This is a genomic window from Arthrobacter sp. sptzw42 (assembly GCF_059089685.1).
In genome coordinates this window covers 225,215-282,190 of sequence record NZ_JBNHEX010000004.1, presented here as the reverse complement: position 1 = coordinate 282,190, position 56,976 = coordinate 225,215, and the positions used below count along the sequence as shown (strand labels likewise).

At 65.9% G+C, this 56,976-nt stretch carries 53 protein-coding genes (2 of these 53 only partly in view); 28 read left to right on the top strand and 25 right to left on the bottom strand.

Translation table 11 applies throughout. The annotated features are described in order from the left end of the window. The 9 genes from AC5RT4_RS07305 to AC5RT4_RS07265 all read left to right on the top strand — a co-directional run. A protein-coding gene (locus AC5RT4_RS07305; protein ID WP_494105329.1) for a TlpA family protein disulfide reductase crosses the window boundary here: on the top strand, positions 1-325 show its 3' portion. Its footprint begins 314 nt before the window's first position; 325 of the gene's 639 nt are visible here — the last part of the coding sequence; the start codon falls outside the window, past its left edge; the stop codon is at positions 323-325. Positions 326-335: 10 nt separating this feature from the next. Further along, the gene (locus AC5RT4_RS07300) at positions 336-1,091 is read left to right on the top strand and encodes a cytochrome c biogenesis CcdA family protein (protein WP_494105328.1); all 756 of its coding nucleotides are present in this window, start codon (positions 336-338) and stop codon (positions 1,089-1,091) included. Next, a complete protein-coding gene (gene resB / locus AC5RT4_RS07295; protein WP_494105327.1) occupies positions 1,091-2,860 on the top strand; it encodes a cytochrome c biogenesis protein ResB in 1,770 nt (589 codons plus the stop codon). Before AC5RT4_RS07300 ends, resB begins: the two co-directional genes overlap by 1 nt. After that, positions 2,860-3,945, top strand: coding sequence for a c-type cytochrome biogenesis protein CcsB (gene ccsB, locus AC5RT4_RS07290; RefSeq protein WP_494105326.1), 1,086 nt, complete (start codon positions 2,860-2,862; stop codon positions 3,943-3,945). The genes resB and ccsB overlap by 1 nt, the downstream gene beginning before the upstream one ends. Positions 3,946-4,097: 152 nt before the next feature. Continuing rightward, a complete protein-coding gene (locus tag AC5RT4_RS07285) occupies positions 4,098-6,164 on the top strand; it encodes an Hsp70 family protein (RefSeq protein WP_494105325.1) in 2,067 nt (688 codons plus the stop codon). Between the two features lies 1 nt (position 6,165). Then, positions 6,166-8,229 (top strand): LuxR C-terminal-related transcriptional regulator, encoded by a 2,064-nt coding sequence (locus tag AC5RT4_RS07280; RefSeq protein ID WP_494105324.1) that lies wholly within the window; start codon positions 6,166-6,168, stop codon positions 8,227-8,229. 164 nt (positions 8,230-8,393) lie between these two features. Next, positions 8,394-9,527, top strand: a complete 1,134-nt coding sequence (locus tag AC5RT4_RS07275) for an IniB N-terminal domain-containing protein (RefSeq protein WP_494105323.1) — start codon at positions 8,394-8,396, stop codon at positions 9,525-9,527. A gap of 142 nt (positions 9,528-9,669) precedes the next feature. Further along, positions 9,670-11,664: a dynamin family protein gene (locus AC5RT4_RS07270; protein ID WP_494041743.1), complete on the top strand. Its 1,995-nt coding sequence runs from the start codon at positions 9,670-9,672 to the stop codon at positions 11,662-11,664. Beyond that, complete coding sequence (locus AC5RT4_RS07265) at positions 11,661-13,154, top strand: dynamin family protein (RefSeq protein WP_494105322.1); 1,494 nt, start codon at positions 11,661-11,663, stop codon at positions 13,152-13,154. The genes AC5RT4_RS07270 and AC5RT4_RS07265 overlap by 4 nt, the downstream gene beginning before the upstream one ends. Before the next feature lie 23 nt (positions 13,155-13,177). Here AC5RT4_RS07265 and AC5RT4_RS07260 read toward each other — a convergent pair whose 3' ends face one another. Further along, positions 13,178-13,786 (bottom strand): hypothetical protein, encoded by a 609-nt coding sequence (locus tag AC5RT4_RS07260; RefSeq protein ID WP_494105321.1) that lies wholly within the window; start codon positions 13,784-13,786, stop codon positions 13,178-13,180. 6 nt (positions 13,787-13,792) lie between these two features. Beyond that, complete coding sequence (locus AC5RT4_RS07255) at positions 13,793-14,194, bottom strand: PLD nuclease N-terminal domain-containing protein (protein ID WP_494105320.1); 402 nt, start codon at positions 14,192-14,194, stop codon at positions 13,793-13,795. 62 nt (positions 14,195-14,256) lie between these two features. Between AC5RT4_RS07255 and AC5RT4_RS07250 the strand changes: the two genes are divergently transcribed. Next, positions 14,257-14,568 carry a DUF4229 domain-containing protein gene (locus AC5RT4_RS07250; protein WP_494041516.1) on the top strand — a complete coding sequence of 104 codons (312 nt, stop codon included), beginning with the start codon at positions 14,257-14,259 and terminating at the stop codon, positions 14,566-14,568. Positions 14,569-14,608: 40 nt separating this feature from the next. Here the strand turns inward: AC5RT4_RS07250 and AC5RT4_RS07245 are convergent, their stop codons facing one another. From AC5RT4_RS07245 to AC5RT4_RS07225, 5 genes are all read right to left on the bottom strand, one after another. Further along, a complete protein-coding gene (locus tag AC5RT4_RS07245; RefSeq protein ID WP_494041517.1) occupies positions 14,609-15,490 on the bottom strand; it encodes a 1,4-dihydroxy-2-naphthoate polyprenyltransferase in 882 nt (293 codons plus the stop codon). A 68-nt stretch (positions 15,491-15,558) separates the two neighbouring features. Beyond that, positions 15,559-16,803: an AMP-binding protein gene (locus AC5RT4_RS07240; protein ID WP_494105319.1), complete on the bottom strand. Its 1,245-nt coding sequence runs from the start codon at positions 16,801-16,803 to the stop codon at positions 15,559-15,561. Positions 16,804-16,816: 13 nt separating this feature from the next. Continuing rightward, positions 16,817-17,785, bottom strand: a complete 969-nt coding sequence (locus AC5RT4_RS07235; RefSeq protein ID WP_494105318.1) for a 1,4-dihydroxy-2-naphthoyl-CoA synthase — start codon at positions 17,783-17,785, stop codon at positions 16,817-16,819. 22 nt (positions 17,786-17,807) lie between these two features. Beyond that, complete coding sequence (locus tag AC5RT4_RS07230) at positions 17,808-18,248, bottom strand: VOC family protein (RefSeq protein WP_494105317.1); 441 nt, start codon at positions 18,246-18,248, stop codon at positions 17,808-17,810. Positions 18,249-18,291: 43 nt separating this feature from the next. Continuing rightward, complete coding sequence (locus AC5RT4_RS07225) at positions 18,292-19,053, bottom strand: CPBP family intramembrane glutamic endopeptidase (RefSeq protein WP_494105316.1); 762 nt, start codon at positions 19,051-19,053, stop codon at positions 18,292-18,294. Between the two features lie 56 nt (positions 19,054-19,109). On the opposite strand from AC5RT4_RS07225, the gene AC5RT4_RS07220 reads away from it, so the two are divergent. From AC5RT4_RS07220 to AC5RT4_RS07200, 5 genes are all read left to right on the top strand, one after another. Next, entirely contained in the window at positions 19,110-20,096 is a 987-nt protein-coding gene (locus AC5RT4_RS07220; RefSeq protein ID WP_494105315.1) for a metal ABC transporter substrate-binding protein, read from the top strand. Continuing rightward, positions 20,093-20,881 (top strand): metal ABC transporter ATP-binding protein, encoded by a 789-nt coding sequence (locus AC5RT4_RS07215; RefSeq protein ID WP_494105314.1) that lies wholly within the window; start codon positions 20,093-20,095, stop codon positions 20,879-20,881. The genes AC5RT4_RS07220 and AC5RT4_RS07215 overlap by 4 nt, the downstream gene beginning before the upstream one ends. Continuing rightward, the gene (locus AC5RT4_RS07210; protein ID WP_494041524.1) at positions 20,881-21,747 is read left to right on the top strand and encodes a metal ABC transporter permease; all 867 of its coding nucleotides are present in this window, start codon (positions 20,881-20,883) and stop codon (positions 21,745-21,747) included. Before AC5RT4_RS07215 ends, AC5RT4_RS07210 begins: the two co-directional genes overlap by 1 nt. Positions 21,748-21,952: 205 nt before the next feature. Continuing rightward, positions 21,953-23,413 (top strand): amino acid permease, encoded by a 1,461-nt coding sequence (locus AC5RT4_RS07205; protein WP_494105313.1) that lies wholly within the window; start codon positions 21,953-21,955, stop codon positions 23,411-23,413. Positions 23,414-23,520: 107 nt separating this feature from the next. Next, the gene (locus AC5RT4_RS07200; RefSeq protein WP_494105312.1) at positions 23,521-24,591 is read left to right on the top strand and encodes a DNA polymerase IV; all 1,071 of its coding nucleotides are present in this window, start codon (positions 23,521-23,523) and stop codon (positions 24,589-24,591) included. Positions 24,592-24,724: 133 nt separating this feature from the next. On the opposite strand, the gene AC5RT4_RS07195 is transcribed toward AC5RT4_RS07200, so the two are convergent. Continuing rightward, positions 24,725-24,901, bottom strand: a complete 177-nt coding sequence (locus tag AC5RT4_RS07195) for a CsbD family protein (RefSeq protein ID WP_494041527.1) — start codon at positions 24,899-24,901, stop codon at positions 24,725-24,727. 139 nt (positions 24,902-25,040) lie between these two features. On the opposite strand from AC5RT4_RS07195, the gene AC5RT4_RS07190 reads away from it, so the two are divergent. The 5 genes from AC5RT4_RS07190 (at position 25,041) to AC5RT4_RS07170 (ending at position 29,218) form a co-directional block, all read left to right on the top strand. After that, on the top strand, positions 25,041-25,502 hold the full coding sequence (locus tag AC5RT4_RS07190; protein WP_494041528.1) for an SRPBCC family protein: 462 nt from the start codon (positions 25,041-25,043) through the stop codon (positions 25,500-25,502). After that, positions 25,502-26,179, top strand: a complete 678-nt coding sequence (locus tag AC5RT4_RS07185) for a pentapeptide repeat-containing protein (protein WP_494105311.1) — start codon at positions 25,502-25,504, stop codon at positions 26,177-26,179. Before AC5RT4_RS07190 ends, AC5RT4_RS07185 begins: the two co-directional genes overlap by 1 nt. Before the next feature lie 116 nt (positions 26,180-26,295). Continuing rightward, the gene (locus AC5RT4_RS07180) at positions 26,296-27,522 is read left to right on the top strand and encodes a thiolase family protein (protein WP_494105310.1); all 1,227 of its coding nucleotides are present in this window, start codon (positions 26,296-26,298) and stop codon (positions 27,520-27,522) included. Beyond that, the gene (locus AC5RT4_RS07175; protein ID WP_494105309.1) at positions 27,522-28,346 is read left to right on the top strand and encodes an enoyl-CoA hydratase/isomerase family protein; all 825 of its coding nucleotides are present in this window, start codon (positions 27,522-27,524) and stop codon (positions 28,344-28,346) included. The genes AC5RT4_RS07180 and AC5RT4_RS07175 overlap by 1 nt, the downstream gene beginning before the upstream one ends. 62 nt (positions 28,347-28,408) lie before the next feature. Then, on the top strand, positions 28,409-29,218 hold the full coding sequence (locus tag AC5RT4_RS07170) for a 3-hydroxyacyl-CoA dehydrogenase family protein (protein WP_494041744.1): 810 nt from the start codon (positions 28,409-28,411) through the stop codon (positions 29,216-29,218). A gap of 9 nt (positions 29,219-29,227) precedes the next feature. Here the strand turns inward: AC5RT4_RS07170 and AC5RT4_RS07165 are convergent, their stop codons facing one another. Beyond that, positions 29,228-29,461 (bottom strand): DUF6480 family protein, encoded by a 234-nt coding sequence (locus AC5RT4_RS07165; RefSeq protein WP_494041532.1) that lies wholly within the window; start codon positions 29,459-29,461, stop codon positions 29,228-29,230. Positions 29,462-29,536: 75 nt separating this feature from the next. Between AC5RT4_RS07165 and AC5RT4_RS07160 the strand changes: the two genes are divergently transcribed. Continuing rightward, on the top strand, positions 29,537-30,145 hold the full coding sequence (locus AC5RT4_RS07160; RefSeq protein WP_494041533.1) for a GNAT family N-acetyltransferase: 609 nt from the start codon (positions 29,537-29,539) through the stop codon (positions 30,143-30,145). Positions 30,146-30,150: 5 nt separating this feature from the next. Here AC5RT4_RS07160 and AC5RT4_RS07155 read toward each other — a convergent pair whose 3' ends face one another. Then, complete coding sequence (locus AC5RT4_RS07155; protein ID WP_494105308.1) at positions 30,151-30,990, bottom strand: SGNH/GDSL hydrolase family protein; 840 nt, start codon at positions 30,988-30,990, stop codon at positions 30,151-30,153. A 156-nt stretch (positions 30,991-31,146) separates the two neighbouring features. On the opposite strand from AC5RT4_RS07155, the gene AC5RT4_RS07150 reads away from it, so the two are divergent. Next, complete coding sequence (locus AC5RT4_RS07150) at positions 31,147-31,866, top strand: tyrosine-protein phosphatase (protein ID WP_494105307.1); 720 nt, start codon at positions 31,147-31,149, stop codon at positions 31,864-31,866. 101 nt (positions 31,867-31,967) lie between these two features. Continuing rightward, complete coding sequence (locus AC5RT4_RS07145; protein WP_494105306.1) at positions 31,968-33,932, top strand: S1 family peptidase; 1,965 nt, start codon at positions 31,968-31,970, stop codon at positions 33,930-33,932. Between the two features lie 52 nt (positions 33,933-33,984). Here AC5RT4_RS07145 and AC5RT4_RS07140 read toward each other — a convergent pair whose 3' ends face one another. Next, a complete protein-coding gene (locus AC5RT4_RS07140) occupies positions 33,985-34,431 on the bottom strand; it encodes a PaaI family thioesterase (RefSeq protein ID WP_494105305.1) in 447 nt (148 codons plus the stop codon). Between the two features lie 144 nt (positions 34,432-34,575). On the opposite strand from AC5RT4_RS07140, the gene paaZ reads away from it, so the two are divergent. Continuing rightward, a complete protein-coding gene (gene paaZ / locus AC5RT4_RS07135) occupies positions 34,576-36,684 on the top strand; it encodes a phenylacetic acid degradation bifunctional protein PaaZ (protein WP_494105304.1) in 2,109 nt (702 codons plus the stop codon). A gap of 67 nt (positions 36,685-36,751) precedes the next feature. Here the strand turns inward: paaZ and AC5RT4_RS07130 are convergent, their stop codons facing one another. The 5 genes from AC5RT4_RS07130 to AC5RT4_RS07110 all read right to left on the bottom strand — a co-directional run bounded on the left by AC5RT4_RS07130 (position 36,752) and on the right by AC5RT4_RS07110 (position 40,772). After that, a complete protein-coding gene (locus AC5RT4_RS07130) occupies positions 36,752-37,045 on the bottom strand; it encodes a hypothetical protein (RefSeq protein WP_494041539.1) in 294 nt (97 codons plus the stop codon). Between the two features lie 25 nt (positions 37,046-37,070). Then, entirely contained in the window at positions 37,071-38,192 is a 1,122-nt protein-coding gene (locus AC5RT4_RS07125; RefSeq protein ID WP_494105303.1) for a S1C family serine protease, read from the bottom strand. Between the two features lie 97 nt (positions 38,193-38,289). Beyond that, entirely contained in the window at positions 38,290-38,913 is a 624-nt protein-coding gene (locus tag AC5RT4_RS07120; RefSeq protein WP_494041541.1) for a TetR/AcrR family transcriptional regulator, read from the bottom strand. Between the two features lie 50 nt (positions 38,914-38,963). Then, positions 38,964-40,316, bottom strand: a complete 1,353-nt coding sequence (gene paaK, locus AC5RT4_RS07115) for a phenylacetate--CoA ligase PaaK (RefSeq protein WP_494105302.1) — start codon at positions 40,314-40,316, stop codon at positions 38,964-38,966. 6 nt (positions 40,317-40,322) lie between these two features. Beyond that, positions 40,323-40,772 carry a hotdog fold thioesterase gene (locus AC5RT4_RS07110; protein WP_494105301.1) on the bottom strand — a complete coding sequence of 150 codons (450 nt, stop codon included), beginning with the start codon at positions 40,770-40,772 and terminating at the stop codon, positions 40,323-40,325. 234 nt (positions 40,773-41,006) lie between these two features. Here AC5RT4_RS07110 and pta point away from each other — a divergent pair, with 234 nt between their 5' ends. Further along, a complete protein-coding gene (gene pta, locus AC5RT4_RS07105) occupies positions 41,007-43,085 on the top strand; it encodes a phosphate acetyltransferase (RefSeq protein WP_494105300.1) in 2,079 nt (692 codons plus the stop codon). A gap of 58 nt (positions 43,086-43,143) precedes the next feature. On the opposite strand, the gene AC5RT4_RS07100 is transcribed toward pta, so the two are convergent. Continuing rightward, positions 43,144-43,428 (bottom strand): hypothetical protein, encoded by a 285-nt coding sequence (locus AC5RT4_RS07100; RefSeq protein WP_494105299.1) that lies wholly within the window; start codon positions 43,426-43,428, stop codon positions 43,144-43,146. 139 nt (positions 43,429-43,567) lie between these two features. Here AC5RT4_RS07100 and AC5RT4_RS07095 point away from each other — a divergent pair, with 139 nt between their 5' ends. Together AC5RT4_RS07095 and AC5RT4_RS07090 are read left to right on the top strand one after the other, a co-directional pair. Next, a complete protein-coding gene (locus AC5RT4_RS07095) occupies positions 43,568-44,734 on the top strand; it encodes an acetate kinase (protein WP_494105298.1) in 1,167 nt (388 codons plus the stop codon). Positions 44,735-44,767: 33 nt separating this feature from the next. Continuing rightward, complete coding sequence (locus AC5RT4_RS07090; protein WP_494105297.1) at positions 44,768-45,352, top strand: GNAT family N-acetyltransferase; 585 nt, start codon at positions 44,768-44,770, stop codon at positions 45,350-45,352. A gap of 5 nt (positions 45,353-45,357) precedes the next feature. On the opposite strand, the gene AC5RT4_RS07085 is transcribed toward AC5RT4_RS07090, so the two are convergent. From AC5RT4_RS07085 to AC5RT4_RS07065, 5 genes are all read right to left on the bottom strand, one after another. Then, positions 45,358-46,554: an NAD(P)/FAD-dependent oxidoreductase gene (locus AC5RT4_RS07085; protein ID WP_494105296.1), complete on the bottom strand. Its 1,197-nt coding sequence runs from the start codon at positions 46,552-46,554 to the stop codon at positions 45,358-45,360. 4 nt (positions 46,555-46,558) lie between these two features. Then, a complete protein-coding gene (locus AC5RT4_RS07080; RefSeq protein WP_494041549.1) occupies positions 46,559-46,765 on the bottom strand; it encodes a hypervirulence associated TUDOR domain-containing protein in 207 nt (68 codons plus the stop codon). 9 nt (positions 46,766-46,774) lie between these two features. Continuing rightward, entirely contained in the window at positions 46,775-49,207 is a 2,433-nt protein-coding gene (locus tag AC5RT4_RS07075) for a hypothetical protein (protein WP_494105295.1), read from the bottom strand. 6 nt (positions 49,208-49,213) lie between these two features. Next, positions 49,214-49,966: a peptidoglycan-binding protein gene (locus tag AC5RT4_RS07070; RefSeq protein WP_494105381.1), complete on the bottom strand. Its 753-nt coding sequence runs from the start codon at positions 49,964-49,966 to the stop codon at positions 49,214-49,216. 120 nt (positions 49,967-50,086) lie between these two features. Further along, positions 50,087-52,324, bottom strand: coding sequence for a S9 family peptidase (locus AC5RT4_RS07065; protein ID WP_494105294.1), 2,238 nt, complete (start codon positions 52,322-52,324; stop codon positions 50,087-50,089). A gap of 606 nt (positions 52,325-52,930) precedes the next feature. Here AC5RT4_RS07065 and AC5RT4_RS07060 point away from each other — a divergent pair. Then, complete coding sequence (locus tag AC5RT4_RS07060; RefSeq protein WP_494041552.1) at positions 52,931-53,353, top strand: Hsp20/alpha crystallin family protein; 423 nt, start codon at positions 52,931-52,933, stop codon at positions 53,351-53,353. 182 nt (positions 53,354-53,535) lie between these two features. Here the strand turns inward: AC5RT4_RS07060 and AC5RT4_RS07055 are convergent, their stop codons facing one another. From AC5RT4_RS07055 to AC5RT4_RS07045, 3 genes are all read right to left on the bottom strand, one after another. Beyond that, positions 53,536-54,504: an NAD(P)H-hydrate dehydratase gene (locus AC5RT4_RS07055; protein ID WP_494105293.1), complete on the bottom strand. Its 969-nt coding sequence runs from the start codon at positions 54,502-54,504 to the stop codon at positions 53,536-53,538. Continuing rightward, positions 54,488-55,264: a histidine phosphatase family protein gene (locus tag AC5RT4_RS07050; protein WP_494105292.1), complete on the bottom strand. Its 777-nt coding sequence runs from the start codon at positions 55,262-55,264 to the stop codon at positions 54,488-54,490. Before AC5RT4_RS07050 ends, AC5RT4_RS07055 begins: the two co-directional genes overlap by 17 nt. Before the next feature lie 175 nt (positions 55,265-55,439). After that, a protein-coding gene (locus tag AC5RT4_RS07045; protein ID WP_494105291.1) for an alkaline phosphatase D family protein crosses the window boundary here: on the bottom strand, positions 55,440-56,976 show its 3' portion. The gene runs 140 nt beyond the window's last position; only the last 1,537 of its 1,677 coding nucleotides appear in the window; its start codon lies off the right edge, out of view; the stop codon is at positions 55,440-55,442.

The following is a 56,976-nucleotide window of genomic DNA, read 5'->3' as shown; positions in this document are numbered from 1 at the left end:
CGCCTGCGCACCGTGCAGGGTGGAGGCGCCCATCCTTGAGGAACTTCACCAGGAATTCAAACCCCAGGGCGTGCAGTTCTTTGGGGTCAATCTCCGGGACGAAAAGGCCACCGCGGAAGCTTTCGACAAGTCCTTCAACCTGACCTACCCCAGCTTTGACGACAAGGACGGCGGCGTCCTGCTGGCCGTCAGCGGACTGGTTCCCCCCGGAGCCGTCCCCACCACCCTGGTGCTGGATAAGCAGGGGCGTGTGGCTTCCCGCGTCCTGGGCGAAATCCAAAAGGGCACCCTGAAAGCCCTCATCGCTGCCGCCGTGGCAGAGTAGCGGCGGACCCGTGAACAGCCCCTTCGCCGAAGCCATTCTCAACGGCTCGCTCCTCCTTGCCATTCCGGTGGCGCTGCTGGCCGGGTTGGTCTCCTTCCTGTCCCCCTGCGTCCTGCCCTTGGTTCCGGGCTACCTCGGCTATGTCACCGGCCTGAGCGGTGTGGACCTGGAGAAGCAAAAGCGCGGCCGGATGCTGGTTGGTATCGGGCTGTTCGTGCTGGGCTTCTCCGTGATCTTCGTCCTGCTCGGCGGGGCGTTCGGGCAGTTGGGCACCCTGATTACCGGCTCGCAGAATGCCTGGATCACACAGGTGCTGGGCATCCTGGTGATCGTTATGGGTGTGGTGTTCATGGGCGGCTTCAGCTGGCTGCAGCGCGACGCCAAAATCCACGCCAAGCCGCCGGCCGGACTGTGGGGAGCGCCCCTTCTGGGCTTGACGTTCGGACTCGGTTGGGCACCGTGCATCGGACCCACCTATTCAGCGGTCCAGCTCCTGAGCCTCTCCGGCGGGTCCTCCGCAGCCAAGGGCGCGTTCCTTGCGTTCGTCTACAGCCTCGGGCTGGGAATTCCCTTCCTGCTCATTGCCCTGGCGCTCCGCCGGGGGATGGGTGTTATGGCGTTCTTCCGCAGGCACCGCCTCGCCATCCAGCGCATAGGCGGCGGCATCCTGGTGGTCCTTGGGCTCCTGATGGCCAGCGGCGTCTGGGGGACCTGGGTGACCGGCCTGCAGTACTGGTTCCAAACCGATGTGAAGTTGCCAATCTGATGAGCGAGCGCGTGAACGTAGAGAAGAAGACTTCGGATCCGGTGGGTGGCGCCAAGCTGTCAGAGGCCAAGGCTGGGGCAGCACTGCCGGTATTGGGGCCGATGGGCATGCTCCGGTGGGCCTGGACCCAGCTGACCAGCATGCGCACAGCACTGTTCCTCCTGCTGCTCCTCGCCGTCGCCGCAGTCCCGGGCTCGCTTTTCCCGCAGCGGCCGGCCAATCCGTCCGTCGTCACCCAGTACATCAAGGACAACCCGGACTACGGCAAGCTGCTGGACACCCTCCAGCTGTACGACGTCTACTCCTCGGCCTGGTTCTCAGCCATCTACCTGCTGCTGTTCATCTCCCTCATCGGTTGCGTGGTGCCCCGGGCCATCGCCCACTACAAGGCAATGCGCTCCCAGCCGCCGCGGACCCCCAAACGGCTGTCCCGCCTCCCGGAGTACGGCACCCTGGTCATTCCGTCCGACGCCGGGATCCCGGCGTCGGACGCCATCAACAGCGCCGCCGGGGTGCTGAAGAACCGCGGCTACCGCGTGGAGGTCCGGGACAGCGGCGGCGAGCGTCCTTCGCTGGGCGCCGAGCGCGGTTTCGCGAAGGAAGTGGGGAACCTGGTGTTCCACACGTCCCTGATCGGGGTCCTGGTTTCCGTGGCCGTCGGCGGCCTGTTCGGCTACAGCGGCCAGCGGATCCTGGTGGAGGGCGACACGTTTGTGAACACCCTGGTGGGCTATGACCAGTTCACGCCGGGCACCAATTTCCAGTCGGGCCAGCTCGAGCCCTACTCAGTGCAGCTGGATAACTTCGACATCACGTTCGACCGCGAGTCCGAGGGCAAGGTGGGCCAGCCCATCGACTTCTCCGCCGCGGTAACCACGAAGGAGAACCCCGACGCGCCTGCCCGGAAAGAGATCCTGAAGGTTAACGATCCCGTCACCCTGGGCGGCACCAGCATCTACCTGACCGGCAATGGGTACGCTCCCGTAGTGACCATCCGGGACGGTGAAGGCAACGTGGCCATGCAGGGTCCGGTGGTGGCTAAGTTGCAGGGGGACAACTACTACTCCTCAGTGGTGATCAAGGTGCCGGACGCCAAGCCGGAGCAGCTGGGCTTTGCCGGGTTCTTCCTGCCTACGGCCTTCATTTCGGATCAGGGGGTGTCCTTCAGCGGCGACCCCGAACTCTTCAACCCGCAGCTGACGCTGAACTCCTACTACGGCGACCTTGGCCTGGACGACGGCTCCCCGCAGAACGTCTTCGAGCTGGATGTGCAGGACCTGACCCCCCTTAACGCAAGGAACCTCGACGCCGGCGGCATCACCCTTGCCCCGGGGAGCAGCTACACGCTGCCCGACGGCAAAGGCAGCATCAGCTTTGACGGCGTGAAACGCTACATCGGCGTGGACATCCACCACAACCCCGGCCAGCTCTACGCCCTGATTTTCGCGCTCCTCGCCGTCGCAGGCCTGATTCTTTCGCTCTACGTCAACCGCCGCCGCGTCTGGGTCCGCACAGGCACCAACGCAGACGGCTCCACCATGGTGGAGTACGGGCTCCTGGCCCGCGGTGAGGACCACCGGCTTGCCGCCGAGGCCGAAGCAGTGCGGAAACTGCTGTCAGGTGAATGGCATATCGACCCCGCCGCGGCCCGACCGGGACCCGCACAACAAACTCCCAGCAGCGCGCGCGATAATAGCGACGGCCCTGCCACGACTGCAGGCCGAGCCACCACCACAGCAGGCCCCGCCGGGCCCGAAAAGGACCAGTAATGCCGTACGGAATCAACGAGACCATGGGCCAGTACAGCGAGCTCTTTATGCTGCTGGCTGCCGGCACCTACACGGTGGCCTTCATCGCTTTCGCCTGGGACCTGGCCAAGAGCAGCAAGGCACTGCGCGCTGTTGACCTGAAGGCGGCACAGGCAGAAGAGCCAGCAAGGGTGCCGGCCGGCGCCCTTGCCGGGGACCGCACTGAGTCCCAGCTCGCCGGGCCTGCGGGCAGGGCTGAACGCCCGACGTCGTCCGCAGCCCGCTCAGGCGGCAGCGGGGCCGGGGGAATGGTTACCGCCGACGCGGACATGCGGTACGCCGGCGAGCGTCGTGCTCCGGCGCGGGTGGCCGTGGCCCTCACCCTCCTGGGTGCGCTGATCCACGGCGCCGGCGTGGTGACCCGCGCGCTGGGAGCAGGCCGGGTGCCCTGGGGCAACATGTATGAATTCCTCACCACCGGCGCCTTCGTGGCCGTGGCCGTGTTCCTGCTGGTGCTGATCCGCCGCGACCTGCGCTTCCTCGGCACGTTCGTGGTGGGGCTGGTCATCATCATGCTGGTGGCCGCCTCCGTTGCGTACTGGACGCCTGTAGGCCATCTGGTTCCCGCCCTGCAGAGCTACTGGCTCATCATCCACGTGTCCATCGCGGTCCTCTCCTCCGCCTTGTTCACCCTGACGTTTGCGATGTCCGCGCTGCAGCTCGTGCAGGCACGCCGGCTGAGGACCGTTGCCGCCGGCGGTGCGGACAAACTGGGCTTCATGCGCCTGGTGCCGTCCGCCCTGAGCCTGGAAAACCTCTCGTACCGGATCAACGCCATCGCGTTCATCGGCTGGACCTTCACCCTGATGTTCGGGGCCATCTGGGCCGAAAAAGCATGGGGCCGGTTCTGGGGCTGGGACACCAAGGAAGTATGGACGTTTGTCATCTGGGTTGTCTATGCAGGTTACCTGCACGCCCGGGCAACACGGGGCTGGACAGGCACCAGGGCGGCCTGGCTGTCAATCGTCGGCTACCTCTGCGTCATCTTCAATTTCACCATTGTCAACCAGTTCTTCAACGGGCTGCATTCGTACTCCGGGCTCTGAACAGAGCTTTAACACCAGCGGCAAGGACACTTTCCGTAAATAACAATTCGGTGTAGCAATAGGACTGTTCGCGGTCCTGCCGTGATGCTACCTTGGTGAAGTCCGCCCGTGATGAAGCTTGCAGGCGAAACACCAGTTTCACCGAGGTACCCATGAGCTACGTGCTCGCCATTGATGTCGGCACCAGTTTCACTGCTGCCGCGATTGCCCGGTTTGACCAGGGATCTTCCCCTGCCCCTGAGGGCCTGCCGTTGGGCCTCCGCGGGGCAGCGGTGCCCTCAGTTATCTACTACCCCGAGGACGGGCCCATCCTGGTGGGGGAGGCGGCAGAACGCCGCGGCCTCGATTCACCCGCGCGGGTGGTCCGCGAATTCAAGCGCAGGGTGGGCGACTCCGTACCAATCTCCGTAGGGGAGCTGTCACTTCCCCCTGAGGATGTTTTCGCCACCATGGCCCGCTGGGTGGCAGACCTGGCCGAGGAGCGCGAGGGCGCGCCGCCGTCGGCGGTGGTGCTCACACATCCTGCCGCCTGGGGCAGCCACCGCACCTCGGTCATCCTCGCTGCCATGGCCGCCAGGGGCCTGAAGAACGTCACCCTCGTTACCGAACCGGAAGCCGCGGCACTTTATTACGCCTCCCAGGTCCGGGTGGAGGACGGCAGTACCATCGCGGTGTACGACCTCGGCGGAGGTACCTTTGACACCGCCGTACTGAGGAAGGCCGGCAGCAGCCGATTTGAGCTGGTGGGGCGCCCCGAGGGCATTGAGAACCTGGGCGGCGCCGACTTCGACGCCGAAGTGTTCCGCTACGTCGCCGCGCACACCGGAGATGCCCTATCAAAGCTCAGCCCTGAGGACGCGGGCGTCCGCGGGGCGCTGGCCAGGCTGCGGCGGGAGTGCGTTGAAGCCAAGGAGGCGCTTTCGGCGGACAGCGAGGCAAACATCTCCGTCCTTCTTCCCGGCGTCCAGCAGCAGGTCCGCCTGGTACGGTCCGAGTTCGAAGCCCTGATCGAGGAACCCATCCGCGACACCGTGGACGCGCTGGAACAATCACTGGCCCAGATGGAACTGAAGCCTGCGGACCTGACCGCCGTGCTGCTCATCGGTGGATCATCGCGGATTCCCCTCGTGGCGCAGCTGATATCGGAACAGCTGGACCGGCCCATCGCCGTCGACGCCGATCCGAAGTCGTCCATCTGCCTTGGCGCCGCAGTTTCAGCAGTTCTGGCTCGTGCGGAAGTTCCCGAAGCCAAGGAACCGACGCCGGAAGCGGCGCCCGGCAAGGACCCTGCGGAAGCCGGCCTTACCGCCGTCGGGATTCTTGCCGTGGCCGATCACAAGCCGGGACGCCGGGCCAGTTGGTCGCGCAAAGGCGCGACGGCCGCCGGTGCGGTTGCCGGACCGGCCCATGGGCATGCCCACGGCGGTGCGCATGCTCCAAAGCCAACCGTCCGGCTGACAGCCATAGCAGCCGCGGCTGCCCTGGTGTCTGTCCTCACGGCCACCGCCGCCCAGAGCCCGGGAGGCTTGAGCAGCCTCACATCAATCCTCGGCCAGCAAGCGGAAGCCGCGCCGGGGACCGATTCCGCCCCTGGTGGTATGGGTGGGGGAAGCGGGCCGGGTCAGGGAGCCGCAGCAGCCGGCGGGGCACCGGTGGCAGGCATTGAAGCAGGCGTGGACAGGAAAGCCGCGTCCGCAGGCGGGGCAGGCCTCGACGTGGAGGCCTCGCCCACCAGCCGCCCGTCGTCCAGCGCCGGCGCAGGCTCCGGCCAAGCCGGTGGGGGGTCCACAGGCGGTGCAACTGCCGGTTCGGGCACGGGTACCCCTGCTGCAGGTGGCGGTACAACCGGATCAGCCGGCGGCGGAGCAGCTGCCGGGACTCAGGATCCCGCCGGGACGCCCGTAACGAACCCTGGAACCGGGGAGCCGGCACCTGCAGGTCCTGGCACTCCTGACCCCGGCACGCCGGTGACTACTCCGGATCCGGTGACGACCCCGAATCCGCCGGTGGTGACCGAGCCTCCGGTGGTGACAGAACCGCCGGTGGTCACTGAACCGCCGGTGGTGACAGAACCGCCGGTGGTAACAGAACCTCCGGCAACGACTCCGGTTCCTCCTGCGGACCCGACACCGGTGGACCCGCCTCCTGCGGACCCTGTAACTCCGGCGGAAACGGTTCCCGCTTCTGCGCCGATCACCACCTCCGAGCCGGCGGTTTAGGATGGCTGGTCATCAAACGCGCGAGGAAGTGCATGGTCTGTTCCACCCGGAGCTGAACCATCAAAGCCCCCAGGCTGCCGAGCAGATGGCCCGGCAGCTCAAGGGCGAGAACGCAGCAGTGCGCGAGCTTCTGCTGGCGCTGTCGGTTGGGTTTGTGCTGCCCGGACCCTTGCCTGCAGATTTGCAGCGGAAGATTGACGGCGGCGAGGTGGAAAGCGTCGATGCCCTGGCCGCACGGGCAGAGGCTGCCGGGCTGCTTTCCCCGGACGGAAGCGTCGTGGGACCGGCACAGCACGCCCTGCTGAACGTAGCGCCAACTACCAGGGTGCACGCACTGCAGCGTGAACTTGTATCCCTGTATGTGGCAGATCGCCAGCCACTGGGGGACCTGGCCCGCGAGCTGGCCCGCGGTGGCTTGGCGGACCCCCACGTTGCCGCTGAGCTGGAGCACGGGGGTGACAAGGCTCTGGAGCATGATCCTGCTCTGGCCGCACAGCTTTACGGAGAGGCACTCCTGGCCGGAGCTGACGAGATAGCAACCGCTGCCCGCCGTGCCCAGGCGGCCGCGGCCGACGGCGACCTCGACACTGCCACCCGCATCATCGACAGCCTCCTGGTCTGTCCGGAACCGCCTGACGTTCGCCGCGGAGTGGACGTCGCGTCAGCAGTCTGGGCACAGCGGGGAATGCTGGCACGCAGTGCCGACGCCTACAGCTGGTTGGGAGCCTCCAGGTTGGGACCCTCGGCGCCGCTGGCCGCCGTCGCCATGATTGGCTGCGGCAACCGGCCCGGAGCGGAGTCGCTGTTCCAAAGCGATGCGCCGGCATCCCCGACACTGCTGGCCGCCGCGCTGACCCAGACGGGAAAGGGCATCCTCGAGTCGCTGGGGCAGGATCCGCAGCAGGCGCTCCCGCTGCTGATCCATGCCTCTGACATGCTCAATGCCACCGGCACAGCCCTTCCTCTTCCGGATACTCCTGCCGCCCTCGCAGCGCTGATGGCCCTGCACAGCGGCGAGCCGCACCTGGCAGAAACCGTATGCCGCTCGGCAGCCGCTGCAGGGCAGGGCGGTAACGCCGCAAAGCCGCGGCTCTTCCTGCTTCAGGCGTGGTCGGCCATGCAGCAGGACAAACTCGAGGACGCCAGGCTTGCCATCAACGAGGCGTCAAAAGCCAACCACTGGCCTTTGGTGCCGAGGGATGAGTTCCTGCGGGCGGCGCTGGAAGTGGGCCTTGCCCGGCGCAACGGCGAGATAGCTGAACTGGTTGTGGCCTGGGAACGGGCACGTGAGGCCATGCTGCACACGTCCGTAGACCTGTACAGCCTGCTGCCGTGGGGTGAGCTGATGATCACTGCTGCGCGGCTGCGCGAGACCCGCCGTGTGGCGCACTACCTCGACGAGGCCAAGCGGCTGCTGGGGCGCCTTGGTGATCCACCGCTGTGGGCGGTGCCCTTCCACTGGGCCGGCGTGCAGGCTGCACTGCTGGGTGAAAGCCCGGCGGAGCTGGCCCCGCATGCGTCGGCACTCGCGCGGGCCGCCCAGCACAGCCACCTGGCTGTTGTGCTTGCTGCCGCCGGCAAGGCGTGGGTTTCGGTGCTGGCGCGCAGGTTCCAGCCCGCCGACGTCGAAATGGCTGCGCGGGGCCTCGGCAGGGTGGGAATGCCTTGGGAAGGTGCAAGGCTGGCCGGACACGCTGCTGCCCGTGCGGAGGAGCGCAAGGACATGGTGCGCCTGTTGTCCTGCGCCAGGGACCTTCACCCGCAGGGAAGTTCGGCGGGAAACGGAACCTCCGGCGTGCAGGACTCCCAGACTGCTTCCGGCAACGAACCGGCCACCGGCATGCAGCCGGACGGTTCCGGGCTGAGCGAGCGTGAAAAGGAAGTGGCTCGGCTGGTGCTTGAGGGCAAAACGTATCGGGAGATCGGGGAGACGATTTACATCTCTCCCCGGACTGCCGAACACCACATTGCCCGGATGCGCCGGCGGCTCGGTGCAGAGAACCGGTCGGATCTCCTGGCCAGGCTGCGCCTGGCCCTGGGTGCCGAGAATCCCCAACAGGACTAAACCCCTAATACCCCTAATCGGACGGCCGGCGGTTCCCCGGCAGGGGATCCGCCGGCAGGGGGAAACGGCCCGATGCCCGGTCCCGGAGGGGAACCGTACGTTTGATTCATGCCCGGCAACGAAGTCGGGCCAAGGGCAACTCAAAGAAATTAGGGGACATTCCAATGACACTCGCAAACGATCTCGTCCAGTTCCTGATGCACCTCTTTGGCGACCGTCAGGCCGCACAGGACTTCCTGGATGATCCGGAAAAGGTTCTGGAAGACCACGGCCTGGGCAAGGTTTGCTCAGCCGACGTGGACGCCGCAATGCCGGTTGTTCTGGATTACGCTCCGGTCACCGTGAACGCTTCCTCGTTCGACCGTGAGTACAACACCGGTGGCAACACGGCCTGGACCGGACCCAACGCCGGCGGCGGAAGCACAGGTGGCGGCAACCACGGCGGCGGACACCACGGCGGGGGAAACACCGGCGGCGGAAACACCGGTGGCGACGATCACGCTCACGCCGTCCAGCAGCTCCATCACGTAGTGAACAACTACTCCTACACCACGACGGTTGATGACCGCGACACCATCACCGACCAGTCCGTCAACCAGAACATCTGGGCCGACGGTGACGTCAACCAGTGGTTCGACAACGATTCCGTCGTTGCCTCCGGTGACCGCGCAATCGCTGCCGGCGACGACGCCGACGTAGAAGACTCCAACAACATCGAGGACTCCTACAACACGGACAACTCGACCAAGACTGATAACTCGACGGACAACTCCGTCAACGCCGGCGGCGACGTCAACATCGGCAACACGGAGATTGACGACTCCTTCAACACCGATGTGGATGTTGATGCCGACATCGATGACTCGTTCAACGACAACTCGGACAACTCCACCGAGACCGATGTCGAGATTGAGGACTCCTTCAACGACAACTCGGTTGAGCTGACGGACAACTCGGACAACTCCATCAACACCGACGTCGAGATCGAGGACTCGTTCAACGAGACCGAGACCAACGTGGAGCTGAACGACTCGTTCAACGACAACTCCGTCGACACCGACGTGGACGTTGACATCCAGGATTCGTTCCAGGACAACTCCACTGAGACCAACACCAACATCGAGGACAACGTGGTGGTTGCCGACAACACCGTCGACTACACCAACGTCGAGGACAACGTTGTTGTGGCTGACAACGAACTCACCTTCACAGAGGACAACTCCACCAACACCGAGGTGGACGTGAACGTTGAGGACAACGAGATCGCAGTCGCCGGCGACGACGCCTTCGCAGGCTAGCAATTCCGAGGTACAGTAAGCGCCCGGCAGGAGGCATCCACCTCCTGCCGGGCTCTCCTCGGTTTACCTCTCGTTTCCGATCATGACCTGACGTAAAGGACACGCTGTGGCAGAAGCAGGACAGGCAAGACCGTCGGCACCGATGACGGCGGCTCAACTCGTACGGCTGGTGCAGCAAGGCCTTGAGCTCGTGGGTACGGGGGACCGAACCGATCTCCGCAAACGCCTTGACCAGGCAATGGGAAGGCTGAAGGACCCCAGTGTCCGGGTCATCGTCGTCGGTGAATTCAAACAAGGCAAGAGCAAGCTCATTAACGCGCTGGTGAATGCCCCGGTCTGTCCTGTCGATGACGACATTGCCACCTCCGTCCCCACGGTTGTCCGCTACGGAGACCCTGCCTCGGCCGCCATCCTGGTCCCCAAAGGTGACGCGGACGCCGGCGACGAGGCCGGCGTCGAACGCCAACCTGTTCCCATTGCGGATCTCGCCAACTATGTTTCCGAGCGGGGCAACCCCGGAAACAGCAAGAAACTCGTTGCAGGTGAGGTCTACCTGCCCCGGAAGCTGCTAACGGGCGGCCTCACAATCATTGACTCCCCGGGCGTGGGGGGACTTAATTCGTCCCACACGCTGACTACCCTTACTGCCCTTCCTACTGCAGACGCCATGCTGCTGGTTTCCGATGCCTCGCAGGAGTACACGGAACCGGAACTGCGCTTCCTTCGCCAGGCCATGCGGATCACCCCCAGCGTTGTGGGTGTCCTGTCCAAGACGGACCTCTACCCGGACTGGCGGCGCGTCGAAGAGATTGACCGGGGGCACTTGGCACAGGTTGCCCAGGACATCCCCCTGTATTCGGTTTCCTCCGACCTCCGGCTCGAGGCGGCACGCCTCCAGGACGGTGAACTGAACGCGGAGTCCGGCTTCCCTGGGCTGATAACCCACATCCGCAACGAGATTGTGGGCAAGGCGGAGCGCCTTCAGCGGCGCTCAGTCAGCCAGGACCTGCTCTCTGTGTGCGAGAACCTCCGCCTGTCGCTGCAGTCCGAGCTGGAAGCATTGGAAAACCCGGAGCGGACACCGCAAATGATCGCCGGCCTCGAGGCGGCCCGGGCCGAAGCCGACGACCTCCGCAAGCGCTCCGCACGGTGGCAGATCACGCTCAACGACGGCATCAGCGACCTCATTGCCGACATGGAGTACGACCTTCGGGACCGCCTGCGCCGCATCCAGCGCGAAGCTGAAACCGCCATCGACCAGGGCGACCCCGGCCCCGCGTGGCCCCAGTTCTCGAAGTGGCTGGAGGAGTGCGCCGCGGCCGCCATCTCGGACACGTTTGTGTGGACCAACGAGCGCGCCCAATGGCTGGCCACCCAGGTTGCCGAACACTTCGCCGCAGAGGAAGTGACCCTGCCCGTCCTTCATGTCTCCGACACCGGAGACGCCCTGGACCCCGTGGACGACATGCCCGTCCTCGATGACGGCCGCATCAACTCCGCGCAGAAGGTGCTGATCGGCATGCGCGGCTCCTACGGCGGCGTGCTCATGTTTGGCCTTCTGACGGGCATCTTCGGAATGGCCCTGATCAACCCGCTCTCCGTGGGCGCCGGCCTGTTGCTGGGCCGCAAGGCCTACCGGGAGGACAAGGAAGCACGGCTTAAGCGCCGGCAGGGCGAGGCAAAGGCGCTGGTCCGGCGGCAACTGGATGACGTCACGTTCCAGGTGGGCAAGCAGTTGAAGGACCGGCTGCGGCTGGTCCAGCGCTCCACGCGGGACCACTTCACCGAGATCGCGGACGAGCACCACCGCTCATTGCAGGATTCCGTGGCTGCGGCCCAAAAGGCTGCCACGACGTACGCTTTGAAGAAGGACGTACGCATCCGCGAGATCAAGGCAGAACTTAAGAATGTGGATGCCCTGTCGCGGGCGGCCGAAGCAGTGGCTGCCGAGGTCGCCTCGAGCGCAGCGAAAGCCCTCCGGCCTGCCGGCCCGGCCACTGGAAGCCCGGACACTGCCAGCCCGGACACTGCCGGCCCGGACACTGCCGGCGCTGACAGTGCCGGTCCCGGCGGTGCAGGATCAACAACCGGTGCAGCCCGCATCCCGGCGCCCTCGGCCGTGGCGGCGGTGGGATGACCGAGTCAACCATCACGGGGGCGGCGGACCTGGTCCAGGAGGCGCTGGAGGTTTACCGTGAGGATCCTGCAGCTGCGGCCGCCCTGGAGGGTTATGCCCGGCGGCTGGCCGAACCCCTTCGGATCGCCGTTGCCGGGATGGTAAAAGCCGGAAAGTCCACCCTGTTGAACGCCATCCTCGGTGAAGAGATAGCTCCCACGGACACGGGGGAGTGCACGCGCATCGTTACGTGGTACCGCTACGGCCACACCCCCAGGATCACGCTGTACCCAGTGGAAGGCGAACCGCGCAGCCTCCCGGTGAAGCGCGTGGACGGCCGCCTGGTGTTTGTGCTGGGCAACGTCCTGGCCGAGGAGGTGGACAGGCTGGATGTCGAGTGGCCCTCCCCGGGCCTGCGGGACATGACCTTGATAGATACCCCTGGCATAGCTTCGCTCTCCGGGGACGTGTCTGCCCGGTCCACTAATTTCCTGACTCCGGAAGACACCCCGTCAGAGGCGGACGCCATCATCTACCTGATGCGCCACATGCACGCCTCCGACCTCCGCTTCCTCGAATCCTTCAAGGACACCGAGGCAGGGCGGTCCGGGACAGTCAACGCCCTGGCGGTTCTCTCCCGGGCCGATGAAGTGGGAGCAGGGCGTATTGACTCCCTTCTCTCCGCCGGGGAGATCGCCGACAGGTACCGCCAGGACCACAGCCTGCGGAAGCTGGCGCTGGGGGTGGTCCCCGTGGCCGGGCTCCTGGCGCAAAGCGCACGGAGCCTGCGGCAGTCCGACTTCGAGGCTCTGCAGCTGCTGGCCGGGATGGAACGGGTGGACCGGGAAAAGCTGCTGCTCTCGGCGGACCGGTTTGTGCGGTCCGCCGCCTGCCCGGAAGGGCTGACGACGGCGGCCCGCGCCTCGCTGCTGGAAAGGTTTGGCCTGTTCGGCATCCGCTTGGCCGTGGTCCTCATCCGCAATGGATTTGCCGAGCCCACGCCCCTGGCGCACGAGCTGGCCCGGCGCAGCGGACTGAATCCACTGCTTGAGATGCTGAACCGGCAGTTCCAGGCCCGCGCCGAGGCACTGAAGGCCAGGACCGCTTTGGTGGGGGTGGAAACCCTGCTGCGCACATCCCCGCGTGAGGGGACAGGGCATCTGGCCGCTGCCCTCGAACGGCTGCAGGTGAACGCCCATGAGTTCCGGGAACTGCGGCTGCTGGCAACCCTTCGGACCACTGGTGTAGCACTCGACTCGGAGCTGGCGAACGAAGCCGAGGGCCTCATTGGAGGCTGGGGCGCAGCACCCCACATCCGCCTTGGCCTCGACCCGGATGCGGGTCCGGAACAACTGGCGGCGGAGGCGCGGCACTACTTGGGGCGGTGGCGGGCTCTGGCCGAAAACCCGTTGACTGACCGTTCAGCCCTTGACACGTGCCGGGTGGTTATCCGCAGCTGCGAGGGCATTGTTGCCCAGTCTGCTTTGCCGTTGGCCCGCCAGCCCGCATAACGGGACGGCGGGCCGCGCCGGGCTTAGTCCCGGCCCGATTTCAACCAGGCGTTGGCGGAAGGCATGAAGAACAGCACCAGCCCAACGAGCGCCAGCAGGAGCTGGAGTCCCCACAGCAGAACCACATAACTGCCGGCGTCGCCTTCAGGAACAAGGAAGGCGGAGGCCAGTACCAGGACGATGACGTGCCCGGCGAGGAGCGGCAGCAGAGCCCAGCGGGCCCAGCCTTGCCGTCCCATGACGACGCCGAGCATAGCGGCTTCCAGCAGGATCACCAGGAGGACAGCTGCCAGGCTGCCCCAAAAGACGATGCCGGTGGCCGTAGTGACCGCTTCGGCGTCGCCGCCGGGGGCCATCTGCTCCACCACCGTCCGCAGGCGTTCAAGATGCGAATCGCGGGTGAGGAAGGATCCCACCAGGACGGCCAGCCCGGCTGCGAAGCTGAGGAGCCAGAGGGTGCGTGCATTCTTGATGCTGCGGGGAGCTGCCGGGACCACGGCGATGGGCGCCGGTGCGGAGTAGGACAGCCCTGGCCTTGGCGGCGGCGCCGGCGGGCCTGCGGGTGAAGGCGGGGCTGCGGCCCCTTGGGTTGCGGTCCGCAGCCGGTCTTCTCCGTCAGGTTCCTGGGCCATACGCTCCTACTTCAGTCCGTCGGTATCGTGTTCGTCGGTCTCGTGCTTGTCCTTGCCGCTGCCTTTGCCGTCGTGGTCCTTCGCCTTGGCGTCCAGTTCGTCCTTGAGCTTCTTGAGCCGCTCCGCCTCTGCCTGCTGGCGGCGCCGGGCCTCAAGGTTGCGGAGGAAGTCCGGGTCGTCGTCCGGGGCGGTGGGATGGCGCCGGCTCTGCTGCTGGCCGGAAGTTCCCCGCGGGCGGCCAATCAGAAGCCAAAGAATGGCGCCAAGTACCGGCAGGACAATCATGACCACAATCCAGGCCGGCTTGGAGATCCCCCGGGTGAGGCGTCCATCAGTGCGGATCACATCCACAAGGCCATACACAAAGATGACGAGGACTGCGACGGCCAAAGCCACACGGAGGAGCATGCAAATAAGTCTATCGTCAGCAGGCGCGGGGGCCCCGGGCGGGAGGCGGCTAAACTGGAATAGTGGCCTTTTTGAAATATTCCCTGATCCGCCTTGCTCTGTTCGTGCCCCTGTTCGTGGTTTTTATGCTGTTGCAGCTGGGCGCGCTGATGTCCGTCATTTGCGCAGCACTGATCGCATTCGCCGTCAGCTACCTGTTTTTCCAGAAGCAGCGTGACGAGGCAGCCGCAGCCATCCACCATCGTTTCTCCGGCAAGGCCAAGCCGATCCGTTCAGCCAGCGAGGTCCAGGACGCCCACGCGGAGGACGCGCTCCTGGACGCCAATCCGGACATCGCCATCAGCAACGATGCCAAGGACCCGAAACGCTCCTAGCGCGACGGACCCCAAACGCCTGCAGCGGCAGGCCGGCAACCTAAAAGCCGTGGCTCAGTACCAGGCCCAGTGAGAACAGCAGGCTGTATCCGAGGTTGATCAGGCCGGTCTGTTTCAGGACCGGGATGAGGCTCTTGCGCTTGCGGCCGTTGATCATCAGCCACGCGGGCATCAGGCACGCCGGAATCAGCAGCAGGACGATCAGCATCCACGGCCGCCCCGGGGCCAGGATCACCACAAGCATGATGGCCACGGCAAGCATCAGCACATAGCTCTCCCGGGCGTGCTTGTCACCCAGCCGAACGGCGAGGGTCTTCTTGCCGGCCTGGGTGTCCGTGGGGATGTCCCTGACGTTGTTGGCCATCAGCAGCGCGGTGGCGATAAGCCCTGTGCCGATAGCACCGATGATGGCCGGCAGGTTGATCTGCCCGGCCTGCGTGTACGTGGTGCCCAGCGTCGCCACCAGGCCGAAGAACACAAACACAAAAACGTCGCCCAGGCCCATGTAGCCGTACGGGTTCTTTCCGCCGGTGTAGCCCCAGGCGGCCATCACGCAGCCAAGCCCGACCAGGATCAGCCACCAGCTCTGGGTGATTACCACCAGGATCAGCCCGAAGACCATGGCGGCAGCAAACGCGCCGAACGCCGCCCGCTTCACGTGTTCCGGGCTTGCGGCTCCTGAACCCACCAGCCGGAGCGGGCCAACGCGGTCGTCGTCCGTGCCTCGGATGCCGTCAGAGTAATCGTTGGCGAAGTTGACACCCACCTGGAGCAGCAGGGCCACCAAAGCCGCGAGGATGGCGTTGAAAAGCAGGAACGAATCCATTTCATACGCAGCGGCGGAACCGATCAGTACCGGCGCGATCGCGGCCGGCAGTGTTCGGAGTCGGGCGCCTTGGATCCAGTGTGCGGCTGTAGCCACGGTCAGTACCTCGCGTTACTTTGGGAAGGTGGCAGGAGAGGGGTCCTGCCACGTGGTGCAGGTCTACTTTACTTTCCCTGGTGCAGGGCGTTGAGTTCAGCGGCCATGGCCAGCCGGTCCGGTTTGCCGTTGGGCAGCATCAGCAGCGAGGGCGCGGCCAGGACGGTTTTGGGCGCCAGAATGCCGAGTGTCCGGTGCCATTCCTGTTCAAGGACGACGGCGTGTTCCCGGCCCGCCGCGGGTTCAGCGCGCTCCCCAGTGCCTGCCCGCGGGTTGGCCAGTGCAACGTAGGCCGCCACGGCCTGGCCCCATTCCGCGGACGGGACGCCGGCCACAAAGACCGCGGCGACGGCGTCGGACTTTTCCAGCTCCTCCTGCACATGCGCCGCGGAAACCTTGACCCCGCCGGTGATAATGACGTCGTCGGCGCGGCCCAGGACGGTTAGCCGGCCGTCGTCGTCAATGCTGCCAAGATCGCTGGTGCGGTACCAGCGCACGCCGTCCTCCTCGAAAAAGGTGCTGCCCGCCTCGTCCGGCGCTTCCAGGTAGCCGGCGGCGATGGTGTCGCCGCCGAGCAGGATGCGGCCGTCCTGCTCAACGCGGACGGACACCCCTTCAAGCGGGAAGCCGTCGTAAATGCAGCCGCCGCAGGACTCGGCCGAACCATAGGTGGTGATAACCCTGACGCCGGCGTCCCTGGCCGCGGACAGCAGCGCGGCCGGGGCAGGCGCGCCGCCCAACAGGACGGCGTTGAAGCGGCGGAGCACTGCGAGGGTCTCCGGGGACGGCGCGTCGAGGAGGCGCTGAAGCTGCGTGGGAACCAGGGAGGTGAAGCGGATCTTGTCCGTCAGTTCCTGCGCGGCGGCGGTGAACGCCTCGGGCGTGAAGCCGCCTGACATGTCCATTACCCAGGGGCGGGTGCCTGCGAACAGCGAACGCACCAGCACCTGGATGCCCGCAACGTACTGGACGGGCAGCGCCAGGAGCCACTGGCCCTCACCCTTGAGCGCCAGGGCAGTTGCCATCGAGGACGCGGCCAGAGATTCCACCGTCAACACAGTGGCTTTGGGCGTTCCCGTGGAACCGGAGGTGCGCACCACGGCAACGGCGTCATCACAGCCTGGAGTTTCGACATGGCCCACAACCAGGGCGCCGTTCTCACCAACGGACAGTTCGACGGCGGGGCCCTCGCCGTGGAGGGCGGCGGCCAGTGCCTTCAGGGCAGGGTCGATATCAAGGATGCCGCTGTTGGGTGCGCCTGTTCGAAGCGGTTCGTTGTTTTGGGCTTCCGTGTTTTGTTGCCTGGTGGTCATCGCCGGTCCTGCCTTAGAAGTAGTGCGGGAAGCTGGACCAGTCGGGATCGCGTTTCTCCAGGAACGCTTCCTTGCCCTCCACCGCTTCGTCCGTCATATAAGCCAACCGGGTGGCTTCGCCTGCGAATACCTGCTGGCCCGCCAGGCCGTCGTCGGCAAGATTAAAGGCGAATTTGAGCATCCGGATTGCCTGCGGAGACTGCCGGGCGATATCGGCGGCATATTCCAGGGCCACCTCTTCAAGGCGTTCGTGGTCCACGGCCTCATTGACGGCGCCCATCCGGACCATGTCCTCCGCCGAGTATTCGCGGGCCAGGAAGAAGATCTCCCTGGCGGCCTTTTGCCCGATCTGGCGGGCCAGCAGGGCGGAGCCGTAGCCTGCATCGAAGCTGCCGACGGTGGCGTCCGTCTGTTTGAACTTGCCGTGCTGGCGGGAGGCGATGGTGAGATCGGAGACGACGTGCAGGGAGTGCCCGCCCCCCGCCGCCCAGCCGTTGACGACGGCGATGACCACCTTGGGCATGGTGCGCATCAGCCGCTGGACCTCCAGGATGTGAAGCCTCCCGGCCCGCGCGGGGTCGATGCTTTCCCGGGCCTCGCCGTTGGCTTCATCCTGCACTACGTACCGGTAGCCGTCCCGGCCCCGGATCCGCTGGTCCCCGCCCGAACAAAAGGAGTGGCCGCCGTCTTTGGGGGAGGGGCCGTTCCCGGTGAGCAGCACCGTGGCGACGTCAGGGGACATCCGTGCGTGGTCCATGGCCCGATAGAGCTCATCCACTGTTCCCGGCCGGAAAGCATTGCGGACCTCGGGGCGGTTGAAAGCAATCCGCACCGTGGGCAGGTCACGCACCCATCCGCCGTCGGCGTCCCGCTCCACCTGCCGGTGGTAGGTCATGTCCTGGAAGTCGCCGAAGCCGGACACAACGCGCCAGCGGGTTGGATCGAAGACGTCGGACACCGAGGCGGGAATTTGGTTGCTCACCGTCCAAGTCTAGTAATCGAGGTCAGCTGATGCAGAACTCGTTGCCCTCAGGGTCCGCCATCGTGTGCCAGACATGTGGGCCCTCGTTGGCTGTCCAGAGGAACGTGGCGCCCCGGGCTTCTAGTTCCCGGCGCACCTCGTCCTTGTCCCGGCCCGCCAGGTTGATGTCCCAGTGCACCCTGTTCTTGACCGTCTTATCCTCGGGCGCCGTCTGGAAGAGGAGCCGCCGTTCCGGGGCTTTTGCTTCAAGTTCCTCGGGCGGCCGGATCGCGCAGCCGGTGCGCCACACCAGCTTGCCGTTGTGGACGGTTGTCTGGTCCTCCGTGGCGAAACCCTGGTCGATCATGGAGCGGATGAAGCCCTCATCCTGCGGTTCCACCGCCCACCCGAGCGACTCCGCCCACCACTCGGCGAGGTAGTGCGGATCCCTGCAGTCAACGACAATCTGGATGTTCATTCCCATCCCACCACGGTACGGTGGCAGGTGCTCCTGCGGTAGGTGGCAATCAGGCCTGAACCTGCTGGAGCTGTTCGTAGAACTCCGGTGGGATGGCGTAGATAAACAGCACAGCCAGCAGGTTCTTCGCGGCATGGACAAAGTAGGCAAACATCAGGTTCCTGCCCGTCCAGACATACACAAACACCAGGGTTGCGCCCATGGCCAGATAGGGCATCAGGACGGTGAGCGTCAGCTCTTCCTGTCCCACGATGTGCAGGGCAGCGAACAGGACCACGGACAAAACACAGCACACCCAGATATTCACACGCCGGCTCAGCTTGCCGATCAGCAGGTGCCGGAAGATGAACTCCTCCACGAACGGGCCTACCACCACCAGCAGCGGGACCATCAGCCACGCGGGCACCTGTTGCATCAACGCCTGGAGCCCGGCCTGGTTTTCCGAGGTCTGGACGTTGCCGGACACCGCAACCGCTACAGCGGAAAGGATCATCATGGCGATAACCGCGGCCGGAATCATCAGCAGCGTGAACCACGGACGGGTCGCCAGCACACGCAGGTCCCGCCACACCACCCGGCGGGCCGCCACGAATGCCAACAGGCCCACCGAGGCATAGAAGAGCAGGTTGGTTGCGTAAGAGGCCGCTGCGGGTGTCGGGGCTACCTGCCGCAGGAAGGGGGCGAGCAGTTCACCGGCAAGGGTAAAGAACCCGGCAAGAGCCACGTAAAGGACGATAGCCACCACATCCAGGGCTGAAAACCGGTAGAGCTGCGGCTGTGGCGGGGGTGGTATCCGGTGTGCGATGGCCATGGTTTCAGCCTATCCGGCGTTGCCCGGGGAATCGCGCCTCGCCTAGAATGTTCGGTATGCCTAAACTTCCGTTTCGGTGCGCCAAAGTAGCCGCCCGAAGAAGCCGCTCTCCCCAGGTGCGCTTACGTGCCGCTGCGGCAGCCGCCGTCGTTCTTTCCCTTCTGCTCACTGCCTGCGGGGAGGGCGCCGCAGGTAGCGGAAACGACAGCAAGCCGGTGGTCCTGACCACTTTCACTGTGCTGGCCGACGTCGCGCGGAACGTGGCCGGGGACAAGCTCACGGTTGAGTCCATCACCAAGGCCGGAGCGGAAATCCACGGCTACGAACCCACCCCGGGGGACATCCGGAAGGCCTCCAAAGCGGACCTCATTTTGGACAACGGGCTCAACCTGGAAGCGTGGTTCGGGCAGTTTGTCGAAGGCCTCGACGTGCCGCACGCCGTGGTGAGCGAGGGCGTGCAGGTGATGCCCATCAGTGAGGACTCCTACCAGGGCAAGCCCAACCCCCATGCGTGGATGTCGCCGGTGAACGTGCAGATTTACGTGGACAACATGGTGAAGGCCTTCACGGAACTGGACCCGGAAAACGCCGACGCCTTCAAAGCCAACGGGGACGCCTACAAAGCGGAACTGCAGGCCGTGCAGGACCAAATGACGTCCAGTCTTGCCGCAGTACCCGAAACCCAGCGCGCCCTCGTCACCTGCGAAGGCGCGTTCTCCTACCTTGCCCGCGACGCCGGGTTGAGGGAGGTGTACATCTGGGCGGTCAACGCGGAGCAGCAGGCAACACCGCAGCAGATCACCCGCGCCATCGAATACGTCAGGGCCAACAACGTCCCGGCCGTCTTCTGCGAATCGACGGTTTCGGACGCGCCCATGCAGCAGGTAGTGGGCGCCACCGGGGCCAAATTCGGCGGCACCCTCTACGTGGATTCACTCTCCGAGGCGGACGGGCCAGTACCCACCTACCTGGACCTCATCCGGCACGACGCCGAAGTCATCACCGGAGCGCTCGCCGGGGCAACCGCCGGAGCAGGATCATGACCACCCCGGCAATCCTGGTGGAGAACGTGACAGTCCACTACGGGGAGGTCCGGGCGCTGGATGCCGCCACCCTGGCCGTGGACCCCGCCCGGATCTGCGGGCTGGTGGGCATGAACGGCTCCGGTAAGTCCACGCTGTTCAAGGTGATCATGGGAATGATCAGGCCCGACGCCGGCACGGTCCGGATCAACGGACACTCACCGTCCAGGGCGCGCAAGCAGGGCGGCATCGGCTACGTGCCGCAGAGCGAGGACGTTGACTGGCAGTTTCCGCTGTCCGTGCGGGACGTAGTCATGATGGGCCGGTACGGCCACCAGGGGTTCACCCGCCGTGCGTCCAGGGCGGACCGCGCCGCCGTCGACGAAGCGCTGGACCGGGTGGAACTGGGACCGTACGCCGGCCGCCAGATCGGGCAGCTCTCCGGCGGCCAGAAAAAGCGCGCCTTCGTGGCCCGCGGCATTGCCCAAGGTGCCACCACCATGCTCCTTGATGAACCCTTCGCCGGCGTGGACAAGCGGTCCGAGGCCACCATCACCCGGCTCCTGCGGGAACTCGCCTCGGACGGCTGCACCATCCTGGTGTCCACGCACGATCTGCACGCCCTGCCGCAGCTGTGCGACGAGGCCGTCCTGCTGATGCACAAAGTACTGATGCACGGCCCGCCCGAGGTGGTGCTGCAGCCTGAAAACCTTGCGATGGCCTTCGGCCTGGACGTGCTGGAACGCGACCTGCCGGAGGGCAAAGTTCCTGCGCAGCTTCCGGACGGCAAGCGGGTGAACCAATAATGGAGATACTTCTCGAACCGCTCAGCTATGACTTCATGGTCCGTGCCCTGGTGACCACCGCCCTGGCCGCGGTGGTCTGTGCTGTGCTGAGCTGCTGGCTGGTGCTGATCGGGTGGTCCCTGATGGGCGACGCCGTGTCCCACGCCGTGCTGCCGGGAGTAGTGCTCGCCTACATCGTGGGCGCACCGTTTGCGCTGGGCGCGCTGGTATTCGCCCTCGTCGCCGTGACATTGATCGGGGTGGTCCGCAACACGAGCCGGGTGAAGGAAGACGCCGCGATCGGCATCGTATTTTCCTCACTGTTCGCCCTGGGCCTGGTGCTGATCTCGGTCACGCCCAGCCAGACAGACCTCAACCACATCATCTTCGGCAACCTGCTCGGCGTCAGCGTGCCGGACCTGGTCCAGGTCCTGGTGCTGGGGGTGGTGGCGTTTGTCATCCTTATCCTCAAGCGGCGGGACCTCACCCTTTACGCCTTCGACCCCACCCACGCGCACGCCATCGGGCTTTCGCCGCAACGGCTCGGTGCGCTGCTCCTGGGCCTGCTCGCGCTGACCTCCGTGGTGGCGCTGCAGACGGTGGGCGTGGTCCTGGTGGTTGCCATGCTGATCATTCCCGGGTCCACCGCGTACCTGTTGACCGACCGCTTCTCGCGCATGCTGGTCATCGCCCCCGTGGTCTCGGCGGCCTGTTCCCTTGCGGGCATCTACCTCAGCTACTACCTGGACACGGCCTCCGGCGCCATGGTGGTCCTCACCCAGGGAGTGGTGTTCGCCGCCGTCTATCTCTTCAGCCCACGGCAGGGGCTGATCGGCACCCGGCTTGCGAAGGCCCGCCGTAGGAAGGCTGTTGCGGCCGCTGCTTAGCGTTCACCCTGTGCTGCAGACCCAGGTGTAGCTTGCGTCACGTAGCACCCCTCTGAGTCTTGTAAGATAGACGAGCCGCTCGAAGCTTCGGCGCCACCAGAGATTCCGGTCACAATCGGTTGCCCAAGAGGGCAAAACCCCGAATTTGTGAGCGGAATCATCAGTGTTCCGGATGCGGCCAACCCCCAACCCACAAGGAATCGTTGTGCCTCAAAGTACCCCCACAGATCTGCAGAACAACACGGCACCATCCACCGCCGTCGACCCCACCCTCAGCGCCGAGGGTTACAGCAAGACCCTGGGCAGGCGCCACGTCACCATGATCGCCATGGGCGGCGCCATCGGCGTCGGCCTGTTCATGGGAGCCGGCGGACGCCTTGCCTCCACCGGACCGGCCCTGATTTTCTCCTACGCCATCGCCGGCGTCATCGCGTACCTGCTGATGCGGGCCCTGGGCGAGCTCATCATGTACCGCCAGACCTCCGGGTCGTTTGTCAGCTATGCCGGTGAAATGTTCGGCAAGAAGGGCGCGTTCCTGTCCGGATGGATGTATTTCATCAACTGGGGCATGACCGGCATCGCCGAGCTGATCGCCATCGGACTTTACTTCCAGTTCTTCTTCCCCAACGTCCCGGTGGAAGCCTCTGCCATCGCCGCGCTGGCGCTCCTGGTGGCCGTGAACCTGCTGAGCGTCAAAGCGTTCGGTGAATTCGAGTTCTGGGCCTCCTGTCTCAAGGTGGGCGCCATCCTGATCTTCCTCGTGGTGGGCACCTTCATGGTGGTCACCAACGCCCAGGTGGGTGACGGCAACGCATCGGTCGCCAACCTCTTCGCGGCCGACGGCGGAATGTTCCCCAAGGGCGCACTGGTCATGGTCCTGGTCCTCAACGCCGTGATCTTCGCTTACAACGGCATCGAACTCGTGGGCATCACCGCCGGCGAAATGCAGAACCCGGAACGCGAAGTGCCCAAGGCCATCCGCGCCGTCGTGCTCCGCATTGTGGTGTTCTACGTCGGTTCCGTCACCCTGCTGGCCATGCTCCTGCCGTCCGACCAGTACGTTGCAGGCACATCCCCGTTTGTCACCGTGTTCGGCCAGATGGGCCTCGCCTGGGTGGGCGACGTGATGAACATGATTGTGATCACCGCAGCCCTGTCCTCCTGCAACTCGGGTCTGTACTCGATCGGCCGCGTGTTCCGCACCATGGCCAACAACGGCCACGCCCCGCAGTGGCTTACCAAGATGTCCCGCCGCCACGTCCCTTACGCGGCCATCCTTGCCATCGCGGCGTTCTACCTGGTGGGCATCATGCTGAACATCTGGCTGGGCGGCTCACACGCATTCGACCTGGCCCTGAACACCGCCTCCATCGGCGTGATCTTCACCTGGGGCGCCATCTTCGCCAGCCAGATCGCGCTGCGCCACAAGAAGGGCGTCACCTCGAGCCTGCCGATGCCCGGTTCGCCGTGGACCAGCTGGGCCGGCCTGATCGCCCTGCTCGCCATCACGGTCTTGATCGGGTTCGACACCATGACCAGCAAGAGCGGCGAGGTGTTCTACCTGGGCCTCTGGACCCTGGCCACCATCCCGTTCTTCGCGGTACTCCTGTGGCTGGGCTGGCAGAAGGTCAAGAACAACGAGCCCAAGAACGCGCTTTACAGCTAACTACCAGCAGTACGACGACGGCGGGATCCCTTAGGAGGGGACCCGCCGCCGTCGTTTCCCGGCCCGGGAGGTGGTGCGGAACGCGCGGCGGGGGCAGACTGGGGCGTGTGAGCGAACCGTGGGTGCTGCATGTGGACTTGGACCAGTTCATTGCCGCCGTCGAAGTGCTGCGCCGGCCGGAGCTCGCGGGCAAGGCGGTCATTATTGGCGGCCGCGGTGATCCCACCGAGCGGGCAGTGGTATCGACGGCGTCCTACGAAGCCAGGGCGTACGGGGTTGGTTCGGGAATGCCGCTGCGCATCGCCGCACGGAAGGTGCCTGACGCTGTTATCCTCCCCGTAGACCAGGATGCCTACCTCGCTGCGTCCGAGGAAGTCATGGCGGTGCTGCACTCGCAGCCGGGTGCCACGGTGCAGGTGCTCGGGTGGGATGAAGCGTTCGTCGGTGTGCAGACGGAGGACCCGGAGGCCTACGCCCGGCAGCTGCAGCGCGCCGTCCTGGAGCAGACCCGCCTGCACTGCAGCGTCGGTGTGGGCGACACCCTGGTCCGGGCCAAGGTGGCGACGTCGTTCGGCAAGCCCGCCGGCGTCTTCCGGCTCACGGAAGGCAACTGGCTCGACGTCATGGGCAGCCGCCCCACCATCGAGCTGTGGGGCGTGGGAACGAAGATCTCCCGCCGCCTGGCCAAGCTCGGCATCGAGACAGTCGCCGGCCTCGCAGCAACCAACCCTGATGATCTGGTTTCCGAGTTTGGACCGAAAATGGGCCCCTGGTACGCGCAGCTCGGGCGCGGCGACGGTGCGCGGACTGTTGACGACACCCCGTGGGTGGCCCGCGGCCACAGCCGGGAAACCACCTTCCAGCAGGACCTCACCGAACCCGGGCAGATTAACGACGCCGTCAGGGAGCTGGCGGCACGCGTCCTGGACGATGTCACGGCCGAGGGGCGCCCGGTGATCGGACTGACGCTCAAGGTCCGCTACGCCCCGTTCCTTACCAAGACCTATGCCCGGAAGATTCCCGAGACGTCTGACGCATTTGAAGTGCTCGCCCGCGCGCTGGACCTGGTGGCGAAGATCGAGGCGGGCCGCCCCATCCGGCTCCTGGGGCTGCGGGCCGAGATGCCCATGCCCGAGGACTCACGGAAGGGCCACACTCCCACCCGCAGCGGCTGGTGACCCTGGCTTTGGCTCTGATGATGTGACCGGACAGCTTTCGGTGCCCAACAGAACGGCGGCGGTTCCCTGAGGAACCCCCGCCGTTGTGCTCTGTTACAGCCGGCCTGGTGGGCCGGGCTGCCGCAGGAAGAGGCTAGTCGCGCTTGAACTCGTCCTTGACGCTTTCGCCGACCTTCTTGGCGTCAGCCTTGACCTGGTCGGTCTGGCCTTCAGCCTTGAGCCGGTCGTTACCGGTGGCATTGCCCGTGGCTTCCTTGGCCTTGCCGCCGAATTCTTCTGCTGCGTTACTGATCTTGTCTCCGAGGCCCATGGTGGTGGCCTCCTTTCGTTTCCGCTGATCAACAGTGCATTTTCACACTAACACGAAGCTTGCTTACTATTTCAAGTCGGCTCATCCCGCCCGGGAGGGGTGCCTGTTGATTGTCCGGATGCGCGGCTAGGCTCACAACATGGACCACAGCATCAGCCTCACCCAGCACATCAACGCGTCCCCGGAAAAGGTCTGGTCCGTCATCACGGATATCCCCGGCTCGGCGGCGACGTTGTCCGGAGTGGATTCCGTGCAGCTTCTCACCGACGGCCCCTACGGGGAAGGGACGCGCTGGAAGGAGACCCGGAAGATGCTGGGCAAAGCAGAGACGGTGGAGATGTGGGTGGCCGAGGCCGAACCTCAGCGCAATACCACCGTGAAGGCTGTCCAGGGCGGGGCGGACTACACCACCCGCTTCGGCCTTGCCGCCCGAGACGGCGGCACGGACCTGACCCTCACCTTCGGCGCCGAGGTCATCAAGCCGACGTTCGCAAGCCGCCTCATGATGCTGCTGTTCGGCAGGATGGGCATGGCCGCCACCCGCAAGGCCCTGGCGAAGGACCTGGCGGAGATCGCGGCCAAAGCAGAGTCGCTTCCGTAGTGGCCGGGCGTTCCGCAAAAGCGGCTGCCTTCCAGGTGGCCGCGCCCAGGCTTACCCCGGTCCGGCTGGAAAACCTCACGGAGCAACCGGCGTCGGACTTCCGCCGCGGCGGTCGGTACGACGGCGGCCGGTACAGCCGTGCGGAGGCTGACGGTTTGGAATTGAGCGGCACGGACTTCGCGGAGTGCGGGTTCCAAGGGGTTTCATTCAACGACACCCAGCTGCGCGGCTCCTCGTTCCGCGACTGCATCCTGGGTGAGCTGTATGCGCCGGTGTTCAAAGCCGCCCGCTCCACGTGGCGTGATGTTGAATTGCGGAACCCGCGGCTGGGCTCGGGGGAGCTGTATGAAAGCGGCTGGCAGTCGGTCCGGATCGACGGCGGCAAGCTGGACTTCCTCAACCTGCGCGGCGCCAGGCTTACGGACGTGCTCATCACCGACTGCATCATCAACGAACTGGACCTGGGCTCTGCCGCGGGCACGCGCGTGGCACTGAAGAACTGCACCATCGGGTCCCTCGACCTCACCGGGGCGAAGCTCAAGGACTTCGACCTGCGCGGGACGGGGTTCCGCAGCATCAGCGGGCTCGGCAGCATGGCGGGCGCGGTGGTGGATGAGTACCAGTTGGGCCTTCTGGCGCCCCTGCTTGCCGCCCACCTCGGCCTCTCGGTCCTCTAAGCCCCGGTACCCATAGGACAACCGCCCGTGTACTATTTACAGAACGAACGGTCGGTAAGTGCTGTGCTCTGCCTGCCGCCGATGACAGTGCTGTTTATCGCGTGAAGGGTGTTTCCATGGCTGCAACCGCAGGTCCGCAGGCTTTCCTTGTAGGCGGGGTCCGAACGCCGGTAGGCAAGTACGGTGGCGCGCTTTCGTCCGTCCGCCCTGACGATATGGCGGCCCTGGTCATCCGGGAGGCGGTGAACCGTGCCGGGCTGGACCCGGACAGCATCGACGAGGTCATTCTTGGAAACGCCAACGGGGCCGGTGAGGAAAACCGGAATGTGGCGCGGATGGCCACCATACTTGCCGGGCTGCCGCTCCACATTCCGGGCATCACGGTCAACCGGCTTTGCGCCTCCGGCCTCAGCGCCATTATCCAGGCCAGTCAAATGATCAAAGCGGGCGCCACGGACATCGTCATTGCCGGCGGCGTGGAATCGATGAGCCGCGCGCCCTGGGTGCAGGAGAAGCCCACTTCCGCTTTTGCCAAGCCGGGCCAGATCTTTGACACGTCCATTGGCTGGCGCTTCACCAATCCGCACTTCCATAAGGGCGAGCTGTCCCGTGACGGCAAGATGACCTACTCCATGCCGGAAACGGCAGAGGAAGTGGCCCGCGTAGACGGCATCCTCCGGGAGGACGCCGACGCCTTCGCCGTCCGCTCGCACCAGCGGGCATTGGACGCCACGGCTGCCGGCCGGTTCAAAGACGAGATTGTCGGGGTTACCGTCAAGACCCGGAAGTCGGAGCATGTGGTGGATACGGATGAGGGCCCCCGGGCGGACACCACCATGGAGGTCCTGTCCGGGCTGAGGCCGGTGGCGAACGGCGGAACGGTGGTCACGGCCGGCAACTCGTCGTCCTTGAATGACGGCGCCTCTGCAATCATCGTCGCCTCGGAAGCGGCCATTGAGCGGCTGGGCCTCACGCCCCGTGCGCGGATCATTGATGGTGCCTCGGCGGGCTGCGAGCCCGAGATCATGGGCATTGGTCCGGTGCCTGCCACCCAGAAAGTCCTCAAGCGGAGCGGCCTCAGCGTAGGCGACCTTGGCGCCGTCGAACTTAATGAAGCGTTTGCCACGCAGTCCCTCGCCTGCATCCGCCGCCTGGGACTGGAGCCGGAGATCGTCAATAACGACGGCGGCGCCATCGCCTTGGGGCACCCGCTGGGTTCCAGCGGGGCCCGGATCGCCATCACCCTGCTGGGACGGATGGAGCGGGAGGATGCCCGCGTGGGGCTGGCCACCATGTGTATTGGTGTGGGCCAGGGCACCGCGATGCTGCTGGAGAAGGTTTGATGCCGGGCGCCGTGGACCTGGCGTCCGAAAAGTTCCATGCGCTGCTGGTGGAGGAGCGCACCGACCGCGTAGTGGTGCTCCTCAACCGTCCTGAGGTCCGGAACGCCATCGACCAGCAGATGGTGGACGAACTCCACCTTGTCTGCACAGCCCTTGAACAGAATCCGAAGGTGCTGATCATCGCGGGTGTGGGCGGGGTGTTCGCCTCAGGGGCAGACATCGGGCAGCTGCGCCAGCGGCGCCGGGACGATGCCCTGCAGGGGATCAACTCCACCATCTTTGTCCGGATCGCCAAACTGCCCATGCCGGTGATCGCTGCCGTGGACGGGTACTGCCTCGGCGGTGGAGCGGAACTGGCCTACGCCGCCGATTTCCGCATCGGCACCCCCGGCGTGCGCATCGGCAATCCGGAAACCGGGCTGGGCATCCTCGCCGCGGCCGGCGCCAGCTGGCGGCTTAAGGAACTGGTGGGGGAGCCGGTAGCAAAGCAGATTCTGCTGGCAGGCCGGGTTTTTGGAGCCGAAGAGGCACTGGCCGTCAACCTCATCACCGAAGTCCACGAGCCGGCGGAGCTCCTGGAGGCGGCGCAGAACCTGGCGGACCGGATCGCCCGGCAGGATCCTCTGGCGGTCCGGATCACCAAGTCCGTGTTCCACGCCCCGGCGGAAGCCCACCCCCTGATCGACCAATTGGCCCAGGGCATCCTTTTTGAATCAGAGGCCAAGTTCGACCGGATGCAAAGGTTCCTCGACAAGAACGCCGCAAAGAAGGCCGACAGGAGTGCCGGTGCGAAGGCCGGCAATAAGACCGGAGAGACGAATTGACGAACACGCTGCAATCCGCCCCGAAGCTCCCGTCCCGCGTTGGCGTCCTTGGCGGGGGCCGGATGGGTGCGGGCATCGCCCATGCGTTCCTGGTCAAGGGTGCGGACGTACTGGTGATCGAGCGTGACGAGCAGTCCGCCCAGGGTGCCCGGGAACGGGTCGAGTCCGCCGCGGCAAAAAGCATCGAGCGCGGAGCCGTCGACGCCAACCTGGACGAGCTTGTCTCCCGGCTTGCCGTGGGCGTCGATTACGACGCCTTCAAAGACCGGCAGTTGGTGATTGAAGCCGTCCCGGAGGACTGGGACCTGAAAGTGACCGCGCTGCGCGGAATTGAGGAGCGGCTCGCCGATGACGCGTACTTGGCGTCCAACACCTCGTCGCTGTCCGTCAGCGGCCTGGCCAGCGAACTCGAGCGGCCAGGGAACTTCCTGGGACTGCACTTTTTCAATCCGGTTCCGGCATCCACCCTGATCGAGGTGGTGCTCGGAACGCGCACGTCTCCTGAACTCGCTGCCGCGGCGAAAGGGTGGGTGGAAGCACTCGGCAAGACCGCCGTCGTCGTCAATGACGCTCCAGGCTTTGCCTCCTCAAGGCTGGGCGTTGCCATCGCATTGGAGGCCATGCGCATGGTGGAGGAGGGGGTGGCCTCGGCCGAAGACATCGACGCCGCCATGGTCCTTGGCTACAAGCATCCCACCGGGCCGCTGAAAACCACCGACATTGTGGGGCTGGATGTCCGGCTCGGCATTGCCGAATACCTGCATTCCACCCTTGGCGACCGTTTCGCCCCGCCGCAGATCCTCAAGGACAAGGTGGCAAGGGGCGAATTGGGACGCAAGACCGGCAAGGGCTTTTTTGACTGGCCCAGCTAGGATAGCGGGCTAATCGAAGAAGCCCACGATGTAGCCGACGAAGTACAGGAGTGACAGTAGGACCACCACTGCGATGGCTGCTATCACGAAGAACTGCGTGCCCCGACTCGTACCGTGCTCGTCATGGCCCTGGGTGGTGGTGGTGGAGGCCTCGCCCGGCGGCGTTTCCCCTGGCGGCACTCCGCCTCCAGGCTCCAGGCCAGTGAGCTTGTCTTCTTCCGGGTCCGGATTCTGTCCTGACACGATTTTCTCCCTCGTTTGCGTCCTGGTGCTCTCCAGCCTAACCCCGGCACAGGCGGTTGGACCTAGGCTGGTGCGGTGACCTTCCTTGAACCCCTTACCCTGACCGGGCGGTATGTAACCCTCGAACCGCTGGATCCGGACCATCATGACGGCCTGGTGGACGCGGCACGGGACGGTGAGCTGTGGCGTCTCTGGTACACGTCGGTGCCGGCCCCTGGCGAGATGGCTGCTGAAATCCAGCGGCGGCTCGCGCTGCAGGAGCAGGGCTCCATGCTGCCCTTCACCACCCGGCTGGTGGATCCCACCACCGGGGGCGCCGGCAGGATCATAGGAATGACCACCTACATGAATGTCGACGCCGGCACTCCCCGCGTGGAAATCGGCTCCACCTGGAATGCCGCGTCTGTGCAGGGAACCGGTACGAATCCCGACTCAAAGCTGCTGCTCCTGCGCCACGCCTTTGAGGTTCTGGGCTGCCCGGCTGTGGAGTTCCGGACGCACTGGCTCAACCACCAGTCCCGGGAGGCCATCGCGAGGCTGGGTGCCAAGCAGGACGGCGTGCTCCGCAACCACTCAAGGACGCGTGACGGGATCCTGCGTGACACCGTGGTGTTTTCAATCCTTGAGCACGAGTGGCCCATGGTCCGTGCCGGACTCGAATACCGGCTGGCGCGGCGGGGCTAAGGCCGCTAGTTATAGACGCCCTCGCTGTGGAGTGCTGCGAAGTATGCCTCGTAGCCCTCGGCGTTGGGGTGGAGGTTTTCGAAGCTGTTCGAGGCCGTTGGGTCTGGGTTGAAGTTGATCCACGAGTCGTTGGACACCAAGCTGATGCCATGGCCCGCAAATTCGTCCGTAACGTCGACGTACTCGGTCCCGGTGGCCAGGGCGGCGGCCTCGATGGTGGCGTTCAGCTTGAATACCAGGAAATTTGCTTCGTTGATGAAGACAGACTTCGGATTGTGTGGATCTAAGGGGATGGGATCGAAGAGGTAGGGGTACCCGGTCAGCACGACGTCGGCCTTCGGTGCGGCAGCCTGTACAGCTTCTATCATCGTGACCAGGTTCTCGTGCAGAACTCCGCTGGCAATCTGGGCCCGAGCTTGAGCGATGGCGTCGAAACATGCCGTGGCGTCGACAGGATTAAGCAGGACAGGACCACAAGCACTAGCAAGAGTCCCGAAGCCCAGGTTATTTCCGCCGGCCGTGATGGTGACTAGATCGGTCTTCTTGTCCAGCTGGCCGAGCTGGGTGAGCACCACTTGCTGCGTCGTAGCTCCGCCGCAGGCCACGTTTGTAACGTCCCTTACGGATTTGAGATCGTCCGCTAGTTCTGGATAGGCGTTCGCACTGCGGAGGCAATCCTTGTTCCTGTATTCTCCACCTCCTATTCCGGCGGCGTAGGAGTCTCCCAAAGCTACATAGTCCTGGATTTTGCCGGCCTGGGCCGGAGCGGCGAAGCTTAAGGTCATTGCAAGAGTGGCCAGGCCCGCCGCAAGAGCGGAGTGACGCCGTCGTACTGGTGTGCCCATCGTGGCTCTCCTTTGGTGCTGGTGCTGGGCAGAGGACAGGTATGTGTACCGTACTCCCCGCGGCAACGGACGTTACCCGCGGCGGCTACCCCAATTTCACCAGCGCTTCCCCCAATGTGACGTGCACCTACCTAACGCTTGTGGTTAGCTGTGCGGATGAGCAAAGCGGACGGGTCCATGGACTGGGATGGTGCTGTCAATGCGTGGCATGTGGCCGGCGGTATTTACCGGATGGGCAGGCGCGAATGGCTGACGGGAGCGGGCTGGCGGCAGGCGTACGACGACGGGGTCCGCACTGTCATTGACCTCCGTAACGCTGCCGAGGTGCAGCGCCGGGACAGTGACCCGATGGTGGCTGATACCGCCTGGGCGGGAATCGCTGTTGTGTCCGCACCCACCGAGGAACCGGGCCATCCGCGCTTCACCGAGCTGTCCGGGCCCTACCTCAACGATCCCGCCTACTACTCGGACAACGCCCGGATTTTTCCGGAAAAGCTGGCGGGCGTCTTTCGTGAACTCGCTGCGGCAGCGGTGCGCGGGGATGTAGTGCTCCACTGCGCAGCCGGCAGGGACCGCAGCGGGATGGTTGCGGCCATGGTGCAGGACCTGGCGGGTGCGTCCGACCAAGAGATCGCCGACGGCTATCGGCGCGCCGCCCGCGGCATCAATGAGCGCTACCGCACCCACGGCCCGCCCCATGCCCGGGAACGCTATGTTGAGGAAGCCGAGCTCGTTCCTTTGCTGGAGCAGCGCGGCGCCGCAGTGGTGGACTTTGTACGGAGCCTTGACACGCGTGCTTTCCTCCTGCGGCACGGACTCACCCCTGAAGAGCTGGACGCGGTGCTGACGCTCTGCGGAGCCGGGGTGCCCCGATGAGGGCCGGTAGAGCCAGGCGTTTCCTCGCTGCCGGCGCCGCTGCGGGAGTTCTGGCTTCTTCTGCGTACGCCGCCGGACCGGCGTGGGCGGCGAACGAACCTGTGCCAGCACCTTCTGCCACCGTGTCCGGGTCGCAGCATTCCGGTCTGCCCGAGGCCGCCCTCGAGGAAGCCGTCGCGCGGGACCTCGGCATGACCCCGGCGGAGTTTGCCGCAGCGGGGGAGCTGGGTACCCAGGCGGGCAAAGTCGCCGCCCGGCTACGGAACGTCCCGGGCTATACGGGGACACGGCTCCAGGACGGGCGAATCCTTGTTACAGGTTCCGGGGCAGAACTGCTGGCGGAAGTGGCAGCACTTTCCGTCAGCGTCCCGCTGGCTGTCGAAGACCCGGCCCAGGTGCGCGAAGCTGAAACTCCTCAAGCTCCTGATAAGGAACCCCAGGGCACGGAAGTGGCTGTCAGCACGAAGCAGCTGTTTCAGGCGTACCTCCGCGAAGTGGGCGCGGCTGGCCTGCAGGCCGTGGTGTCATCCGGCGGGAAGTTTGTCATCCGGACCGGAGACATCAACTTCCCGGAGTCGGTGCCGGATACGGCTGGTGAGAATGCCCGATTGGACGGCGCCAAAGACGCGACGCCGGCAGGGGGTGCGGGCAAGAAATCGCCGGCTGAGTTTGTCTCCCGCTACGCCAACGTGGAGCTCGACGGCGGAGGTCCACTGGCGCCTGAAGCGGACGTTCCCGGCGGGGTTGGCTACATCGCCGACACCGGCTGGGTCTGTTCAACGGGTTTCTCTGCCTTCGACCCCGCAGGGCTGCCTGCAGTCCTCACGGCAGGGCATTGTGCTTCCGATGGTGCTGCAGAAACAGCCGAATTGGAATCGCAGTTCAACCGGATCGGGTTCTTGGGCAGGTTTGGATTCAGCCAGTTTGGCGGTCCGGGCAACTCACGGGTGCTGGACCCCACTACCGCCACGGGGTCGGACCACACGGCCCTGTCGGACCCCGGGAACGTGGGAACGGACATCGCGGTGGTTGAGTCACTCGGCCCCGATGTGGAACCGCTTCCGGCAGCCAGCACCTGGGGGGACCCCTCCCAGCCGGAACATGATGTCAAAATTATCGGCACGGTAGAACCTGTAGCGGGGATGGCTGTCTGCCGTTCGGGCAGAACCTCGGCCTGGTCCTGCGGCACCATAGATGCCGTGGGTATTTTCCTGGTGGGAGGACCTGCCGTCACTTCGGACCCCAAGGACGTCCGCGCCTTCAACGGCTTCCTGTCCTATGATGTCCAGTCCAGCGGAGGCGATTCCGGCGGACCCTATGTCAGCGGCAACTACGCCGTGGGGACACATGCCGCTGGGGAACCTGCACCAAAACCCGGTCAACCACCACTTCCGAATCAGGCCGTCGCCGCCACCCTAAGCGGAAGCCTCGCCGTCCTGCCCGGGTACCAGCTGGAGCTGTTCCTGAACAAGCCGGTGGTAGCCGCCCCCGCGGGAGCAACCTACGAGCCGGGCCAGGTGATCAGCGGGAACGTCCCGGCAGCCCCCGCTACCGCCATTGCAACCGGGTCGGAAGTCCGGATCACCATTCAGGGGCAGGAACCGTTCGAAGTACCCGTTGGCAGTGACGGCACCTGGAGCTTTGCCGCCCCTGACAGCGCACAAGCGTTGAAGTTCGCGGCGGAGACGATCAACGGGTACAGCACATCCGGAACCAGCAGCTTCGAGTTCGTGCCGGCCGCACCAGCAGGCACCGGCCCTACAGGCACCCCGGTAGCAGATTCTGCTTCGGCACCTATGCCGGCCCCGGCACGCCCGGCCCCGCCCGCAACGCCAACCCCGGCGCCCACGCCCAGCGCCGTCGTCGAGAACCCGCCCGTGAACAGTCCGCCCGCTCCACTCGCCGGCACCGGAGGCAGCGACAACCGGTGGGGTAACAGCACTCTTGCCTACACCGGACCGTCAGCGCTGGCGCCCGCGGCAGGCGCGGCCGCGGCGGCTATCGCCGTCGGCGGACTGCTGATGGTGCTGGTCCGCGTCCGCAGGAAACGCACCACCACGAAATAAGCTCTAAGGTACGGCCGGGGAGTGACTGACGCTATGCGCCAGGGCGACGGGTTTATTTGTGGCGCCGCATCAGCAGGTTGGTGATGCGCATGGTGCAGAGCCGCTGGCCGGCCTCGTTGGTAATGACCACCTCGTGCGTGGTCAGGGTGCCGCCCAGATGGATGGGCGTGGCGGTGATGGTCACCTGGCCCTCGCGCGCCGAGCGGTGGTGGGTGGCCGAAACGTCCACGCCGACGGCCGTCTTGCCCATGGTGCTCGCGTGGATCACGGCCGCCCATGACCCTACCGCTTCACCCACGGCCAGCGACGCTCCGCCATGCAGAAGCCCGAAGGACTGCCGGTTTCCCTCCACGGGCATGGTGGCTACCACCCGCTCCACCGATTCCTCGAGGATCTTCACGCCCATCTTCTCGTCGAGCTCGCCAAGGGTGATTTTCCACAGCTGGTGCGCGTCGGGATGGTTCTCGACGGGTGCATCCTTCGGTGACGGGGCGCTCATTCGTTCTCCTTTGGGGTGACCATTTCCAGCCCGGCCTTCTAGTCTGCACCAGCGGCCTTCATGTATGGTGACTATATTACCGAACGGACGGTCAGTAATCACTGGCCGCCTTTGTATGTCCCTTGTTGGAAGGACCCGTCAACGATGACCACCACCGCCACAGCTCCCCAGGCCACGGTCGACACCGTGGAGACAGTACCCAGCTTCATCATGGACGCGTGGTGGACCCCTGACGGTTCCACAGGTACCGCCGTCCCTGTTCGTGATGCGAGCACCGGGGAGATCCTGGCCAAGGTGAGCACCGAGGGGCTGGACCTCGCCGCCGTCGTCAATTACGGCCGCACCACCGGGCAGGCGGAACTTGGCCAGCTGACCTTCCACCAGCGCGCCCTCAAGCTCAAGGAGTTGGCACAGTACCTCCACGCCCGGCGCGAGCACTTCTACTCGTTCTCCGCCCAGACCGGCGCCACCAAGGTGGACTCGATGATCGATATTGACGGCGGCATCGGCGTCCTCTTCACGTTCGGCTCCAAGGGCCGCCGCGAACTGCCCAACTCCCAGGTGGTGGTGGACGGTCCGATGGAGGTGCTGTCCAAGGACGGGTCCTTCGCCGGTGAACACATTTACACCCGCATCCCGGGCGTTGCCGTGCAGATCAATGCCTTCAACTTTCCGGTATGGGGCATGCTGGAAAAGTTGGCCCCGGCATTCATCGCCGGTGTCCCAACCATCGTCAAGCCCGCAACACCCACGGGGTACGTGGCGGCCGCCGTGGTTAAGGCGATTGTCGAATCCAACATCCTGCCCAAGGGTTCGCTGCAACTGATTTCCGGCTCCGTCCGCGGACTGCTGGATGTGCTCGACTACCGCGACCTGGTGGCGTTTACCGGTTCCGCCTCCACCGCGCTGTCGCTGAAGTCCCACCCCAATGTGGTTCAGGGCGGAATCCGTTTCAGCTCCGAAACCGACTCCCTGAACGCCGCCATCCTCGGACCTGACGCGGTGGAGGGAACGCCGGAATTTGACGCTTTCGTCCGGTCCGTCGTCACTGAGATGACGGCTAAAGCCGGGCAGAAGTGCACCGCCATCCGGCGTGCCATCGTGCCGCAGGAACTGGTGCCCGCCGTGTCGGCGGCCATCGGCAGGCGCATCTCGGAGCGGGTTGTCCTTGGGGACCCCCGGGCGGACGGCGTCACCATGGGTGCGCTCGCCTCCGTGGAGCAGCTTGAGGGCGTCCGCGCGGCCGTGCAGTCCATGCTCGACGCCGGGGGCGAGCTTGCGTACGGAACTCTCGAGGCGCCGTCGGTCACCTCCGCTGACGGATCCACGGGCGTGGCGGACGGCGGGGCTTTTATGGCTCCCCTTTTGCTCAACTGGCAGGACCCGGAGGCCGAGGAGGTCCACTCGCTGGAGGCCTTCGGCCCGGTTTCTTCCGTGATCGGGTACACCGACATTCCCGACGCCGTCCGCCTCGCCGCCCGGGGCAGCGGCTCGCTGGTGGCCTCGGTGTGTACTAATGATCCTGCCTTTGCCCGCGAACTTGTCACGGGTATCGCCGCCCACCACGGCCGTGTCCTGATGCTCAACCGCGAGGACGCCCGCAGCTCCACCGGCCACGGCTCGCCCGTGCCGCACCTGGTCCACGGCGGGCCGGGCCGGGCCGGCGGCGGCGAGGAACTGGGCGGCATCCGCTCGGTCATGCACCACATGCAGCGCACGGCCATCCAGGGTTCGCCGAACATGCTGACCGCTGTCACCGGGGTCTGGCATCCGGGCGCCGACCGCAACTTCACAGTGGAAACCGAGGGGACGCATCCGTTCCGGAAACCGCTTGAAACACTGCGTATCGGTGACGCCGTGAGGTCCGACCTCCGCCAAGTGACGCTGGAGGACATTACAGCGTTCGCCAACACCACCGGCGACACCTTTTACGCCCACACCAACCAGGAAGCGGCGGAAGCCAATCCGTTCTTCCCCGGCATCGTGGCGCACGGTTACCTCCTGCTGGCCTGGGGTGCAGGGTTGTTCGTGGAGCCTGCCCCCGGGCCGGTGCTGGCAAATTACGGCCTGGAGAACCTGCGGTTCATCACTCCGGTGGCCGCGGGCGACTCCATCCGGGTGACCCTCACCGCGAAGAAGATCACTCCGCGCGAGACGGACGAGTACGGTGAGGTTGCCTGGGACGCTGTGCTGACCAACCAGAACGACGAGATCGTGGCCACCTACGACGTCCTCACCCTCGTAGCCAAGTAGCCGCTTCGAAAACGGCAGGGGCGCCCCGGATCAACCGGGACGCCCCTGCCGCCGCTTTATGCCGGGGTCAGGATTCGGCGCCGCTGTGCAATCCGTCGTCGCTGCTGTCGTCCGACGGCGCTGCTCCGGTCTGGTCTGAAAGGTCCATGTTTCCCCGGGCCTCGTCCATGGTGGGGCCACCGGAGGGGACGCTGTAGGTGTCGGGACGGATGCCCTTGGCCTGTTCCTCGATCAGCGCCTGCTCCTCGCTGAAGCGGATGGCATTGGCTTCGTCTCCGGCGTCGCCGGGAATGTCCTCGCGGACTTTGGACGGGTCCGGAGTGATGTATCCGGCGTCCGGTTCTTCCCTGTGGTTGCTCATGTGTCTAACCTTTCTCTCGGGTGTACTACTCTGTGGGCCGGTCGATGAGGTCCGCTTTCAGGTCCAGCGTCTGGCTGTCCCGGCGGACTTTGAAGCCGACGGTATCGCCGGGGTTGCGGTTCCGGAGTTCAGCCAGGAGTTTCTCAGGCGCAGTCAACTCCACGCCCTCCATGGACTCCAGGACATCGCCGGGGCGGATTCCGGCACGTCCGGCGGGGCCGTCCTCGTCAACGGACAGAACCACCACGCCGGTGGTGGTGTCGATGCCCAGCTGGTCGGCAATCTGCGGGGTCAGTTGGGACGGGGTGAGGCCCAGGTAGGCGTGCTCGGCGGTGCCGTCTGCGAGCAGTTCCTCGGCCACCTCCACCGCGGTGGCGGCAGGTATGGCGAAGCCCAGTGAGACGGCTCCGGCCGATGGCGGGATATAGGCTTCGCTGATGCCGATGATTTCACCGCGCATGTTGATCACCGCGCCGCCCGAGTTGCCGGGGCTGATGGGCGCGTCGGTCTGGATCAGGTCCACCAGCGAAAGGCTGTTGGAAGCGGACCCGGGAATGGAACGGTGGAGCCCGGAGATGATGCCGGCCGTGGCTGTGTTCTCGAAGCCCAGCGGTGAGCCCAACACCAGTGCACCCTCACCCACGCGGGGCAGGTCGCTCTGGTAGACGGGCTTCGGCAGGCCGGTGCGGTCGGCCTGGACCAGAGCCAAATCGGTGACGGGATCAGTGGCCCGCACGGTCCCGGCCACGCGCTGGCCGTCCGCGAATCCGACTTCCACCCTGGTGTTGCCCCGAATAACGTGCTCGTTGGTGAGGATGAGGCCGTCCTCTGAATAGACCACGCCGCTGCCCAGCCCGCCGCCCTCGGTGAAGATGGTCACCACAGACGGGGAAAGGTTGGCTACCAGGTCAGGAATACCGCCGGCTGCGTCAGGTGCCGGCGCGGTGCTGCCGGCAGAACCCGTGGGGCCGGGCTGCGTCGCACCCGGGGACACGGTGCCGCCGGTTGTCGAAGCGGACGTTTCGCTTGGGGCCGGGGGAGTGGGCGAGCCAGTGCACGCCGTAAGGGCCAGGGCGAGCAGCACTCCGCCGGCCGCTGCGCGCGCACGCGCCGGGCGGGATGAACCCTGGCTGGTGGTGGTGCTCATGAACGGCCTCCTGCGGATGCTGGCTGGTTCTACCACCGTAGCCGGGGACCAACAAAAATACCAAGCACGCTTAGTATTTGAGGTCGGCGCAAGGATCCTACGGTTGGGAGTGGAGCCCGTCGAACGCCATGGTTATGACGTCGTCGGCGAGCCTTTCCGGCGAGAGGGAGCCGCCGGGTTTGTACCATTCCACGATGGAGTTGATCATGCCGAACAGGAGCCGGGTGACGGTGCGGGGATCGATGTCCTGGCGCAGCGAGCCCTCGTCCCGTGCAGCGGAAATCAGCCCGGCCACTTTGTGGTCGAACGTGCGGCGGCGTTCCAGGGCGTCGCGTTCAATCTCGGTGTTGCCGCGAAGGCGCAGGAGCAGCGTGACGAACGGCAGCCGGTCCACCAGCACCGCGACCGTTTGCCGGAGCACGAATTCGAGGCGGGAATCGGCTGCACCGGAGGTAGCTTCGGGTTCTTCCAGGATGGCTTCGAGGCCACCGAGCGCATGGTCCAGGGCAAGCTTGAGGAGGTCGCCTTTGGACGGTACGTGGTGGTAGATGGCGGACTTTGAGATGCCCAGGTTGTCCGCGAGGATGCCCATGGACGTGGCGTCGTAACCATGCCGGTTGAAAACGTCCACGGCGATGCGCAGCACCGACTGCTGGTCGTATCCCGGCCGGCCGCGCTTGGCGCCGGCGGCGGAACTGGTGGTGTCAGTGGTGCTGGGCATGAAGCCTAGTTTCTCATGAACGGTCGGTCAGTCGGCGCCGGCTGATGCCCCTAGCCCTTGGGCCGGAGGTCGTAGATGCGCTTCAGCTTGCCGTTGGACCGCTCCAGCGAGCCCGGCTCCACGACGTCCACGGAGCACGAAGAACCCACGTGGATCTTGATCTGCTCCTGCAGGGTTCGCGCCGCCGTCGCGCTCTGCTCGGAGGTCACGGCGTCCCGGCGTTCAATCCGGACCGTCAGCTGGTCCATCCGCTGGCCCTCGGGCCGGGTGAGTTCGAGCTGGAAGTGTGGGCTGAGCTCGGGGATGCGGAGGGCGATTTCCTCGATCTGGGACGGAAAGAGGTTCACGCCGCGCAGGATGATCATGTCATCGCTGCGGCCGGTGATGCGTCCCATCCTCCGGTGCGCGGGGCGGGCGGTGCCGGGCAGGAGCCGGGTGAGGTCCTTGGTGCGGTACCGGATGATGGGCAGTGCTTCCTTGGTAAGCGAGGTGAAGACGAGTTCGCCGTGTTCGCCGTCGCGCAGGACATTCTCCTTGCCCACCACGGGGTTGAAGGCGTCGATGATTTCGGGGCGGAAGTGGTCCTCCCAGATGTGGCTGCCGTCCTGGGTTTCCACCGCCTCGCCGGCGACGCCCGGGCCCATCACTTCGGAAAGGCCGTAGATGTCGCAGGCCTTGATGTTCATGGTGACTTCGAGTTCGTGCCGCATCTCCTGGGTCCAGGGTTCGGCGCCGAGGACGGCGAACTTCAGGGACGTGGAGGCGGGGTCGATGCCCATGTGCGCCATGGCGTCGGCGATGGTCAGGAGGTAGGTGGGCGTGGCCAGGATGGCATCCGGCTGGAAGTCCTGGATGAGCTGGATCTGGCGTTCGGTCTGCCCGCCGGACATCGGGATGACGGTGCAGCCCAAAGCCTCTGCTCCGGCGTGCGCGCCGAGCCCGCCGGTGAACAGCCCATAGCCGTAGGCGTTATGGACCTTCATCCCGGGGCGGATGCCGGAGGCGCGGAAGCTGCGGGCCACGAGCTTGGCCCAGTCCGCCAGGTCCTGTTTGGTGTAGCCGACGACGGTGGGCCGGCCCGTGGTGCCCGAGCTGGCGTGGACGCGGGCTACTTCACCCTGCGGCACGGCGAACATCCCGAACGGGTATTCGGCGCGCAGGTCGTCCTTGGTGGTGAAGGGAAAATTGCCGAGGTCGCTGAGTTCGCGCAGGTCCCCGGGGTGGATGCCGGCGTCGTCGAATTTGCGCTTGTACAGGGGCACGCGCTCGTAGGCGTAGGCAACGGTATGCTGCAGGCGGCTGAGCTGCAGGGCTTCGAGCTCGTCGCGGGAGATCGTTTCTTCGCGGTCAAGTTCGGCGCCGGAGGCAGTGGGCGTGGGTGTTTCGGGGGCGTGGAGGGTCATGGTGTCCTACTTCTTGGGGATGGTCCGGCTGCGTCCGCGGAACTCAGCGATGAGTTCACCCGGAGCCTGGGCGCCCGGGTCGGCAGCGAAAACCTGGATGTCGTACAGGCCGCTGCGGCCGGCGCTGGAACGGCGGTCCGCGACGGCGGTAATCACCTGTCCGCGGTAGGCCGGCTTAAGGAAGTTGATGTCGACGCCGGCGGCTACAGTGATGTTGTTTTCCTCGCCGGGCGCCGGGTGGACCGGGTTGCAGGCCATGGCGAAGGCGGAGTCCGCGAAGGCGAAGATCATTCCGCCGTGCGCCATGCCGAAGCCGTTGAGCATTTCCTGGCGGAGTGTCATCCGGATGGTGGCATGGCCCTCGCTGACGGCAAGGACTTCGATTCCCATCCAGATGGAGGCGTAGTCGTTTTCCAGGATGGGGTGGATGGCCCCGGAAACTGTTGTTTCAGCCATGCGTCATTGCCTCCAGCTTTATTTACCGAATGTTCATTAGGTAATCCCATGAGGCGGTCCGGTGTCAAGGGCGTGCCCGCCGGACCGGGTCAGCGCCGCGTCCCGGTCCGAGTGGTGGAAAAGGCACGGCGGCGCCACTTATGTGGGCCACGAGTCCGGACTGCCCGAAGCCATTCCGGCGAAAAGTGCAAGGATGGGAGGACCGGAACCAGCAGAACAGCAAAAGGGCGGACCATGGCCAAAAGCATCTACGTCAGCGCAACCACTCCCGGATCGGGCAAGTCCCTTGTGGCCCTGGGCCTGGCGGACACCCTGCACCGTCATGCGGACAGGATCGGTTTCTTCAAGCCCGTGGTCCACGGCCCGGACGCGGCGGACGATCCCATGGTGGCCCTGATGAAATCGCGGTTCGCCCTGGAAGATGAGCGATGCCGCGGCGGCCTGACCCACGAGGAGGTCAGGTCCCTGCTTGCAGATGGCAGACGCGAGGACATTGATTCCCGCTGCGTGGAGATCTTCGCGGAAATCTCCCGCCACTGCGACGTGGTAATAGTGGAGGGCACCGACCTCATCGGCCAGGATGCCGCCGTCGAGTTCGACCTCAACGCCCGCCTGGCCAACAACCTCGCCGCCCCCGTGGTTGCGGTGGTGGGCGCCAAGGGGCGGACCGTGGCGGAGGCCGCGGCCGCCGTCGAGGTGGCCCGCAAGGAGCTCGCCGCCGAGAAGTGCGCCTTGCTGGCCATCATGGTGAACCGCGCTGATCCGGACGACGTCGAGGCTATCGCTGCCGCCGTGAAGCCCGGCGCCTCCAAACGGCCGGTGTACGTCCTGCCCGAGCTCGAGGAGATCGCGCGTCCCACCACGGGTGAAGTTGCCGCGGCCCTGGGTGTCCGGCAGATCGCCGGCCGTGCGGACATGGAGCGGGACGTGAAGGACATCAAGGTGGCGGCCATGAACGTGGGCAACTTCCTGAACGTCCTTGACGAGGGCGCCCTGGTGATCGTCCCCGGAGACCGCGCGGACGTGATGGTCGCGTGCCTGGCGTCGTCCTTCTCACCCGAATTCCCGGTGGCCTCGGCGCTGATCCTCACCGGCGGCCTGGCACCGGATGCCAACATCTACCCGCTCCTGGCACAGGCACCATTCCCGGTGTTCGCCGCCGCGGACGATACCTACACCACCGCGCGCCGCGTCTCTGAGGTCCGGAGCGAGATCTGGTCCGGCCACCGCCGCAAGGTCGCCTCCGCCCTGGGGCTCTGGTCCCGCACCGTGGATGAGGCCGAGCTGATGGAGCGGCTGCACCTGCCGCGGGCCGAACGAATGACCCCGCTCCGCTTCCTCCACGACCTCATTGAGCGGGCCCGCGGCCAGCGACGGCACGTGGTCCTCCCCGAGGGGACGGATGTACGCATCCTGCGGGCTGCGGAGATCCTGCACCGCCGCGACGTCTGTGACCTCACTGTCCTGGGGCCGGAGTCGGATGTCCGCGAGCTGGCCGCCGCCCGCGGCATCGACCTGTCCGGAATCAACATCGTGGACCCTGCCACCTCGGACCTGCGGCAAAAATTCGCCGAGCAGTACGCGGGGCTGCGGGCACACAAGGGTGTTGACCTCCCCAAGGCCCTGGAAATCATGCAGGACGTCAGCTACTTCGGCACCATGATGGTCCAGCTCGGTGTGGTGGACGGGATGGTGTCCGGCGCGGCCCACACCACCGCGCACACCATCCGGCCGGCGCTGGAGTTCGTGAAGACCCGCGAGGGCGTGAAGATCGTCTCCTCGGTGTTCCTGATGCTGATGCCGGACCGGGTGCTGGTCTACGGCGACTGCGCAGTGAACCCGGACCCTAACGTTGAGCAGCTGGCGGACATCGCGCTCGCCTCAGCTGAAACGGCTGCGCAGTTCGGCGTGGAGCCGCGGGTGGCCATGCTGTCCTACTCCACCGGCGGCTCCGGCTCAGGTGAGGCGGTGGACGAGGTGCGGCAGGCCACCGAACTGGTGCGGCGGCGCCGCCCTGATCTCGCCGTCGAAGGCCCCATCCAGTACGACGCCGCCGTGGATGCCTCGATCGCGGAGTCCAAAATGCCGGGATCCTCGGTGGCCGGCCAGGCCACCGTGTTTATCTTCCCGGACCTTAACACCGGCAACAACACCTACAAGGCGGTGCAGCAGAGCTCCGGTGCCGTCGCCGTCGGGCCAGTCCTGCAGGGCCTGCGGAAGCCGGTCAACGATCTCTCCCGCGGCTGCACGGTGGAGGACATCGTGAACACGGTGGCCATCACAGCCATCCAGGCGCAGGCGCCGGCTTTGTAAGCACGCAAAGGACGACGCCGGCACCCGGGTGGGGGCCGGCGTCGTCCTTTCGCGTGGGTCAGCTGTTGTCCGGCTTCGCCAAGCTCTCGGAGTCCTCCTGCTTGGCCGGCTCATCGGACAGGCCCTGCGGGGTGAGGTCGAGGTCCTCAAGGTTCTCCGGCGCCTGCGGGGACTCGCCCGTTTCACCGGCCTTGCTGGCGCCGGTGTCATCCAGGGCGGGGTTGGCGCCCTCGACGCCGGCAGGGTCCTTGGTGCCGGAGCCCCCAGCGTTCAGCGGCGCGGTGCTGCTGGATCCGGTGTTGGTGGGGTCGTTCTCGTCGATCGAAGTGGGCTCGTTCGTCATGGAAGTGTCCTCTCGGGCGTGGTCCAGCCTGTCCGCCGACTCTAGGCACAGCCGGCTTCCATCCGCAAGGAAACAGCGCCGCTGCCGGGGCAACCTATAGTGTGGTTTGAACCGCAGACGCCAGGCTCAGGAGGCCCGCATGCTCGTCCTCGTCATCAATTCCGGCTCGTCCTCGCTCAAGTACCAGGTGCGTGATGTCGCTGCCGGGAGCGTACTCACGGAGGGGCTGATCGAAAAGATCGGGATGGGCAACGGCGGTGACGGGGACGGCGAGATCGTGGGCCCCCGGGACCATGCCGAGGCGCTGGAACAGGTGGACGCCGCCATCCACCAGGAGCTCGGCGACCTGGAGCTGGCCGCGGTGGGGCACCGGGTGGTGCACGGCGGCGAGCGTTTCGCGGAACCCGTGCTGGTAGACAACGAAATCACCCGCGCCATCGAACGGCTCAACCCGCTGGCGCCCCTGCACAACCCCGCCAACGTGCTGGGTATCCGCGCCATCACCAAAAAGTGGCCGGACATGCCCCAGGTGGCCGTCTTTGACACCGCGTTCCACCGCACCCTTCCGGAGCAGGCGTGGCGCTACGCCGTGCCGGATGAACTCTACACAAACCACGGCATCCGCCGCTACGGCTTCCACGGCACGTCCCACGAGTACGTGACGCGCCAGGCCGCGGCACTGCTGGACCTTCCGGTTGATGAGTTCGACGGCGTCATCGCCCACCTGGGCAACGGCGCCTCCGCCACCGCGATCCGGGGCGGCCGCTCGGTGGATACGTCCATGGGCTTCACCCCGCTGGAGGGCCTGGTGATGGGAACCCGCTCAGGGGATCTCGACCCCTCCATCCTGGTCTTCCTCGGCAGGGCGGGCTGGACCCCGGAAGACCTCGACACCATGCTGAACCGGGAATCCGGGCTGAAGGGCCTGGCCGGCAACAACGACATGCGCTCTGTCGTGGAGGCCGCAGAATCCGGCGACGCCAGGGCGGACACAGCGCTCGCGGTTACCTCTTACCGGCTGGCCAAGTACATCGGCGGCTACCACGTGGCCGTGGGCGGAGCCAAGGCACTCGTATTTACCGCCGGAATCGGCGAGAACTCCCACCAGTTCCGGTCGCTCGTGGCGGAGAAGCTGGGCGCCCTGGGCATACAGCTCGACCCCGGCCTAAACGCAGAGCGGTCCAGGGAGCCGCGCGTTATTTCCACGCCGCAGTCCGCCATCCCTGTCCTGGTGATTCCCACCGATGAGGAGCGGGCCATCGCGGAGGCGACAGCCGCCGTCGTTTCCGCCTCAGTGGCGCGGTAACCGCCCTCCTGAACCAAGGAGCAGCCTTTCCCCATGCCTGATATCACCCTGCCCATCCGTACCGAACGGCTGATCCTGCGCCGCTTCGAAGGCGGCGACCTTGATGCGTTCCATGCCTACCATTCACTGGCTGAGACCGCCCGCTTCCTGCCCGGACCGGCCAAAACTTACACGCAGTCAATGGAGCGGGTGGGCCGGTACGCGAACTTTGTTTTCGCGAAGGAGGGCGACTGGGTGGCGCTCGCCGTCGAGGCAGAGGACGACGGCGGGCTGCAGGGTGAGGTGGTCCTCAAATGGTTGCCGGGATACGGCCAGGGCGAAGTGGGCTGGAGCCTGGCGCCCGGGGCCAGGGGCAAGGGTTACGCCACGGAAGCGGCGGCGGCCGTGCTCCGCCTCGGCTTCCAGGAGCTGGGCATGCACCGGATCGAGGCGCGCCTTGATGAACTGAACGCAGCATCTGCTGCGCTTTGCTGCCGCCTGGGCATGCGGCAGGAAGCGCGGCACGTGGACAAATGGCACTACAAAGGCCAGTGGGCCACCGAGCTGATCTATGCAGTCCTGGCTGACGAGTGGCGCGTGGACCAGGCGCTTAAGCGGCAGGCCCGGCAGGGCGGCTGACTGGGCTACGCACGCCCCTTGAGGATCAGGTTCCAGTAGACCTGCGGGAAGAGGTCCCGGTCCACCACCCAGGACAGCTTGCTCTCGTTCCATGTGGGGATGCGCGGGATGGTGGGCATGGGACGGTACCGGTCATCAAACTCGGCAAACACCACGGTATTGCGAGATACCGTGAACGGGCAGACGGAGTAGCCGTTGTACTTGGCCGGCAGCGGTTTCCCCTTCCGGGCGGCCACCAGGTTCTTGGCCAGGACCATCGTCTGTTTACGGAGGGCTCCGCCGGCTTTCGAATTGGTGGTAGCCGCGGCGTCGCCCAGGGACCAGACATTGGGGATCCGGATGTGCCGAAGCGTCTGCCGGTCCACCTCAACGAAGCCGCCGTCGTCCCCGGCTGCCGGCAGGTTTGACGCCTTGAGCCAGTCAGGCGCGGACTGGGGCGGGACGGCGTTGAGGACGTCGTAGTGCAGGTTCTCCTCAGCGCCGGACTCGGTGTTCCGGATGGTCGCCTTCTGACTGGCGGCATCCACGGCTACGAGTTCGCTGTTGGTCCACAACTCAATGCCGTACTCCGCAATCTTGCGGTCCAGCTCCCGGTCAACCTCCGGCACCCCGAAAACAGTGGGATAGGGCTGGACCATCACAACCCGGATCTTGTCCAGGACGCCCTGTTCCTTCCAGTAGTCGCAGGCAAGGTACATGGGTTTCTGGCTCGCGCCGGCGCACGTGGCAGGACCTGCCGGCATGGTGAACACTGCCGTGCCCGATGTCAGTCCGCTGAGGAGGGTCCAGGTCTTAGATGCCAGCTCAAACTCGTAGTGCGAAGTGCCGTGCGGTGAATGCACTGCCTCGGCCAGGCCGGGCACCGCGGCCCAGTCGAACTGTATTCCCGGGCAGACCACCAGCTGGCCGTAGGAAACAGCTGATCCTGACGCCAGGCTTACGGTGTTGGCGTCGGTGTCCACGGCCACTGCGCTGTCCCGGATCCACCTGACGCCTTTGGGAATCACTGACTCCTGGGTCCGGACCGCTTCCTTCGCGGACGCCCTGCCCCCGGCAATGTGGGAGAACAGCGGCTGGTAGAGGTGGTGGTCCTTCGGCTCAACCACCGCCACGTCCTTCACGCCGTAGCGCTCCAGCCGGGCCGCCAGCGCGATTCCGGCGTTCCCACCGCCGATGATGACCACTTCGTGCTGTGCTGCCACCGGGTTACTTCTTTTCCGTCAGGGCGGAGGCTTTATGTGCTGCCCGTGCGCCGGTCTTCGCGGATTCTACGATGTACTGCGGTTCGTCCTCGCTGGCCCGGTGCGTGTGTCCGTCCAGCTCGAAGTCGCTGGTTTTCTTCTCCACAATTTTGCCGTGCGTCTTGCCCTGCGAGGTGTTCCACTCCACGGACGTTCCCTTGCTTAACGACATTCTGTTCTCCTAGCTGGGGTTTTCGGTGGGTCGGGGCTCAGCGGCGGGCGCCGTGCCCCCAGTATCCGCCGTTGGCACCGGCGGCTCAATGGGCGCGTACGACGCCGGCGGGTCAACGGGGGCGGGCTGCGTCGCCGGGGCGGTGGCGGCCCCGGTTCCTGCCGGAGCAGGTGCCGGCGCGGTTGCGGGTGTTTCGCCAGTAGCAGGGGTTTCGGTGGGCGCGGTGCCCGCTGCCGGCGCAGTTGGGGGCGCAGCGGTGTCCGTAGCAACCGGCGCCAGCGTCTCGTTAGACTGGGCGGCGCTTGGATCAGCCTTGATGATGGCCCGAATCTGCTCCTTGTAGGCGGCAAGCCGGGCCTGGATTTCCGAGAGCGGAACGTTGTGGATGTTCCGGCCGTACTCGGCGATTTCGGCCCACAGCGCCATGAGCTGCTCCATGCCGGCATCGCTCAGGGGACCGTCCAAAGTTAGGACGAGCTGGCTGGCCAGGGCGTAGGTGAGGCATTCAACGCAGTTGTAGTTGGCGGCCGCGGACAGGTTTTCCGGTACCACCACGTCCGCCTGGCCTACGACAAGGACCACCTGGAAGCCCACCGCCACGGCGGCGCAGCCGGTGCAGCTGGCAAAGGCGTAGGCCTCGTTCCGGGTATCGACGGGTCCGCCGTCCTCGGCCCACACCAGCGCGAAAGCCACGCTGTAGGTGACTGATCCGTCGGTGGTGTTCACGGCAAGCGCCTGGTTGCCGTCCTCCTTCGAGGCGGCCGGCCGGTCAAACGGGAACACCCAGGACGGGGCGGCGGAGCCGGGAGAAGAAGACGGGGACCTGGTAGGGCCGGACCCCGGCGAAGCCTCCACCGGAACCAGCACCATGCTCAGCTGCGGGTTCTCCCGGGTGGGCAGGGGCGCAGCATCAGGCCACAGCGCCAGTGTCATTCCGCTGCCGCCCTCCCGCAGGACGGTGCTTGCTGCCGGGAGGACGGACGCTGTTGCGTCAGCCAGCGTGCCGCGTTCGTATGGCTGCACCGGACGGTACGTCCCGCCGTCGGGCAACCAGGCCCAGGCCAGCCCGGCCAGCAGTACCGTCACCGCGCCCATGGCGGCGGTGCGCTGCAGGACCTTGCCGCGGGTCTTCTGCCAGAGCCCGGTGACCAGCTGCCTCAGCAGCCGCAGCAGGATGTAGAGCATGCCCAGCACAGGAAGGGCGACGGCCACGATAGCCAGGACACGTACGGCGGCGCCGGCAGGGTCCCCGGCGGAGAGGCTTTCGGCCAGCAGTTCCTGCTGCCTGGCGGCACTGCTCCATGCAGTGGCCAACAGCCGCGGCAGGGCGAGCACCATCATGGCCAGGCTGAACAGCAGCAGCGGCACGGTGACCAGCACCCACGCCGTGACCACTGCCCGGGCCCATGGCTTGAGGACTTTGTTCTCCGGCCTTTTCCAACGCCAGGGGAGCAGGCCCAGCAGTACGGGTTTGATGCGTTGGAAGAGGTCGGGCACCCCCGTGGCGTCGGCCAGGATGTGGTAACCGTCGAACCGGACCAGGGGGAGCAGTTGTCGGACCATCTGCAGGATCTGGGTTACTACCACCAGCAGCAGCGCATCAAAGCCGGTGGCCCACCACAGGCCCATGACGGCCACCGCAATTATCGCGTTGAAGTACAGGCCGCCGAGGTCTGTCCGCAGCCTGCCGCCGCGGCCCAGCCGGTACGAGTCGGTGACGTCCGTGAAAAAGGCCGGCCAGACCAGGTATAGCCCGGCGCCCATGGCCCCGGGCGTGGCTCCGCCCCTGCGCGCGGCGGCGGCGTGCCCGAACTCGTGGAAGCCCGCGGAGACGATGGTGATGGCAAAGATCAGCAGGAGTAGGACAGGGTTTTCGAACGCTTCATGGGTGGCCGATCCGAGCCCCTTCACCATGAGCACCCACCAGCTCACTGCCAGGAATGCCGCGGTCACCGCTGCCACGATCAACGGGTTGAACAGGGTTGCGAAGGGCGCGGTGATCCTGCGGGTGCGCTTCGGATCCGTCACCGTGTAGCGGAAGCGCATCCCCAGCAGCGGGTCAGCTTTCCGGACCTCCGGCTGGGACCCGTCCGCGAGGCGGAGCAGGCCCAACGGCAGGAGCTGGGAGTCCATCAGCGTGCGGACGTTGTCCGCGCTGACCAGCCTTCGGGAAGCGGCGCTGGCGTGCTGGGCGATCTCCTCGAGGCCGCGCTGGCCGTCCACCGCCTCGAGCACCAGAAACAGCAGTGGTGTGAGCTGGAGGGTCTGACCGTCCGCGCGGCGGACCAGCGAGGGCGCCTCCCGGTAGCCCGATCCCTCGGCCCTGCCGATCAGCTGGACGCCGTCGGCCAGGGCGGGAACCAGCAGCGGGTGCCCGGTAACGGGGGCAGCGGACGGTGGCGGGCTGCCCTGGGAGCGCAGCCCGCCGGTAGTGCGGCTCATCTGTGCTTACTGCTCGAGGTCGGACTGCTGGTCAGCGGAGGCGTTGGCCTCGCCCTCGATGTGCTGGGAGATAATGGCGTCCTGTTCGGCCACGGCATAGGCCTGGCTGTCGATGGAACCGATGTTCGCGGCGACGGCAGCGTCGATCGGGGCGGCGACGTTCGCGTTGGCGGCTACTGCGCCGTTGATCGGCGCGGCGATGTCCGCATCGGCGGCGAGGTCCACGTTGACGTTGAGCAGGTCACCGTCCAGCGCGGCTGCTGGATCCACCGGCAGGGCGCCGACGTCGGGCAGTTCTCCGCCCAGGCCGTCTTCAGGCACGATGCCATCGGTGGACGTACCGTCGGGAAGGAGGCTGCCGGCGTCGGGAGTGGTGCCAGTGCCAGCAGCTTCGGTGCCGCCCGCCTCGGTGGTGGCACCGCCGTCGTCTACGGTGTCGTTGCCCTGGTCGATGATGCTGTCCTGGGTGGATTGGGCGTTCGCGTCCGCCGCAATGCCCTGTTCGATCATGACGCCCTGATCGGCGAGTGCCTGTGCGTCCGATCCGTAGGAGAGGATGTTTGCAGAGGCCGCGGCGTCAATCGGCGCGGCCACGTTGGCGTTCGCCGCCACGGCAAGGTCGATCGGTGCGGCGGCGTCGATGCCGAGGTCCAGATCCGCATTCAGGTCAAGGACAGAAGCAACTTCCTTGTCCGGCAGCGCTGTTGCCTGCTCCGACAGCAGTTCGTCGTCGGTCAGGGGACGCATTTCCTTTTCCATGCTCACGCAAACCTCCACATCCGGCACCGGTTGGCCTGCCCCCAGCGGGCAGCCAGCGCCAGACAATAGTAAGCATGGTTAGCTTTTTTCGGTACCGGAGCAGATCCTTTTGCGGGGGTATTACCGCAGGCCAGCGCCGGGAAGCAATTCAGTGGCTCCGAGTGAATCGGCGATGAACGCGTAGTCCCAGGCCCTTTCGCGCCACTGCACGTAGCGGCCGGACGCGCCGCCGTGCCCGCCGTCCATCTCGATTTTCATCACCACCGGTTCAGAGCCCGTGGTCCGGTTCCGCAGCTCCTGCACCCACTTTGCCGGCTCCACAAACAGCACGCGGGTGTCGTTGAAGGACGTCACGGCGGCGATCTTCGGGTAGGCCGCCGCGCGGACGTTCTCGTAGGGGGAGTACGACTTCATGTAGGCGTAAACCTCCGGGTCCGTGATGGGGTTGCCCCATTCCTCCCACTCAAGGGCGGACAACGGCAGCTCCGGGTCCAGGATGGTGGTGAGGGCGTCCACGAACGGCACCTGGGCCACAATCGCGGCGTACTTCTCCGGGGCCATGTTGGCCACGGCCCCCATCAGCAGTCCGCCGGCCGAGCCACCCATGGCCGCGATCCGCGCCGGGTCCACCCAGCCCGAGTGCGCCAGCCAGTCCGTGGCAGCGACGAAATCGGTAAAGGTGTTTTTCTTGGCGAGCTTCTTTCCGTCCTCATACCAGTGCCGGCCCAGCTCGCCGCCGCCGCGGATGTGGGCGATCACAAACACCACACCGCGGTCCAGCAGGGAGAGCCGGGCGATGCCGAAGCCGGGATCCATGCTCAATTCATAGGAGCCGTATCCGTACACCAGGCCGGCCGCCGTCGAATCCTGCTTGACCGCCTTGTGGCGCAGCACGGAGAGAGGGATCCGCGTGCCGTCTGCCGCCGTTGCCCATTCGCGGGTGGCCACGTAGTCCTTGCCGTCGTAGCCGCCCAGGACCGGGCTTTCCTTCCTTAGCAGCAGCTCACCCGCGGGCTGCCGGGGAGTGGGCAGCACAAAATCATAAACGCGCGAGGGCGTGAAGTAGGACGTGTAGCCGAGGCGGATTACCGGCGCCTCGTAGTCCGAGCCCCCGACTCCAGCGGTGTACAGCTCCTCATCAAAGGCGGGCTCAACGGCCGCTTCCTGGGCAGCCGTGCCCAGGCCTTCAAGCCCGATCACCTGCACGCGCTCGATGGTGTCTTTGCGGATGGATACGACCAGGTGTGTGGAAGTAACGCCTGCGCCGTTGACGCGGACGTCCCCGGAGTGTTCGACGACGGTGTCCCACCGCTGATCGGCGAGCGGCTTGTGAAGCTCTGCCCAGTCCGTCAGGGAGACCATGGAGTTGATGGCACCGCGGTTGTGGGTGAGCAGGATGCGTTCGGTCTTTAGGCCGTCCGGGCCCGGCAGCAGGAAGGGTTCGGCCTCGTACAGCACGCGCTCATCGCGGGAAATCACGGTGGTGAGTTCCTGGCTGGGATCATCGAAACGGAGCAGGCGCGTTTCGCTGTACTCGGAGCAGCCGATGCCCAGCACGAGGTAGCGCCGGTCCGCGGAGAGTTCGAAGCCCAGCCACATGGCGACGTCGTCCTCCTGGTAAACCACCACGTCCTCGCTGACGGGCGTTCCCAGTGTGTGGGCCTTGACCTGGTACGGGCGCCAGGAATCGTCAACCACTGTGTAGAAGATGCGGGTGCCGTCGGGGGAGAAGGAGACGCCGTAGAACACGTTCTCGATGACGTCATGCAGGAGTTCGCCGGTCCGGAGGTCCTTAATGTGCAGGGTGAAGCGTTCGTCGCCGGCATTGTCCACGGCATAGGCGTAGAGGTTGCCGTCGACGGTGACAGCTGTGCCGCCGACGGAAAAGAACGGCTTTCCTTCCGCTTCGACGTTGCCGTCCAGCAGGATTTCCTCGCCTGGAATCTCCACGCCGGGTTCCACCGCCGGGGGCGTCCAGTCATCCACCGGGTTGCCGCTGTTGCCGGCACGGACCCGGCACTGGATGCCGTATTCCTTGCCTTCCACCGAGCGGCTGAAGTACCACCAGCCGTCCTTCCGGTGCGGGACGGACAGGTCCGTCTCTTGCGTGCGGCCCTTAATTTCCTGGAAGATCGCTTCACGGAGCGGCTCCTGGTGCGCGGTGACCGCTTCCTGGTAGCTGTTCTCGGCCTCCAGGTGCTCCACTACCTCGGCAGAATCCTTATTCCGCAGCCACTCGTAGTTGTCCACGAACGTGTCCCCATGGTGACGCCGCTCGAACGGGATCTTCTTGGCAACCGGGGGATTCGGGGCGGTGGCGGCGGTGCGGGCGGAATCCTGCAGCGGAGTCTGGGTCATGAGTTCAAATATATCCACCCGCCATGACAATGAACCGGCCGTTCGCTACCGGACGAGAACCCTGGCGATGCCATGCCAGGTTGGGTCGCTGAACCGAGCCAACCGGGACCATGGCCTGCCGGCGCACCCGGGAGGGGGCTGCCCTAGTGGGGCTCCGGAGGCAGGCGTATTCTGTTTCCGCTAAGGCAACATCCGCCCAGCGTGAGAGGGGAAGTTTATGACCATCCCGCCAGTGCACGAGCCCGAGCCGTTTCCGCCGGAGCCGGGCCCAAGCCCTGATCCTGCCCACCCCGGCCATCCTGGTCCGCCGCCGCCCAACCCATTCCCGGTGCCGGAGCCTCCCGGGCCGCTGCCGGTGCCGGATCCCGGGCCTGCACCGCTTCGCCCGGACCCCACCCGAAGCTGAACGGCAACCCGTCACGTGAAGGGGTCTTCGCACGCTGCGAAGGCCCCTTTTCGTGGCCGGGCGCCCGGTCAGGAGCAGGAAAAATTTTTCCCGGAACCACTTGCAGATCTTTTTGGCCAGTGCTAAAAAATCTATATCAGCCAATACAGATCGGCTGGTACAAAAACTATGTTGGACCGTCTCTCACGAGGAGGGAAGCCATGTTGATGCGAACCGATCCGTTCCGCGAGCTGGACAGGCTGGCCCAGCAGGTCCTCGGCACGGCAGCGCGTCCGGCAGCGATGCCCATGGACGCCTGGCGCGAAGGCCAGGACTTCGTAGTCGCCTTTGATCTGCCCGGTGTTGCAGCGGACTCAGTGGACCTTGATGTCGAACGGAATGTCCTGACGGTGCGGGCAGAACGCCCTGAACCTGTAGGCAAGGATACCGAGATGATCGCCTCCGAGCGGCCGCGCGGCGTGTTCAGCCGCCAGCTGATCCTTGGTGACACCCTGGACACCGACAACGTGAAGGCGTCTTACGACGCCGGCGTCCTTACCCTGCGGATTCCTGTCGCTGAGAAGGCCAAGCCGCGTAAAATTGAGATTGAGACGAAGGGGGCAAAGCAGGAAATTTCCGCCTAGTCCCCAGCAGGATCGGGATGTCGGGCAAAGACTGTTGACTGCCTTTTGGGCGGATAGCCATTCTGAGCACGCCACAGCGCTGGACGCGCACGGGCAGGGTAGGCCTGCATTTCCCGATACGGTGGCCCCCGGTTTCGGCCGGGGGTCGTCCCATGTCCGGGCTGGAACCGCCGGGGATGGCTTTAGGTGTTCAGCTCCAGCATCAGGGCGGGCAATTCGTCGGCCAGTTCGCGGGCCAGGAATCCCAGTGGGCCCAACCTGCTGGCGAGCCGGTCTGCTGCCGCGGCGTGAAGGTGGGTCCCCCAGCATGCCGCCTGCGCGCTGGTGGTTCCCCGGGCGCGCAGGCCCGTGATCGCCCCGGCCAGCACGTCCCCGCTCCCGGACGTTCCCAGGCCTCCGTACCCGGTAGTCATCTTCCAAAGTTCCGATTCCTCCGGTGCGTCCCCGCCGGAGGGTCGGCCGATGAAGCCCTGGCAGCTCACCACGGCCTGGAACTTGTCGGCGATCTCAGCAATATCTGCCGGCAGGTCCTCCACGTCGCGCTCCAGCAGGACAGCGGCTTCCTTCGGGTTCGGCGTGAGGATCAGCCGCCCCTTCCACGGATCCAGCCGGTCCGCCACCTTCACCAGGCCGCCGAGGGCGTAGGCATCAAGCACGACGGCGGGACCTCCGCCTGTGGTCCCCCCACCAGAGCCTGAATCACCGGAGCCGCCCGATTCCCGGTCCAGCAGTGCCCGCAGCAGCTCCTCGGCGAGGTCCGGATCGTCAAGCCCGGGGCCCACCAGGATCGCATCGGCGCGGTCGAGATAAGAAGAAATCCGGTCCAGGCCCTCACCTGTCAGCGACCCCTCGGCGGTTTCCGGAAGCCCCATCGCCCCGCACTCCGGGAGGGCCACGCCCAACTGCATTGCTACCGACTCGGCCACGGCGAGCGTGAGCTTTCCGGCGCCTGCCCGCAACGCAGCGGTACCTGCCAGGAGTGCCGCTCCGGGGGTGGCCCGGGCACCGCCGATCACCAGCACGGAGCCCCGCGAATACTTGTCCGCGCCCGGCGCCGGCAGCGGCCAGTCGCGCAGCAGGGACGGCGTCACCAGCGTGGGCGACGCGGTGCCGGTTCCGGCGGTGGCTACGGAATCACTTTGGGTGGACACTGGCGTCTCCTGCGTGTTCGGTCACTGTTACGCCCTGCTCGGTAAGGTGGTCCGCCACGTTGAAGCTTTCCAAGGTCCATGGCCCTTCGCCGGACGGCCGCACATAGCGGGTCAGGGAAGCGTTGAGGACGGATGTGCCGGCCGCAAGGTCCAGGATTTCCCGCTCGGTCATGCCCTCCAGCACGTAGCGGAACAGCAGGATCACGGCGTCGTGGCAGACAAGCATTACCCGGTGGCCTGTGCCAAGGTTGTTCAGCTCATCCAGGACGGACCGCAGCCGCAGTGCCACGTCCGCCCAGGATTCACCGCCCGGGGGCCGGTAGTACATCTTCCCCAGCCACTCGCGGCGCTCCGCTTCTTCCGGGAAGCGGTTTTCAACACCGCGGCGCGTCAGCCGGTCCAGGATGCCGAGTTCGCGGTCGCGCAGGCGTTCATCCGTCCGCACCTTCACCGGCCAGCCCGCTGCCTCAACAGCGATCTCGGCCGTCTGGCGTGCACGGGCGTAGGGGGAGGAAACCACTGCGTCGGGCCGGAGGTCCTCTGCGATGCGGGCCAGCGCGGCACCCAGGGCCTTGGCCTGTTCCTGCCCGGTGCCGGACAGGTTTACGTCCGCGTCCCGGGCGGGGACCTCAATGACCTCCGCTCCGGCCAGCCGCGCATCCGTGGCCGCCACGTTGCCTTCACTCTCACCGTGGCGGATCAGGATCAACTCCACCGCCCCGGCTTCCTGGACAGCCTCTGCCAGTCCGTCTTCTTTCACAAAGCCTCACCCCGTCCGTGTGCCGTGCCGAATGCAGGAACATTACCAGCGGCGTACCCAGAGGGCGGGGCAAGTAAACGACCAACAGGGAACGGACGACGGCGGAACCCCCCGGTGCGCAGCAAGTGGCGCGCGCCCCGGGAAGCCCCGCCCACCGCCCCGCCCACTGCTCCGGCTACCTCTCCGGCGTCAGCACCTTCGAAAACACTGTGGCGCCGTTCGCGTTGCGGAGGCTTGCGGTAAAGCTGCTGTCCTCGCCCAACTGCACGTGCCCGAAGAACTGGTTTTCGCCGTCGCGCGGTGACTCGCCGGGAAAGCGCCCGGCTTTGGCGAAGACCACCTCCGGGCCGAAGGTGCCGTCCATGGGATTGGGGCCGAAGGACCCTGCGGCAATGGGCCCGGCCACGAATTCCCAGAAAGGATCGAAGTCCGTGAAGGCGGCGCGCTCGGGGGAGTAGTGGTGGGCGGCGCAGTAATGCACATCCGCCGTCAGCCACACCACATTCTTAACCCGGTTGTGCTTGAACGCACTCAGTACCCCTGCGATCTCCAGCTCGCGGCCCAGCGGCGCGCCGGCGTCGCGGTTCGCCAGGCTCTCCTGGTTCACGGTGCCGTCGGGGACGATGATGCCCAGCGGCAGGTCTGCGGCAATCACCTTCCAGGTCGCCTTGGACCTGGTGACCTCACGGACGAGCCAGTCCACCTGCTCCTGACCCAGGATGTTGGTGGCGTAGGGTTCCTTGCCGTCGGTGTTCGGGGACTTGAAAGTGCGCATGTCCAGGCAGAAGATGTCCAGTTGCGGGCCCCGGCTGATCTTCCGGTAGATGCGCGCGGGCTGGTACTGGCCGGCATCCTCGAACGTACCTGGGCGCCAGAGCGCGGACGAGTCGGCGATCGGCATGTTCTCCTGCCACGCCTGCCGGCCGCGGGCCGCAAGGGTGTTGACATCGCGGACGGTGTAGCGCGGGTCATCCAGGATTTCACCCGGGTACCAGTTGTTGGTGGTCTCGTGATCGTCCCAGTTGGCGATCACCGGCACCTCCGCGAACATGGCACGCATGTTGGCGTCCATCGAGTTGTACCGGTGCCGGCCGCGGAACTCCGTGAGGGTTTCGGCCACCTTGGACACCTCCTCGGTCACCAGGTTCCGCCACACCTGCCCGTCCTTCTCCACCACGGCTTCGGTCAGCGGGCCGTCAGCGTAGACGGTGTCCCCTGAGTGGATGAAGAAGTCCGGCCGGGTCTGGTGCATGGCCCGGTAGCCGCGCATCCCGCCGATCTCCTCGTTGATGCCCCACCCCTGCCCGGCGGTGTCGCCGGTCCAGACAAAGCTCTGGGCGGACGACGCCGGCACCTCACCTCCGGCGCTCGTCTCGCCGGTGCGCCCCTTGCCGTTGACCGTCCCGGCGTCCGGAGCCGTGCGGAAGGTGCCGCGGACCGTCTCACCCGCAGCACCGCCGTCGTCCTCGAAACTGATCTCCAACGCAAAGCGGGTGTTGGACGGCAGGTTGCCCGCGTGGATCTTGGCAGTGAAGTCGGACGCCTGGGTGGCGCGCGGCCCGCGCAGGGTGCGTTCAAAGGAGCCACGGCCGTGCAGGACCTGGCCGCTGTCGTCAATCGCCCGCAGCAGCGCCGTCATCCGCCCGGCGCCCGAAGCGCGGGACCAGAGCACGGCGGAGTCGGAGGTGACGTCGCCCGTGGCGATGCCGCTG

Bases quoted from the DNA above. Each gene is read 5' to 3' on its own strand.
- ccsB (WP_494105326.1), top strand. From the start codon at position 2,860: ATGCCGTACGGAATCAACGAGACCATGGGCCAGTACAGCGAGCTCTTT.
- AC5RT4_RS07265 (WP_494105322.1), top strand. From the start codon at position 11,661: ATGACCGAGTCAACCATCACGGGGGCGGCGGACCTGGTCCAGGAGGCG.
- AC5RT4_RS07065 (WP_494105294.1), bottom strand. From the start codon at position 52,324: ATGACCCAGACTCCGCTGCAGGATTCCGCCCGCACCGCCGCCACCGCC.
- AC5RT4_RS07080 (WP_494041549.1), bottom strand. From the start codon at position 46,765: ATGTCGTTAAGCAAGGGAACGTCCGTGGAGTGGAACACCTCGCAGGGC.
- AC5RT4_RS07070 (WP_494105381.1), bottom strand. From the start codon at position 49,966: ATGGAAAAGGAAATGCGTCCCCTGACCGACGACGAACTGCTGTCGGAG.
- AC5RT4_RS07280 (WP_494105324.1), top strand. From the start codon at position 6,166: ATGGCTGGTCATCAAACGCGCGAGGAAGTGCATGGTCTGTTCCACCCG.
- AC5RT4_RS07180 (WP_494105310.1), top strand. From the start codon at position 26,296: ATGGCTGCAACCGCAGGTCCGCAGGCTTTCCTTGTAGGCGGGGTCCGA.
- AC5RT4_RS07095 (WP_494105298.1), top strand. From the start codon at position 43,568: ATGCTCGTCCTCGTCATCAATTCCGGCTCGTCCTCGCTCAAGTACCAG.
- AC5RT4_RS07175 (WP_494105309.1), top strand. From the start codon at position 27,522: ATGCCGGGCGCCGTGGACCTGGCGTCCGAAAAGTTCCATGCGCTGCTG.
- AC5RT4_RS07215 (WP_494105314.1), top strand. From the start codon at position 20,093: ATGACCACCCCGGCAATCCTGGTGGAGAACGTGACAGTCCACTACGGG.
- AC5RT4_RS07075 (WP_494105295.1), bottom strand. From the start codon at position 49,207: ATGAGCCGCACTACCGGCGGGCTGCGCTCCCAGGGCAGCCCGCCACCG.
- paaK (WP_494105302.1), bottom strand. From the start codon at position 40,316: ATGACCCTCCACGCCCCCGAAACACCCACGCCCACTGCCTCCGGCGCC.
- AC5RT4_RS07110 (WP_494105301.1), bottom strand. From the start codon at position 40,772: ATGGCTGAAACAACAGTTTCCGGGGCCATCCACCCCATCCTGGAAAAC.
- AC5RT4_RS07060 (WP_494041552.1), top strand. From the start codon at position 52,931: ATGTTGATGCGAACCGATCCGTTCCGCGAGCTGGACAGGCTGGCCCAG.
- AC5RT4_RS07130 (WP_494041539.1), bottom strand. From the start codon at position 37,045: ATGAGCAACCACAGGGAAGAACCGGACGCCGGATACATCACTCCGGAC.
- AC5RT4_RS07225 (WP_494105316.1), bottom strand. From the start codon at position 19,053: ATGGCCATCGCACACCGGATACCACCCCCGCCACAGCCGCAGCTCTAC.
- AC5RT4_RS07090 (WP_494105297.1), top strand. From the start codon at position 44,768: ATGCCTGATATCACCCTGCCCATCCGTACCGAACGGCTGATCCTGCGC.
- AC5RT4_RS07230 (WP_494105317.1), bottom strand. From the start codon at position 18,248: ATGGGAATGAACATCCAGATTGTCGTTGACTGCAGGGATCCGCACTAC.
- AC5RT4_RS07285 (WP_494105325.1), top strand. From the start codon at position 4,098: ATGAGCTACGTGCTCGCCATTGATGTCGGCACCAGTTTCACTGCTGCC.
- AC5RT4_RS07125 (WP_494105303.1), bottom strand. From the start codon at position 38,192: ATGAGCACCACCACCAGCCAGGGTTCATCCCGCCCGGCGCGTGCGCGC.
- AC5RT4_RS07170 (WP_494041744.1), top strand. From the start codon at position 28,409: ATGGGTGCGGGCATCGCCCATGCGTTCCTGGTCAAGGGTGCGGACGTA.
- AC5RT4_RS07275 (WP_494105323.1), top strand. From the start codon at position 8,394: ATGACACTCGCAAACGATCTCGTCCAGTTCCTGATGCACCTCTTTGGC.
- pta (WP_494105300.1), top strand. From the start codon at position 41,007: ATGGCCAAAAGCATCTACGTCAGCGCAACCACTCCCGGATCGGGCAAG.
- AC5RT4_RS07150 (WP_494105307.1), top strand. From the start codon at position 31,147: ATGAGCAAAGCGGACGGGTCCATGGACTGGGATGGTGCTGTCAATGCG.
- AC5RT4_RS07155 (WP_494105308.1), bottom strand. From the start codon at position 30,990: ATGGGCACACCAGTACGACGGCGTCACTCCGCTCTTGCGGCGGGCCTG.
- AC5RT4_RS07260 (WP_494105321.1), bottom strand. From the start codon at position 13,786: ATGGCCCAGGAACCTGACGGAGAAGACCGGCTGCGGACCGCAACCCAA.
- AC5RT4_RS07210 (WP_494041524.1), top strand. From the start codon at position 20,881: ATGGAGATACTTCTCGAACCGCTCAGCTATGACTTCATGGTCCGTGCC.
- resB (WP_494105327.1), top strand. From the start codon at position 1,091: ATGAGCGAGCGCGTGAACGTAGAGAAGAAGACTTCGGATCCGGTGGGT.
- AC5RT4_RS07100 (WP_494105299.1), bottom strand. From the start codon at position 43,428: ATGACGAACGAGCCCACTTCGATCGACGAGAACGACCCCACCAACACC.
- AC5RT4_RS07255 (WP_494105320.1), bottom strand. From the start codon at position 14,194: ATGCTCCTCCGTGTGGCTTTGGCCGTCGCAGTCCTCGTCATCTTTGTG.
- AC5RT4_RS07195 (WP_494041527.1), bottom strand. From the start codon at position 24,901: ATGGGCCTCGGAGACAAGATCAGTAACGCAGCAGAAGAATTCGGCGGC.
- AC5RT4_RS07240 (WP_494105319.1), bottom strand. From the start codon at position 16,803: ATGACCACCAGGCAACAAAACACGGAAGCCCAAAACAACGAACCGCTT.
- AC5RT4_RS07140 (WP_494105305.1), bottom strand. From the start codon at position 34,431: ATGAGCGCCCCGTCACCGAAGGATGCACCCGTCGAGAACCATCCCGAC.
- AC5RT4_RS07190 (WP_494041528.1), top strand. From the start codon at position 25,041: ATGGACCACAGCATCAGCCTCACCCAGCACATCAACGCGTCCCCGGAA.
- AC5RT4_RS07120 (WP_494041541.1), bottom strand. From the start codon at position 38,913: ATGCCCAGCACCACTGACACCACCAGTTCCGCCGCCGGCGCCAAGCGC.
- paaZ (WP_494105304.1), top strand. From the start codon at position 34,576: ATGACCACCACCGCCACAGCTCCCCAGGCCACGGTCGACACCGTGGAG.
- AC5RT4_RS07220 (WP_494105315.1), top strand. From the start codon at position 19,110: ATGCCTAAACTTCCGTTTCGGTGCGCCAAAGTAGCCGCCCGAAGAAGC.
- AC5RT4_RS07270 (WP_494041743.1), top strand. From the start codon at position 9,670: ATGACGGCGGCTCAACTCGTACGGCTGGTGCAGCAAGGCCTTGAGCTC.